The sequence below is a fragment of the Angustibacter sp. Root456 genome, from assembly GCF_001426435.1.
In the GTDB taxonomy this organism is placed as follows: Bacteria; Actinomycetota; Actinomycetes; order Actinomycetales; family Angustibacteraceae; genus Angustibacter.
In genome coordinates this window covers 126950-182399 of record NZ_LMER01000015.1, presented here as the reverse complement: position 1 = coordinate 182399, position 55450 = coordinate 126950, and the positions used below count along the sequence as shown (strand labels likewise).

General features: G+C 70.2%; 64 protein-coding genes and 1 pseudogene (2 of these 65 cut by a window edge). All 65 read left to right on the top strand.

Features of this window, described 5'->3' with window-relative positions; all coding sequences use genetic code 11:
• Positions 1-288, top strand: the 3' portion of a protein-coding gene (gene nusG, locus ASD06_RS08545; RefSeq protein WP_056675745.1) for a transcription termination/antitermination protein NusG. Its footprint begins 495 nt before the window's first position; 288 of the gene's 783 nt are visible here — the last part of the coding sequence; the start codon falls outside the window, past its left edge; the stop codon is at positions 286-288.
• A gap of 90 nt (positions 289-378) precedes the next feature.
• The gene (rplK, locus tag ASD06_RS08540) at positions 379-810 is read left to right on the top strand and encodes a 50S ribosomal protein L11 (protein ID WP_056675743.1); all 432 of its coding nucleotides are present in this window, start codon (positions 379-381) and stop codon (positions 808-810) included.
• 111 nt (positions 811-921) lie between these two features.
• On the top strand, positions 922-1650 hold the full coding sequence (gene rplA, locus ASD06_RS08535; protein ID WP_056675740.1) for a 50S ribosomal protein L1: 729 nt from the start codon (positions 922-924) through the stop codon (positions 1648-1650).
• Positions 1651-2064: 414 nt separating this feature from the next.
• On the top strand, positions 2065-2592 hold the full coding sequence (gene rplJ / locus ASD06_RS08530) for a 50S ribosomal protein L10 (protein WP_056675737.1): 528 nt from the start codon (positions 2065-2067) through the stop codon (positions 2590-2592).
• Between the two features lie 76 nt (positions 2593-2668).
• Positions 2669-3058, top strand: a complete 390-nt coding sequence (gene rplL / locus ASD06_RS08525) for a 50S ribosomal protein L7/L12 (protein ID WP_056675734.1) — start codon at positions 2669-2671, stop codon at positions 3056-3058.
• A 329-nt stretch (positions 3059-3387) separates the two neighbouring features.
• A complete protein-coding gene (locus ASD06_RS08520; RefSeq protein ID WP_082537851.1) occupies positions 3388-4434 on the top strand; it encodes an ABC transporter ATP-binding protein in 1047 nt (348 codons plus the stop codon).
• Positions 4431-5204: an ABC transporter permease gene (locus ASD06_RS08515; RefSeq protein WP_056675731.1), complete on the top strand. Its 774-nt coding sequence runs from the start codon at positions 4431-4433 to the stop codon at positions 5202-5204. Before ASD06_RS08520 ends, ASD06_RS08515 begins: the two co-directional genes overlap by 4 nt.
• A gap of 5 nt (positions 5205-5209) precedes the next feature.
• Entirely contained in the window at positions 5210-6052 is an 843-nt protein-coding gene (locus tag ASD06_RS08510) for an ABC transporter permease (protein WP_056676406.1), read from the top strand.
• A 10-nt stretch (positions 6053-6062) separates the two neighbouring features.
• On the top strand, positions 6063-7397 hold the full coding sequence (locus ASD06_RS08505) for an MCE family protein (RefSeq protein ID WP_157371595.1): 1335 nt from the start codon (positions 6063-6065) through the stop codon (positions 7395-7397).
• Positions 7394-8461, top strand: a complete 1068-nt coding sequence (locus ASD06_RS08500; protein WP_056675724.1) for an MCE family protein — start codon at positions 7394-7396, stop codon at positions 8459-8461. Before ASD06_RS08505 ends, ASD06_RS08500 begins: the two co-directional genes overlap by 4 nt.
• On the top strand, positions 8461-9447 hold the full coding sequence (locus ASD06_RS08495) for an MCE family protein (protein ID WP_056675722.1): 987 nt from the start codon (positions 8461-8463) through the stop codon (positions 9445-9447). Before ASD06_RS08500 ends, ASD06_RS08495 begins: the two co-directional genes overlap by 1 nt.
• Positions 9447-10688: an MCE family protein gene (locus tag ASD06_RS08490; RefSeq protein ID WP_056675720.1), complete on the top strand. Its 1242-nt coding sequence runs from the start codon at positions 9447-9449 to the stop codon at positions 10686-10688. The genes ASD06_RS08495 and ASD06_RS08490 overlap by 1 nt, the downstream gene beginning before the upstream one ends.
• On the top strand, positions 10685-12079 hold the full coding sequence (locus ASD06_RS08485) for an MCE family protein (RefSeq protein ID WP_082537849.1): 1395 nt from the start codon (positions 10685-10687) through the stop codon (positions 12077-12079). Before ASD06_RS08490 ends, ASD06_RS08485 begins: the two co-directional genes overlap by 4 nt.
• Positions 12079-13323, top strand: coding sequence for an MCE family protein (locus ASD06_RS08480; RefSeq protein ID WP_056675715.1), 1245 nt, complete (start codon positions 12079-12081; stop codon positions 13321-13323). Before ASD06_RS08485 ends, ASD06_RS08480 begins: the two co-directional genes overlap by 1 nt.
• The gene (locus ASD06_RS08475; protein ID WP_200941977.1) at positions 13320-13820 is read left to right on the top strand and encodes a hypothetical protein; all 501 of its coding nucleotides are present in this window, start codon (positions 13320-13322) and stop codon (positions 13818-13820) included. The genes ASD06_RS08480 and ASD06_RS08475 overlap by 4 nt, the downstream gene beginning before the upstream one ends.
• Positions 13821-13847: 27 nt before the next feature.
• The gene (locus ASD06_RS08470; RefSeq protein ID WP_056675713.1) at positions 13848-14561 is read left to right on the top strand and encodes a hypothetical protein; all 714 of its coding nucleotides are present in this window, start codon (positions 13848-13850) and stop codon (positions 14559-14561) included.
• Between the two features lie 306 nt (positions 14562-14867).
• Positions 14868-18344 (top strand): DNA-directed RNA polymerase subunit beta, encoded by a 3477-nt coding sequence (gene rpoB, locus ASD06_RS08465; protein WP_056675712.1) that lies wholly within the window; start codon positions 14868-14870, stop codon positions 18342-18344.
• A gap of 81 nt (positions 18345-18425) precedes the next feature.
• On the top strand, positions 18426-22301 hold the full coding sequence (locus ASD06_RS08460; protein ID WP_056675710.1) for a DNA-directed RNA polymerase subunit beta': 3876 nt from the start codon (positions 18426-18428) through the stop codon (positions 22299-22301).
• A 320-nt stretch (positions 22302-22621) separates the two neighbouring features.
• Positions 22622-22996 (top strand): 30S ribosomal protein S12, encoded by a 375-nt coding sequence (gene rpsL, locus ASD06_RS08455; RefSeq protein WP_056675708.1) that lies wholly within the window; start codon positions 22622-22624, stop codon positions 22994-22996.
• The gene (gene rpsG / locus ASD06_RS08450) at positions 22996-23466 is read left to right on the top strand and encodes a 30S ribosomal protein S7 (protein ID WP_056675707.1); all 471 of its coding nucleotides are present in this window, start codon (positions 22996-22998) and stop codon (positions 23464-23466) included. The genes rpsL and rpsG overlap by 1 nt, the downstream gene beginning before the upstream one ends.
• A 94-nt stretch (positions 23467-23560) precedes the next feature.
• Positions 23561-25663, top strand: coding sequence for an elongation factor G (fusA, locus tag ASD06_RS08445; protein ID WP_056675705.1), 2103 nt, complete (start codon positions 23561-23563; stop codon positions 25661-25663).
• 91 nt (positions 25664-25754) lie between these two features.
• Positions 25755-26951, top strand: coding sequence for an elongation factor Tu (gene tuf / locus ASD06_RS08440; protein ID WP_056675700.1), 1197 nt, complete (start codon positions 25755-25757; stop codon positions 26949-26951).
• Positions 26952-27613: 662 nt separating this feature from the next.
• Positions 27614-27922, top strand: coding sequence for a 30S ribosomal protein S10 (gene rpsJ, locus ASD06_RS08435; protein WP_056675697.1), 309 nt, complete (start codon positions 27614-27616; stop codon positions 27920-27922).
• A gap of 13 nt (positions 27923-27935) precedes the next feature.
• Positions 27936-28592 (top strand): 50S ribosomal protein L3, encoded by a 657-nt coding sequence (rplC, locus tag ASD06_RS08430; RefSeq protein WP_056675694.1) that lies wholly within the window; start codon positions 27936-27938, stop codon positions 28590-28592.
• Positions 28593-28596: 4 nt separating this feature from the next.
• Positions 28597-29280, top strand: a complete 684-nt coding sequence (gene rplD / locus ASD06_RS08425; protein WP_056675690.1) for a 50S ribosomal protein L4 — start codon at positions 28597-28599, stop codon at positions 29278-29280.
• Between the two features lie 2 nt (positions 29281-29282).
• Positions 29283-29582: a 50S ribosomal protein L23 gene (rplW, locus tag ASD06_RS08420; RefSeq protein WP_255354491.1), complete on the top strand. Its 300-nt coding sequence runs from the start codon at positions 29283-29285 to the stop codon at positions 29580-29582.
• 41 nt (positions 29583-29623) lie between these two features.
• On the top strand, positions 29624-30460 hold the full coding sequence (gene rplB / locus ASD06_RS08415) for a 50S ribosomal protein L2 (RefSeq protein WP_056675675.1): 837 nt from the start codon (positions 29624-29626) through the stop codon (positions 30458-30460).
• 13 nt (positions 30461-30473) lie between these two features.
• On the top strand, positions 30474-30755 hold the full coding sequence (gene rpsS, locus ASD06_RS08410; protein WP_056675667.1) for a 30S ribosomal protein S19: 282 nt from the start codon (positions 30474-30476) through the stop codon (positions 30753-30755).
• A 62-nt stretch (positions 30756-30817) separates the two neighbouring features.
• Positions 30818-31213, top strand: coding sequence for a 50S ribosomal protein L22 (gene rplV / locus ASD06_RS08405; protein WP_056675661.1), 396 nt, complete (start codon positions 30818-30820; stop codon positions 31211-31213).
• On the top strand, positions 31213-32043 hold the full coding sequence (gene rpsC, locus ASD06_RS08400; RefSeq protein WP_056675657.1) for a 30S ribosomal protein S3: 831 nt from the start codon (positions 31213-31215) through the stop codon (positions 32041-32043). Before rplV ends, rpsC begins: the two co-directional genes overlap by 1 nt.
• 3 nt (positions 32044-32046) lie before the next feature.
• Entirely contained in the window at positions 32047-32466 is a 420-nt protein-coding gene (gene rplP, locus ASD06_RS08395) for a 50S ribosomal protein L16 (RefSeq protein WP_056675653.1), read from the top strand.
• Positions 32466-32681: pseudogene (gene rpmC, locus ASD06_RS08390) on the top strand (50S ribosomal protein L29); the annotation flags it as partial. The gene rplP and the pseudogene rpmC, both read left to right, overlap by 1 nt.
• Before the next feature lie 20 nt (positions 32682-32701).
• Positions 32702-33025 carry a 30S ribosomal protein S17 gene (gene rpsQ, locus ASD06_RS08385; protein WP_082537848.1) on the top strand — a complete coding sequence of 108 codons (324 nt, stop codon included), beginning with the start codon at positions 32702-32704 and terminating at the stop codon, positions 33023-33025.
• A gap of 96 nt (positions 33026-33121) precedes the next feature.
• Positions 33122-33490: a 50S ribosomal protein L14 gene (rplN, locus tag ASD06_RS08380; RefSeq protein ID WP_056675638.1), complete on the top strand. Its 369-nt coding sequence runs from the start codon at positions 33122-33124 to the stop codon at positions 33488-33490.
• Between the two features lie 3 nt (positions 33491-33493).
• Positions 33494-33859, top strand: coding sequence for a 50S ribosomal protein L24 (rplX, locus tag ASD06_RS08375; protein ID WP_082537847.1), 366 nt, complete (start codon positions 33494-33496; stop codon positions 33857-33859).
• Positions 33859-34431 (top strand): 50S ribosomal protein L5, encoded by a 573-nt coding sequence (gene rplE / locus ASD06_RS08370; RefSeq protein ID WP_056675629.1) that lies wholly within the window; start codon positions 33859-33861, stop codon positions 34429-34431. Before rplX ends, rplE begins: the two co-directional genes overlap by 1 nt.
• Before the next feature lies 1 nt (position 34432).
• A complete protein-coding gene (locus ASD06_RS08365; RefSeq protein ID WP_056675622.1) occupies positions 34433-34618 on the top strand; it encodes a type Z 30S ribosomal protein S14 in 186 nt (61 codons plus the stop codon).
• A gap of 67 nt (positions 34619-34685) precedes the next feature.
• Entirely contained in the window at positions 34686-35081 is a 396-nt protein-coding gene (rpsH, locus tag ASD06_RS08360) for a 30S ribosomal protein S8 (RefSeq protein ID WP_200941976.1), read from the top strand.
• A 16-nt stretch (positions 35082-35097) separates the two neighbouring features.
• Positions 35098-35637: a 50S ribosomal protein L6 gene (gene rplF / locus ASD06_RS08355; RefSeq protein WP_056675618.1), complete on the top strand. Its 540-nt coding sequence runs from the start codon at positions 35098-35100 to the stop codon at positions 35635-35637.
• Positions 35638-35640: 3 nt separating this feature from the next.
• Positions 35641-36015 carry a 50S ribosomal protein L18 gene (rplR, locus tag ASD06_RS08350; RefSeq protein WP_056675616.1) on the top strand — a complete coding sequence of 125 codons (375 nt, stop codon included), beginning with the start codon at positions 35641-35643 and terminating at the stop codon, positions 36013-36015.
• Positions 36016-36064: 49 nt separating this feature from the next.
• A complete protein-coding gene (gene rpsE, locus ASD06_RS08345; protein ID WP_056675609.1) occupies positions 36065-36682 on the top strand; it encodes a 30S ribosomal protein S5 in 618 nt (205 codons plus the stop codon).
• On the top strand, positions 36682-36864 hold the full coding sequence (rpmD, locus tag ASD06_RS08340) for a 50S ribosomal protein L30 (protein ID WP_056675608.1): 183 nt from the start codon (positions 36682-36684) through the stop codon (positions 36862-36864). Before rpsE ends, rpmD begins: the two co-directional genes overlap by 1 nt.
• Positions 36864-37316, top strand: coding sequence for a 50S ribosomal protein L15 (gene rplO, locus ASD06_RS08335; protein ID WP_056675607.1), 453 nt, complete (start codon positions 36864-36866; stop codon positions 37314-37316). Before rpmD ends, rplO begins: the two co-directional genes overlap by 1 nt.
• A gap of 136 nt (positions 37317-37452) precedes the next feature.
• Positions 37453-38757: a preprotein translocase subunit SecY gene (gene secY / locus ASD06_RS08330; protein WP_200941975.1), complete on the top strand. Its 1305-nt coding sequence runs from the start codon at positions 37453-37455 to the stop codon at positions 38755-38757.
• Positions 38757-39323: an adenylate kinase gene (locus ASD06_RS08325; RefSeq protein ID WP_056675605.1), complete on the top strand. Its 567-nt coding sequence runs from the start codon at positions 38757-38759 to the stop codon at positions 39321-39323. Before secY ends, ASD06_RS08325 begins: the two co-directional genes overlap by 1 nt.
• A gap of 7 nt (positions 39324-39330) precedes the next feature.
• Entirely contained in the window at positions 39331-40182 is an 852-nt protein-coding gene (map, locus tag ASD06_RS08320) for a type I methionyl aminopeptidase (protein ID WP_056675596.1), read from the top strand.
• A gap of 78 nt (positions 40183-40260) precedes the next feature.
• Positions 40261-40806, top strand: coding sequence for a MauE/DoxX family redox-associated membrane protein (locus ASD06_RS08315; protein ID WP_056675593.1), 546 nt, complete (start codon positions 40261-40263; stop codon positions 40804-40806).
• A 5-nt stretch (positions 40807-40811) separates the two neighbouring features.
• Positions 40812-41621, top strand: a complete 810-nt coding sequence (locus ASD06_RS08310) for a hypothetical protein (RefSeq protein ID WP_056675588.1) — start codon at positions 40812-40814, stop codon at positions 41619-41621.
• Between the two features lie 104 nt (positions 41622-41725).
• On the top strand, positions 41726-42322 hold the full coding sequence (locus ASD06_RS08305) for a hypothetical protein (protein ID WP_056675586.1): 597 nt from the start codon (positions 41726-41728) through the stop codon (positions 42320-42322).
• Between the two features lie 12 nt (positions 42323-42334).
• Complete coding sequence (locus ASD06_RS08300; protein ID WP_056675578.1) at positions 42335-42820, top strand: hypothetical protein; 486 nt, start codon at positions 42335-42337, stop codon at positions 42818-42820.
• Entirely contained in the window at positions 42817-44535 is a 1719-nt protein-coding gene (locus ASD06_RS08295; protein ID WP_056675565.1) for an LGFP repeat-containing protein, read from the top strand. The genes ASD06_RS08300 and ASD06_RS08295 overlap by 4 nt, the downstream gene beginning before the upstream one ends.
• A 197-nt stretch (positions 44536-44732) precedes the next feature.
• On the top strand, positions 44733-44954 hold the full coding sequence (infA, locus tag ASD06_RS08290; RefSeq protein WP_006946284.1) for a translation initiation factor IF-1: 222 nt from the start codon (positions 44733-44735) through the stop codon (positions 44952-44954).
• 78 nt (positions 44955-45032) lie between these two features.
• Positions 45033-45146 (top strand): 50S ribosomal protein L36, encoded by a 114-nt coding sequence (gene rpmJ, locus ASD06_RS08285; RefSeq protein WP_034266058.1) that lies wholly within the window; start codon positions 45033-45035, stop codon positions 45144-45146.
• A gap of 221 nt (positions 45147-45367) precedes the next feature.
• Complete coding sequence (rpsM, locus tag ASD06_RS08280; RefSeq protein ID WP_056675559.1) at positions 45368-45748, top strand: 30S ribosomal protein S13; 381 nt, start codon at positions 45368-45370, stop codon at positions 45746-45748.
• A gap of 61 nt (positions 45749-45809) precedes the next feature.
• The gene (gene rpsK / locus ASD06_RS08275; protein WP_056675556.1) at positions 45810-46214 is read left to right on the top strand and encodes a 30S ribosomal protein S11; all 405 of its coding nucleotides are present in this window, start codon (positions 45810-45812) and stop codon (positions 46212-46214) included.
• A 49-nt stretch (positions 46215-46263) separates the two neighbouring features.
• On the top strand, positions 46264-46893 hold the full coding sequence (gene rpsD / locus ASD06_RS08270) for a 30S ribosomal protein S4 (protein ID WP_056675551.1): 630 nt from the start codon (positions 46264-46266) through the stop codon (positions 46891-46893).
• A gap of 177 nt (positions 46894-47070) precedes the next feature.
• Positions 47071-48087: a DNA-directed RNA polymerase subunit alpha gene (locus ASD06_RS08265; protein WP_056675549.1), complete on the top strand. Its 1017-nt coding sequence runs from the start codon at positions 47071-47073 to the stop codon at positions 48085-48087.
• A 45-nt stretch (positions 48088-48132) separates the two neighbouring features.
• Positions 48133-48870, top strand: coding sequence for a 50S ribosomal protein L17 (gene rplQ, locus ASD06_RS19985; protein WP_056675546.1), 738 nt, complete (start codon positions 48133-48135; stop codon positions 48868-48870).
• Between the two features lie 184 nt (positions 48871-49054).
• On the top strand, positions 49055-49885 hold the full coding sequence (truA, locus tag ASD06_RS08255) for a tRNA pseudouridine(38-40) synthase TruA (protein ID WP_056676385.1): 831 nt from the start codon (positions 49055-49057) through the stop codon (positions 49883-49885).
• A gap of 69 nt (positions 49886-49954) precedes the next feature.
• Positions 49955-51181, top strand: a complete 1227-nt coding sequence (locus ASD06_RS08250) for a CaiB/BaiF CoA-transferase family protein (protein ID WP_056675544.1) — start codon at positions 49955-49957, stop codon at positions 51179-51181.
• Positions 51178-52233: a pyruvate carboxyltransferase gene (locus tag ASD06_RS08245; RefSeq protein WP_056675541.1), complete on the top strand. Its 1056-nt coding sequence runs from the start codon at positions 51178-51180 to the stop codon at positions 52231-52233. The genes ASD06_RS08250 and ASD06_RS08245 overlap by 4 nt, the downstream gene beginning before the upstream one ends.
• Positions 52224-53498 (top strand): ABC transporter substrate-binding protein, encoded by a 1275-nt coding sequence (locus ASD06_RS08240; protein WP_056675538.1) that lies wholly within the window; start codon positions 52224-52226, stop codon positions 53496-53498. The genes ASD06_RS08245 and ASD06_RS08240 overlap by 10 nt, the downstream gene beginning before the upstream one ends.
• Positions 53495-54280, top strand: coding sequence for an ABC transporter ATP-binding protein (locus ASD06_RS08235; protein ID WP_056675535.1), 786 nt, complete (start codon positions 53495-53497; stop codon positions 54278-54280). Before ASD06_RS08240 ends, ASD06_RS08235 begins: the two co-directional genes overlap by 4 nt.
• Positions 54277-55050 (top strand): ABC transporter ATP-binding protein, encoded by a 774-nt coding sequence (locus tag ASD06_RS08230; protein WP_056675532.1) that lies wholly within the window; start codon positions 54277-54279, stop codon positions 55048-55050. Before ASD06_RS08235 ends, ASD06_RS08230 begins: the two co-directional genes overlap by 4 nt.
• Positions 55050-55450: the start of a branched-chain amino acid ABC transporter permease gene (locus ASD06_RS08225; RefSeq protein ID WP_056675529.1), read on the top strand. 436 nt of this gene lie beyond the right edge of the window; only the first 401 of its 837 coding nucleotides appear in the window; it begins with the start codon at positions 55050-55052; its stop codon lies beyond the right edge, outside the window. The genes ASD06_RS08230 and ASD06_RS08225 overlap by 1 nt, the downstream gene beginning before the upstream one ends.

The window sequence follows — 55450 nt, the reverse complement described above, 5'->3', positions numbered from 1 at the left end:
GTCGGCAACACCCACCAGCCGGTGCCGCTGAGCGTCGACGAGGTCTTCACGATGCTGGCGCCGCAGCTCGAGGTGAAGGAGAAGCCGGGCCAGAAGGCAGCGGCGCCGGTGCGCGTCGTCGACTTCGAGGTCGGCGAGTCCGTCACCGTCATGGAGGGCCCCTTCGAGACCCTGCCGGCCACGATCTCCGAGATCAGCCCGGACGCCCAGAAGCTCAAGGTGCTCGTCTCGATCTTCGGCCGCGAGACCCCGGTCGAGCTGTCGTTCAGCCAGGTCGCCAAGATCTGAGCCCCGCTCGACCCTCGGGTCGACCCCGTTCCCCGGCGCCGTCATCCGCGGACGCCGGCCCCCGCACCAACGTAGGTAAGGACCCACGCAATGCCCCCCAAGAAGAAGGTCGCAGGCCTCATCAAGCTGCAGATCCAGGCCGGCGCCGCGACGCCGGCCCCGCCGGTCGGTCCGGCCCTGGGTCAGCACGGCGTCAACATCATGGAGTTCGTCAAGGCGTACAACGCCGCGACGGAGGCCCAGCGCGGCAACGTCATCCCGGTCGAGATCACGGTGTACGAGGACCGCTCGTTCACCTTCGTCACCAAGACCCCGCCGGCTGCCGAGCTGATCAAGAAGGCCGCCGGTGTGCCCAAGGGCTCCGGCGAGCCGCACAAGACCAAGGTCGCCACCTTGACCCAGCAGCAGGTCCGCGAGATCGCTGAGTCCAAGATGGAGGACCTCAACGCCAACGACGTGGACGCCGCCGCGAAGATCATCGCCGGTACCGCGCGCTCGATGGGCATCACCGTCGAGGGCTGAGGCCACGCACCACCCCGCAGTTCTCAGCAGCAGCACGACCCAGCAGTACGTGGCAGGGCCAGGCGCTGGCCCACGTGACCACAACTCCACCTCAGAACCAGGAGCACCACCATGAAGCGCAGCAAGGCCTACCGCGCGGCGGCCGAGAAGATCGACGCCGACAACTTCTACTCGCCCCTCGAGGCCATCCGCCTCGCCAAGGCGACGAGCACCACGAAGTACGACGCGACCGTCGAGGTCGCCTTCCGCCTGGGCATCGACCCGCGCAAGGCCGACCAGATGGTCCGCGGCACCGTCAACCTCCCGCACGGCACCGGCAAGACGGCCCGGGTCCTGGTCTTCGCGACCGGTGACCGCGCGGAGCAGGCGACGGCGGCGGGCGCCGACTACGTCGGCAGCGACGACCTGCTCGAGAAGATCCAGGGCGGCTGGCTCGACTTCGACTCCGTCGTCGCGACCCCCGACCTCATGGGCAAGGTCGGCCGGCTCGGCAAGGTGCTCGGCCCGCGCGGCCTGATGCCGAACCCCAAGACCGGCACGGTGACGATGGACGTCGCCAAGGCGGTCAGCGACATCAAGGGCGGCAAGATCGAGTTCCGCAACGACAAGCACGCCAACCTGCACTTCATCATCGGCAAGGCGTCCTTCTCCGACGAGCAGCTGGTCGAGAACTACGCCGCTGCCCTCGACGAGGTGCTGCGGCTCAAGCCGTCGGCGGCCAAGGGCCGGTTCCTGAAGAAGGTCACCATCACCACCACGATGGGTCCGGGCATCCCGGTCGACCCGAACCGCACCCGCAACGTGACGGTCGACGACGAGGCCGAGGCCGTCTCCGCCTGACCGTCCTGCCGATCGCACCAGCCTGACGCCGAGGGGCCGCTTCCGAACGGGAGCGGCCCTTCGCCGTCCCCTGGCTGGCAACCCCCTGCACCCCACCCCCTCCCGCCCGTGATCATGCACGCCAGCGCACCGTCTGCTGTTCTGGCGTGCATGATCACGGGGGAGGGTGTGGGGCGATTTGGTCGGACGGCGGCCCGCACCGTACTCTGGAGGCTGCCCAAGACCGCTGGTCGACATCGTGCCCCCCGGTGCGACGTCCGAAAGCCCGCTTCGTGCGGCGGCCCGCGCAGGTGAACGAGCTGTAGTCGGAGTGCGCCCGTGTGGCGCAGCCTTCCACGCCCCGTGCGCCTCGCGCCGGGGCGTTCGTCGTGTGCGGGCCTGAGCCGCCGGCGCTACACCCGTGGAAGGAGGCCCATGGCCAGGCCTGACAAGGCAGCTGCTGTCGCAGAGCTCACCGAGAAGTTCCGGGAGTCCCACGCGGCCGTGCTGACCGAGTACCGCGGGCTCACGGTGGCCCAGCTCACCAAGCTGCGCCGCTCGATCAGTGAGCACGCCACGTACGCCGTGGTGAAGAACACCCTCACCGACATCGCGGCCAAGGAGGCAGGTGTCGAGGCCTTCGAGGGCCAGTTCGCCGGCCCCTCCGCGATCGCCTTCATCACCGGTGACCCGGTGGAGACGGCCAAGTCGATGCGGGACTTCGCCAAGGAACACCCCGCGCTCGTCATCCGTGGCGGCCTGCTCGACGGAAAGCCGCTGTCTGCGGACGACGTCCGTCAGCTCGCCGACCTCGAGCCGCGCGAGGTGCTGCTGGCCAAGCTGGCCGGCGCGATGAAGGCGTCGATGTCCGGCGCTGCGGCGCTGTTCGCCGCCCCGCTGGCGCAGACGGCCCGCGTGGTCGACGCCCTGCGTCAGAAGACCGAAGAGCAGTCCCAGGGCTGAACGCCCGACCCACCCCGGGCGAGCCCGCCCACACACGACCGCCCGCACCTGGGCGTGAACAGGAAGGAACGCCACCATGGCGAAGCTCAGCACCGACGAGCTCCTTGAGTCCTTCAAGGAGATGACCCTCATCGAGCTCTCCGAGTTCGTGAAGAAGTTCGAGGAGACCTTCGAGGTCACCGCCGCCGCTCCCGTCGCCGTGGCTGCTGCCCCGGCCGCCGGTGGCGCTGGTGGCGGCGAGGCCGCTGCCGAGCAGGACGAGTTCGACGTCGTCCTCGAGGCTGCTGGCGAGAAGAAGATCCAGGTCATCAAGGAGGTGCGCGCCCTCACCTCCCTCGGCCTGAAGGAGGCCAAGGACCTCGTGGACGGCGCCCCCAAGGTCGTCCTGGAGAAGGTCGACAAGGCTGCCGCCGACAAGGCCAAGGAGGCCCTCGAGGGCGCCGGGGCCACCGTCACCCTCAAGTGATCCTCGCTGTGGACGGTCCTTGACCGTCCACAGCACCCGAAGGGGCCGGTCCGTCATCACGACGGGCCGGCCCCTTCGTCGTCCCCGAGAGCCGCCCGCCGACGTACTTGTCGAGGGTTTCGCGCGGTTGTCGAGGGGTGCACCCCTCGACAAGCGGAGTGTCACCCACTGAACGTGATCAACGGGGGGAGGGGGCGCCAGGCGGGGGGGAGGGCTCGGCGAGCGAGAAGTGCTACCCGGCCGTAACCTTCGCCCGACGTGCTCGTTGGACGTGATGCAGCGCACGTTCACGCGCGTGCTGCCGTGTCCGCACAGGCGAGGGGTGGAACGTGGGAGTGGAGATCCGCGTCGAGGGACTCACCAAGTCCTTCGGCTCGCAGTCGATCTGGCAGGACGTCACGCTGACGCTCCCGGCCGGTGAGATCTCGGTGATGCTCGGCCCCTCGGGCACCGGCAAGTCGGTGTTCCTCAAGACCCTGGTGGGCCTGCTCAAGCCCGACCGCGGCTCGATCGTCATCGACGGCCGCGACGTCGTCACCCTGGGCGAGCGCGACCTGTACGAGATCCGCAAGCTGTTCGGCGTGCTGTTCCAGGACGGCGCGCTGTTCGGCTCGATGACGCTGTACGACAACATCGCGTTCCCGCTGCGTGAGCACACGAAGAAGTCCGAGTCCGACATCCGCAAGATCGTCACCGAGAAGATCGAGCTGGTCGGCCTGCAGGGCGCCGAGGGCAAGCTGCCCGGCGAGATCTCCGGCGGCATGCGCAAGCGGGCCGGCCTGGCCCGCGCGCTGGTGCTCGACCCCGAGATCATCCTGTTCGACGAGCCGGACTCGGGTCTGGACCCCGTGCGCACCGCCTACCTCAACCAGCTGATCGTCGACCTGAACGCCCAGATCGACGCCACCTTCCTCATCGTCACCCACGACATCAACACCGCGCGCACGGTGCCCGACAACATCGGCCTGCTGTACCACCGGCACCTGGCGATGTTCGGCCCGCGCGAGATGCTGCTGAGCAGCGAGGAGCCCGTCGTCCGGCAGTTCCTCAACGCCCAGCGGGTCGGCCCGATCGGCATGAGCGAGGAGAAGGACGCCGAGGAGCTGGCCGCCGAGTCCGGCCAGGAGCTGCCGCCCCTGCCGCCGATCCCGATGCAGCTGTCGACCAGCGACGGCGTCCTGCGTCGCCACCAGCGCGAGGCCGGCCAGTGGTGCCGCGAGAACGGCGTCACGCCCCCGCCCGGGTCGTTCGAGGGCGAGACGGCCATCCCGGCGGCCACGCCGTCGGCGACGCCGGGCGCGTCCGCGGCGCCGGGCCCCGCGCTGGACGACGCGCTCGAGCCCGTGACGACCCGCCCGCAGGGGATGGTGCCGTGAGCAACCCGGCGGTCGGCGCCCTGCGTCAGAGCGGCAACCTGTTCGCGCTGGCGCTGGACGTGCTGCGCGCCCTGCCACGCCGCCCGTTCCAGGGCAAGGAGTTCATCCAGCAGTCCTGGTTCATCGCCAGCGTCACGATCCTGCCGACCGCCCTGGTGTCGATCCCGTTCGGCGCCGTGATCGCCTTGCAGCTCGGCACGCTCACCCGTCAGCTCGGCGCGCAGAGCTACACCGGCGCCGCGAGCGTGCTCGCGATCATCCGCGAGGCCAGCCCGATCGTCACCGCGCTGCTCATCGCGGGCGCGGGCGGCTCGGCCATCTGCGCCGACCTCGGCTCGCGCAAGATCCGCGAGGAGATCGACGCCATGGAGGTGCTGGGCATCAGCCCGATCCAGCGCCTCGTCGTCCCGCGAGTGCTCGCCTCGATGCTCGTCGCCGTGCTGCTCAACGGCCTGGTGTCGGTGGTCGGCGTGATCGGCGGCTACTTCTTCAACGTCATCCTGCAGGGCGGGACGCCGGGCGCCTACCTCGCCTCGTTCACCGCCCTCGCGCAGGTGGCCGACCTCGCCTCGGGCGAGATCAAGGCGCTGGTGTTCGGGGCGCTCGCCGCGATCGTCGCGTCGTACAAGGGGCTCACCGCAGGTGGTGGCCCCAAGGGCGTCGGTGACGCCGTCAACCAGTCGGTGGTGATCACGTTCATGCTGCTGTTCGTCGTCAACTTCGTGCTCACCGCCGTGTACTTCCAGGTCGTCCCGCAGAAGCTCGGGTGATGACGATGGCCACCACGATCTCCCAGCGCGTCACCGCCACCGCCCGCAAGCCGGTCGACGGACTGGACTCCCTCGGCGGTCAGCTGCGGTTCTACGTCCGCTCGCTCGCGTGGACCCCCCGCACCCTGCGCCGCTACAAGAAGGAGATCTTCCGGCTGCTGGCCGAGGTGAGCCTCGGCACGGGCGCGCTGTCGGTGATCGGCGGCACGGTCGGCGTCATCGCCTTCCTCGCCTTCTTCACCGGCACCGAGGTGGGCTTGCAGGGCTACTCGGCGCTCAACCAGCTCGGCACCGGCGCCTTCACCGGCTTCATCTCCGCCTACTTCAACACCCGCGAGATCGCCCCGCTGGTGGCCGGCCTGGCGCTGGCCGCGACGGTGGGCTGCGGCTTCACCGCCCAGCTCGGCGCCATGCGGATCAGCGAGGAGGTCGACGCGCTCGAGGTCATGGGCCTGCCGAGCCTGCCGTTCCTGGTCACCACCCGCATGATCGCCGGCTTCGTCGCGGTGATGCCGCTGTACGTCGTCGGCCTGCTGTCGTCGTACTTCGCGACCCGGTTCATCACCACGGAGTACTTCGGCCAGTCCAAGGGCACCTACGACCACTACTTCCACCTGTTCCTGCCGCCCGGTGACGTGCTGTGGTCGTTCGGCAAGGTCCTGGTGTTCGCCGTCGTGATCATCCTCATCCACTGCTACTACGGCTACACCGCGAGCGGCGGCCCGGCGGGCGTCGGCGTAGCCGTGGGCACGGCGGTGCGCACCTCGATCGTCGCCATCAACGTCATCGACTTCTTCCTCAGCCTCGCCATCTGGGGCGCCACCACGACCGTGCGGATCGCGGGGTAGCGCGATGCACATGGCCGCCCGGCGTCCGAGAGGGTTCCTCTCGCGCTTCTCCACGCACGTGTACGGCGTGGTGTTCCTCGTCGTGCTCGCGCTGTTGCTCGGCCTGTCGATCGCGATGTTCCAGCAGCGCTTCACGCCCGTCGTGCTGGTGACCCTCAAGACCGACCACGTGGGCAACCAGCTGCAGAAGAGCTCCGACGTCAAGGTCCGCGGTCTGATCGTGGGCGAGGTGCGCAGCATCGAGCACGTCGACGACGGCGCGCAGGTGCAGCTGGCCCTGCAGCCCGACCAGATCGGCGCGATCCCCGAGAACGTCAGGGCGCGCCTGCTGCCGAAGACGCTGTTCGGCGAGCGGTACGTCGACCTGGTGATCCCCGACCAGCCGGCGCACCAGCCGCTCAAGGCCGGTGACGTCATCGGGCAGGACCGCACCTCGGTGGCCATCGAGCTGGAGAAGGTCTTCGACGACCTGCTGCCGCTGCTGCGCACCGTGAAGCCGGCCCAGCTCGCGACGACGCTGAACGCGATGGCCACAGCGCTCGAGGGGCGCGGTGAGCGGCTCGGCCAGAACCTCGTGCTCGCCGACCGCTACTTCACCGAGTTCAACAAGAACCTGCCGGTGCTGAAGCAGGACATCAGCGCGCTGGCCGACGTGGCGTCCCTGTACGCCGACGCCGCGCCCGACCTGTTGCGCATGGCGCGCGACCTGTCGGTGACCAACCGGACGATCGTCGAGAAGCAGAGCGCGCTCGCGGGCTTCCTCGCCGGCACCACCGGCTTCGCGACGACGGCGACCGCCGTGCTCAACGAGAACGCCGACCGGATCATCCGCGTCGGCCGGGTCAACCGCCCCACGCTGCAGGTGCTGGAGCGGTACTCGCCGATCTACGCGTGCTTCGCCCAGGGCCTGGTGGGCTGGATCCCTCGCATCGACCAGGCCTTCGGGGCGAACTCGCTGCACATCACCCTCGAGGTGGTGCCGCAGCGTCCCGCGTACAAGCCCGGCGAGGAGCCCGCCTGGGTGGCCAACCGGCCGCCCGACTGCAAGGGACTGCCCGGCAAGGCCGGCTCGCAGGCGCACCCCTACACCGGCGACTACATCCCCGACGGCACCCGCGACGTCTACGGCGGTGGTGCCGGCAGCGGCGTCCCGTCTGCCTTCGTGGACCCGCAGAGCGGGCCGGCGGGCACCGCGGGCGAGCAGGCGGTCACCGACGCGCTGTTCGCGCCCCTGCTCGGCGTCACGCCGAGCCAGATGCCCGACATCAGCAACCTGCTGCTCGGCCCGATGGTGCGGGGCACCGTGGTGAGCCAGACCTCCGACTCCAGTGATGGCGCCCGATGAGCCGGCCGGACGCCCTGACCACGAAGAGCCTGGTCAAGCTCGTCGTCTTCGCAGCGGCCACGATCGCCGCCTTCGCCATGCTGGCCTTCACCATCTCGCCGCTGGTCACCGGCGGCCGCACCGAGTACCGCGCCGTCTTCAGCGACGTCACGGGGCTGGCTGCGGGCGACGACGTGCGCATCGCGGGCGTCAAGGTGGGCCGGGTCAAGGGCATCTCGCTGTCGGGACGCCGCCACGCGCTCGTGACCCTGGACGTCGACACCGCCCGCTCGCTCACCGAGAGCACGCGCGTGGTGGTGCGCTACCGCAACCTGATCGGGCAGCGCTACGTCGCGCTGGTGCAGGGTGCGGGGTCCGACGCCCGGCTGAAGGACGGCGCGACGATCCCGTTGTCGCGCACCGAACCGGCCCTCGACCTCACGGTGCTGTTCAACGGCTTCAAGCCGCTGTTCGCCGCCCTGTCGCCGCACGACGTCAACCAGCTGAGCGGCGAGATCATCCAGGTGCTGCAGGGTGAGGGCGGCACGATCAACAGCCTGCTGGCCCACACGGCGTCCCTGACGTCGTCCATCGCCGACCGCGACCAGGTGATCGGCCGCACCATCGACAACCTCAACGCGGTGCTCGGCACGGTGTCGGCCCGCGACCAGCAGCTCGACCAGCTGCTCGTGCAGCTGCAGCGCTTCGTGAGCGGGCTGTCCGCCGACCGCGAGGCGATCGGGCAGTCGCTCACCAACATCAACGCGCTCGCCGCCGACACCGCCGGCCTGCTGTCGACAGCCCGCCCGCCGCTCAAGGCCGACATCGCCAACCTGCGCACGCTGTCGGCGACGCTCAACAAGCCCGAGAACACCAAGACCTTCGAGCACTTCATGGACACCTGGCCGAACAAGGTCAACACCCTCACGCGCACCGCCACCTACGGGTCGTGGTTCAACTTCTACCTGTGCAAGTTCGACGGCTCCGTGGTGCTGCCGACCGGCGTGCTGGGCCTCACCAAGGACACCCGCCTGCCGGTGAACCTCGCCGACAACAAGGCGGCCCGGTGCGGAGGGGTGGGCTGATGGCGACGCCGTTCCGCGAGCGCAACCCCGTGCCGATCGGGGCGATCGGCCTGCTGCTCATCGGCGCCATGCTGCTGCTCGCCTTCAACGTGCAGAAGCTGCCGATCATCGGCCGCGGCACCACCTACCAGGCGGCGTTCACCGAGGCCGGTGGCCTGAAGACCGGTGACGACGTGCTCGTCGCGGGCGTCAAGGTCGGCAAGGTCAAGAAGATCGAGCTCGACGGCGCCCAGGTGCTCGTGACCTTCAAGATCACCGAGCCGGCCCACTTCGGCACCCGCACCGGCGCCCAGGTCAAGCTCAAGACCCTGCTCGGCCAGAAGTACCTCGCGCTCGACCCGCAGGGCCCGGGCCAGCTCGATCCCGACCAGGTGATCCCCACGAGCCGCACGGTGCCGTCGTACGACGTCATCGACGCGTTCAGCGAGCTCACCCAGACTGAGGAACGCATCGACGTCCCGCAGCTGTCGAGCTCCCTCGAGGTGCTGGCCACCGAGTTCAAGGACAGCCCGCCCGAGGTGAAGGCCTCGCTCGAGGGGCTGACGCGCCTCTCGCGCACGATCTCCTCGCGCGACCAGCAGCTCGCCGAGCTGCTCGCCCACGCCAAGACGGTGTCGGGCACCCTCGCCGCGCGCAACGGCGAGATCGACGCCCTGCTGAAGGACGGCGACCTGCTGCTGGCCGAGCTGCAGAAGCGCCGGGCGGCGATCCACACGCTGCTCACCAACACCGCGGCCCTGGCCGAGCAGATCACCGGGCTCGTGCGCGACAACCGGGCCCAGCTGCGCCCGGCGCTGCAGGAGGTGCAGAAGGTGCTGGCCGTGCTGCAGAAGCACCAGGACGACCTCGATGCCGGCATCAAGGCGATGGCGCCGTTCACCCGGGTGTTCGCCAACACCCTCGGCAACGGCCGGTGGTTCGACACCTACATCCCCAACCTCGTGCCGGTCGGTGGCACCGTGCCGAGCGGGGTGGGAGGCAAGTGATGGCCAAGGCCCTGAAGCTCCGGCTCACGCGCCCGGGGCGGTCCCTGCGCACCGTGGTCGTGGGTGTCGTCGTGGTGGGCCTGCTCGCCGCTGCGGCGCTGGTCTTCTGGCCGTCGACCCCCGATCGCCTGGTCACCGCCCACTTCACCCGCGCCGTCGGCCTCTACCCCGGCTCGCAGGTGCGCGTGCTGGGTGTGCCGGTCGGCACCGTGCGCAGCGTCGAGCCAGAGGGCAAGCAGGTCAAGGTGGTGCTCGCCGTCCAGGGCGACGTGAAGGTGCCGGCCGACGCGCAGGCCGCGATCTTGTCGCCGTCGCTGGTGAGCGACCGGTACGTGCAGCTGCTGCCGGCCTGGACCCACGGCCCGACGATGCGTGACGGCGCGGACATCCCGGTCGAGCGCACCGCCGTGCCGGTCGAGCTCGACCGCGTCACCCAGAGCCTCGACGACCTCAGCAAGGCGCTCGGCCCGCAGGGCGCGAACGCCGACGGCTCGCTGTCGCGCCTGCTGGCCACGAGCGCCGACAACCTCGACGGCCAGGGTGACAAGGCCAACGAGGCCGTGCACGAGCTGTCGCTCGCGCTCGGCACGGTGTCGGGCAGCCGCGAGGACCTGTTCACCACGGTGAAGAACCTGCAGACCTTCACCTCCACGCTCGCCGCCGCCGACCCACAGGTACGGCGGCTCAACACCGACCTCGCCTCGGTGGCCGACCAGCTCTCGGGGGAGAAGGACGACCTGGCGCTGGCCCTGAAGAACCTCGCGGTCGCGCTGCGCGAGGTGTCGACGTTCGTCTCCGACAACCGCTCGGTGCTGAAGCAGGACGTCGCGGCACTGACCTCGGTGACCGGCACGGTCGCGGCCGACCGCAACCAGCTCGCCGAGCTGCTCGACAACGCGCCGGTCGCGCTGTCGAACCTGCAGAACGCCTACAACCCGCCGTCCGGCACGCTCGATACCCGCGACAACTTCAACCAGCTGGATCACCCCGACGAGCTGATCTGCGGGCTGATCAACCAGCAGGTCAGCAAGGTGACCGCCTGCAAGAAGTCGCTCGGCCCGCTGCTCACGCCGCTCAGCCAGCTGCTCGCCGCCTCCGGTGGTGGCACGCCGTCACTGCCCACCGGCCTGCTGTCGGGCACGCCGTCGGCGCTGACGACCGACGGCGCTGGGGGCGGCGTGGTGGTCGACCGGCGCGGCCCCGACCCGACGCTCGGCGGCATCCTCGGGGGTGCGCGATGAGGGCCGTGCTGCGCCGGGCGCGCCTGGTCGCGGCCGCCGTCGTCGGTGCGATGCTGCTCGCCGGCTGCCAGGGTGCCTACGACATCGCGCTGCCCGGCGGCGTGGCCGGGCACGGCGACATCTACCGCGTCACCGTGCAGTTCGCGGACGTCATGGACCTCGTGCCGCAGTCGGCCGTGAAGGTCGGCGACGTCACCGTGGGCTCGGTCGAGGACATCACGCTCAAGGGCTGGACGGCGCAGGTGGTGGTGCGGCTGAAGGACTCCGTGAAGCTGCCCGACAACGCCACCGCCGAGCTGAAGCAGACCAGCCTGCTGGGCGAGAAGTACGTCTCGCTGCAGGCGCCCACCGACGCCGCACCGGTCGGCCGGCTCTCGGACGGCGACGTCATCCCGTTGGCACGCACCGGGCGCAACCCCGAGGTCGAGGAGGTCCTCGGCGCGATGTCGCTGCTGCTGAACGGCGGCGGCGTGGCGCAGCTGAAGATCATCGAGACCGAGCTCAACAAGGCGCTCACCGGCAACGAGACGGCCGTGCGCGACCTGCTCGCCCAGCTCGACACGTTCGTCGGCGAGCTCGACTCGCAGAAGGCCGAGATCAACCGCGCGATCGACAGCATCGACCAGCTCTCGGCCCGCCTCGCCGCCCAGCGCGCCGACATCGCGACGGCACTCGACGCGCTGCCCGGCGGCCTGAAGGTGCTGGCCGACCAGCGCAAGCAGCTCACCGCCATGCTGACCTCGCTGAGCCGGCTGGGTGCGGTGGGCTCGCGCGTGATCACCGCCTCGAAGGACGACACCGTCGCCAACCTCAAAGCCCTGCGGCCGGTGCTCGCGGCGCTCAACGACGCGGGCGACGACCTGCCGAAGTCGCTGCAGCTGCTGCTCACCTACCCCTTCCCCGACAAGGCCCTCGAGGGCGTGAAGGGCGACTACACCAACCTGTGGATCACCGCTGATCTCGACGCCCGCTCGCTCCTCGACCTCCCGACCGGTCCGAGCGGTCCGCTGCCCGGCGTCCCCGGGTTGCCGCCGCTGCCGCAGCTGCCGGACGTCACGAGCATCCCCTGCACGATCCTCGGCCAGGTGGTGCAGTTCCCCGGCACCTCATGCCCCGCTCCCATCGCACCCGGTGACCAGACCGTGCAGTGCCGGTACGACGCCGTGCCCGCCCTCGTGCTGCCGTTCAAGGGCACCCGGTGCCCCCAGGGCTGGACGAAGGTCACCACGCCCGCGCCGAGCCCGACGTCCGGGGGCGGCTCGGGTGGTGGCTCGGGCGGTGGCTCCGGCGGCGGCATCTGCCTGCCCGGCGTCCTGTGCCTCGGTGAGGCGCAGCGCACCGGCATCGAGGGCCTGCTGCTCGGCGGCATCGACCCGCAGGCGGTGAGCTGATGGTCACCCGGGGCGTGAAGCTGCAGCTCGTGGCGTTCGTCGCGATCGCGCTGGTGGCCGTGAGCGTGCTCTCGGCGAACTACGTGGGCCTGTTCGACAAGGTCGCGGGCGGCCGGTACGTCGTCACCGCTGACTTCGGCGACTCCGGCGGCATCTTCACCGGCGCCGAGGTCACCTACCGCGGGGTCACGATCGGCAAGGTCGACCGGCTGCGGCTCACCGACGGCGGCGTGCTCGTCGACCTGCGGCTCGACCGCGGCAGCCAGGTGCCCCGCGACACCCTGGCGGTCGTCGAGAACCGCTCGGCGGTGGGCGAGCAGTACGTCGACCTCCAACCCCGCTCCGGCGGTGGCCCCTACCTCACCGCCGGGTCGCGCATCGCCCGCGCCGACACCCGCACACCCACCCGCATCGACACCGTGCTGCTCGATGTCGACCGGCTCGTGCGGTCGGTCGACAAGAACGACCTCAGCACCACCGTCGAGGAGCTGGGGCGCGCCTTCGCCGGCGGCGGCACCGACCTGCAGCGGCTCATCGACGCCGGTGACGCCCTCACCCAGTCGGCCACCGAAGCCCTCCCCGAGACCACGCGGCTGATCCAGGACGGCCACACCGTGCTGGAGACCCAGAAGGCCTCCGGCAGCGACATCCGCTCGTTCTCCGCCGACCTCGCCGACCTGTCGGGGCAGCTGCGCAGCAGCGACGCCGACCTGCGGGCGGTGCTCGACCGCGGCGTGGTCGCCAGCCAGCAGCTCGACGGGCTGCTGCGCGAGAACCGCACCAACCTCGGCGCTCTGCTCACCAACCTCGTCACGGTGGGCCAGGTGACCGTGACGCGCACGAAGGGGATCCGCCAGATGTTCATCACCTACCCCGACGTCGTGCGGGGCGGCTACACCGTCGTGCCCGGCGACGGCACGGCCCACTTCGGGCTGCAGCTCAACACCGACAACCCGCCGGCGTGCACGCGCGGCTACGGCAGCACCCAGCGCACCGACCCGCAGCAGACCACCCACCTGCCGCCGGTCAACACCAGCGTGCGCTGCGCGCTGCCGCGCGGGTCGGCGTCGTCGGTGCGCGGCGCGCAGAACGCTCCCCGGCCGCAGAGCGCCCCCGCGTCGTCCGTGCCGTTCGGACCCTTCGGGCTGACCGACGCCGGGTCCGACCTCCCCACGGTCGTGACCTCCGCGCCGCCCTCCGGCGTCGACACGCTGGCCTGGATGCTGCTGGGCGGTCAGTCGTGAGCGCGCTGGCCCGCCCGGGCGTCCGGGTGGCGCTCGCAGCCGTGCTCGCGGCGCTGGTGGTGGCCGGGCTGGTGGTCGGTGGCCTGCTCGGGCGCCGGGTGCTCGCCGAGCGGCGCAGCACCGCCGCGGGGCAGGACGCCGTGGCCGCCGCCACCCAGCTGGCGGTGAACTTCACGACCCTGGACTACCGCACGTTCGACCGCGACGCCCAGCGGGTCGTCGACGACGCGACCGGCACCTTCAAGAAGGAGTTCGCGGCCCAGACCGACCAGCTGAAGAAGCTCGTGACCAGCAACAAGGCGGTCAGCAAGGGCAAGGTGCTCAAGGCCGGGCTGGTCTCGCACGACGCCGACAGCGCGCGGGTGATCCTCGTGGTCGACGCCGACGTCACGAACACCGCGGCGGCCACGCCCGTCGCCCGGCACTACCGTATGCAGGTCGACCTCACCCGCTCCGGTGACCAGTGGCTCACCGACCAGCTGCAGTTCGTGGGCTGAGCGGTGGGGGAGAGGCGAGAGGCTGCCATGACCGACGTCCGACGACCCGACCAGGCCCGGGGAGGCACCACCGTGACCCCCAGCCCGCGCCGCCGACGGGTGGCCGGTGAGCGCTCGCGCCCCGTGCTGCCACCCGAGCCCACTGTCGAGCCCTCTGTCGAGCCCACCGCTCAGCCCACTGCCCAGCCCACTGCCCAGCGGCCGCTCGAGCCCACCACCGAGTCGGCTCCGGCCGCCGCGGGCGAGCGAGCGGCCGGACGTCGGGTGCCGGGCTGGGTGCTGGGCGCGCTGGCCGCACTGCTCGTCGTCGTGCTGCTGGCCGTGGGGCTGCTGGTGCGCGCCGACCGTCAGGCCCACGCGGTCGACGCCGCGCGCGGCGAGGCGGTGCGCGCCGCCCGCACGGCCGCGACGGCGATCCTCAGCTACGACTACCGCCACCTCGACGCCGACTTCGCCAAGGGTCGGGCCCTCACGGCGTCGCCGTTCGCCGAGCAGTACGCCAAGACCACCGCCGAGGCGGTCAAGAAGGTGGCCACCGACACCAAGGCCTCCGTGGTGGCGCAGGTGGCGGCCGCGGGCGTCGAGCAGGCATCCGCACACCGCGTCGTCATCGTGCTGTTCGTCAACCAGACGACCACCTCGACCCGCCTCGAGCGCCCGCAGGTCGACCAGAACCGCGTTGAGATGACGATGGTCGAGCGCGACGGCCGGTGGCTGGTCTCGCAGGTCAGCGGCCTGTAGCAGGCTGGCGCGCCGGTCTGGCTGCGCCGTTCGGCTGCACCAGGCGGCACGCCGGTGGCCGTCGAACCTTGACGCGGGGTACCGCGGAGCGCCATCCTCGTGGCGCAGTCGCTGGCTTCGGGCCGGCGAGGCAGCCGCGGGGTCCTCGGACGCGGGCGTTTCCTTGTGCGCAACCCATGGGGTATGCTTGCACTTTGCGCCAGCCGTCTTCACCCGTCGCTCGGATCAGCACTTCTGTGCCCATCCCAGTGCCGGGCCGATCGGCGTGCGTACTCACCGCATCAAAGGCCCGTGGAAGGACCCTCCTTGGCTGCCTCGCGCACAGCACCCGCGACGTCCACCGCTCGAACGGCCTCAGGCCGCATCAGTTTCGGCAAGATCCACGAACCGCTTGAGGTCCCCGACCTCCTCGCGCTGCAGACCGACAGCTTCGACTGGCTGCTCGGCAACGAGCGCTGGCAGGAGCGCGTGCAGGCCAACGCCGGGGCCAGCAACATCCACGAGAAGTCCGGTCTGGAGGAGATCTTCGAGGAGATCTCGCCGATCGAGGACTTCTCCGGGTCGATGTCGCTGTCGTTCCGCGACCACCGGTTCGAGCCCCCCAAGTACTCGATCGACGAGTGCAAGGAGCGGGACATGACCTACGCCGCTCCGCTGTTCGTCACGGCCGAGTTCATGAACACCAACACCGGCGAGATCAAGAGCCAGACCGTGTTCATGGGTGACTTCCCGCTCATGACCGAGCGCGGCACCTTCGTCGTGAACGGCACCGAGCGCGTCGTCGTCTCCCAGCTCGTCCGCTCGCCGGGCGTGTACTTCGAGCGCACCGCCGACAAGACCTCCGACAAGGACGTCTACACCGCCAAGGTCATCCCCTCGCGCGGCGCCTGGCTGGAGTTCGAGATCGACAAGCGCGACATGGTCGGTGTGCGCATCGACCGCAAGCGCAAGCAGTCCGTCACCGTGCTGCTGAAGGCCCTCGGCATGTCCGAGGCCGAGATCCTCGAGCAGTTCGGCGACTTCGAGTCGATGCGCCAGACCCTGGAGAAGGACCACACCTCCGGCCAGGACGACGCGCTGCTCGACATCTACCGCAAGCTGCGCCCGGGTGAGCCGCCGACGCGCGAGGCCGCGCAGACGCTGCTCGAGAACCTGTACTTCAACCCCAAGCGCTACGACCTGGCCAAGGTCGGTCGCTACAAGATCAACAAGAAGCTCGGCGTCGACAAGGAGCCGAACGACAGCGTCCTGTCGCTCGACGACGTCGTCGCGACGATCAAGTTCCTGGTCACCCTGCACGCCGGCGGCTCGACCATGCCCGGCGTCAAGAACGGCCAGCAGGTCGACCTGCGCGTCGAGGTCGACGACATCGACCACTTCGGCAACCGTCGTCTGCGCACGGTCGGTGAGCTGATCCAGAACCAGGTGCGCACCGGCCTGTCGCGCATGGAGCGCGTCGTCCGCGAGCGCATGACCACGCAGGACGTCGAGGCCATCACGCCGCAGACGCTGATCAACATCCGGCCGGTCGTCGCCTCCATCAAGGAGTTCTTCGGCACCAGCCAGCTGTCGCAGTTCATGGACCAGACCAACCCGATCGCCGGTCTGACCCACAAGCGGCGGCTCTCGGCCCTCGGCCCGGGTGGTCTGTCCCGCGACCGCGCCGGCTTCGAGGTGCGCGACGTGCACCCGTCGCACTACGGCCGCATGTGCCCGATCGAGACCCCTGAGGGTCCGAACATCGGCCTGATCGGCTCGCTGTCGACGTACGCGCGGATCAACGCGTTCGGCTTCGTCGAGACCCCGTACCGCAAGGTCAAGTCCGGCCAGGTCACGGACGACGTCGACTACCTGACGGCGGACGAGGAGGACGAGTTCGTCATCGCGCAGGCCAACGCGCCGCTCGACGACAAGGGCCACTTCGCCGAGGAGATGGTGACGGTCCGCCGTAAGGGTGGCGAGGTCGAGCTCGTGCCGGCCGACGAGGTCGACTACATGGACGTCGCCGCGCGCCAGATGGTGTCGGCCGCGACCGCGATGATCCCGTTCCTCGAGCACGACGACGTCAACCGCGCCCTCATGGGCTCGAACATGCAGCGCCAGGCGGTGCCGCTGGTCAAGACCGAGGCTCCGCTGGTGGGCACCGGCATGGAGCACCGCGCCGCGCTCGACTCGGGCGACGTCGTGCGGGCCGAGAAGGCCGGTGTGGTGCAGGAGGTGTCGGCCGACACGATCACGGTCGCCAACGACGACGCCACCTACACCACCTACCGGGTGGCCAAGTTCCGCCGCTCGAACCAGGGCACGGCGTACAACCAGCGCACGACCGTCGACGAGGGCGACCGCGTCGAGGTCGGACAGCTGCTGGCCGACGGCCCGTCGACCGACGGCGGCGAGATGGCGCTCGGGCGCAACCTGCTCGTGGCGTTCATGCCGTGGGAGGGCTACAACTACGAGGACGCGATCATCCTCAGCCAGCGCGTGGTGCAGGACGACCTGCTCTCCTCGATCCACATCGAGGAGCACGAGGTCGACGCCCGCGACACCAAGCTGGGCCCGGAGGAGATCACCCGCGACATCCCGAACGTCTCCGAGGAGGTCCTCGCCGACCTCGACGAGCGCGGGATCATCCGGATCGGCGCCGAGGTGCGCGACGGCGACCTGCTCGTCGGCAAGGTCACGCCCAAGGGCGAGACCGAGCTCACCCCCGAGGAGCGCCTGCTGCGCGCGATCTTCGGCGAGAAGGCGCGCGAGGTGCGCGACACCTCGCTGAAGGTGCCGCACGGCGAGACCGGCACGGTCATCGGCGTGAAGGTGTTCGACCGCGACGAGGGCGACGAGCTGCCCCCGGGCGTCAACCAGCTCGTGCGTGTCTACGTCGCGAACAAGCGCAAGATCACCGACGGCGACAAGCTCGCCGGCCGTCACGGCAACAAGGGCGTCATCTCCAAGATCCTCCCGGTCGAGGACATGCCGTTCCTGTCCGACGGCACGCCGGTCGACGTCGTCCTCAACCCGCTCGGCGTGCCGAGCCGGATGAACGTCGGCCAGGTGCTCGAGACGCACCTGGGCTGGGTCGCCTCGCGCGGCTGGAAGGTCGAGGGCTCGCCGGACTGGGCCAAGGACATGAAGGCCGACGCGCTGGAGGCGCCCCCGGGCACCCGGGTCGCCTCGCCGGTGTTCGACGGCGCGCACGAGGACGAGATCACCGGCCTGCTCGACAGCACGCTGCCGACCCGCGACGGCGTCCGGCTGGTCGACGGCTCCGGCAAGGGCATGCTCTTCGACGGCCGCAGCGGTGAGCCGTTCCCCGAGCCGGTGTCGGTGGGCTACATGTACATCCTGAAGCTGCACCACCTCGTCGACGACAAGATCCACGCTCGCTCGACCGGCCCCTACTCGATGATCACGCAGCAGCCCCTGGGCGGTAAGGCCCAGTTCGGCGGCCAGCGGTTCGGCGAGATGGAGGTCTGGGCGCTCGAGGCGTACGGCGCGGCGTACACGCTGCAGGAGCTGCTCACGATCAAGTCCGATGACATCCAGGGCCGCGTGAAGGTCTACGAGGCCATCGTCAAGGGCGAGAACATCCCCGACTCGGGCATCCCGGAGTCGTTCAAGGTGCTCCTCAAGGAGATGCAGTCGCTGTGCCTCAACGTCGAGGTGCTGAGCAGCGACGGCACGTCCATCGAGATGCGCGACGCGGACGAGGACGTCTTCCGTGCCGCCGAGGAACTGGGTATCGACCTGTCGCGGCGCGAGCCGAGCAGCGTCGAGGAGGTCTGACGGTCAGCTCGATCGACTCCTCGATCACCGTCAGTACACCGTCAGACCCAACAGACCTAGAAGACTGAGAGAAGGACACACGTGCTGGACGTCAACTTCTTTGACGAGCTGCGCATCGGCCTCGCGACCGCGGACGAGATCCGTCAGTGGTCGCACGGCGAGGTGAAGAAGCCCGAGACCATCAACTACCGCACCCTCAAGCCGGAGAAGGACGGGCTCTTCTGCGAGAAGATCTTCGGCCCGACCCGTGACTGGGAGTGCTACTGCGGCAAGTACAAGCGGGTGCGCTTCAAGGGCATCATCTGCGAGCGCTGCGGTGTCGAGGTCACGCGCGCCAAGGTGCGTCGTGAGCGCATGGGACACATCGAGCTGGCCGCTCCGGTCACGCACATCTGGTACTTCAAGGGTGTGCCCAGCCGGCTCGGCTACCTGCTCGACCTGGCCCCGAAGGACCTCGAGAAGGTCATCTACTTCGCGGCCTACATGATCACCTCGGTCGACGAGGAGGCGCGTCACCGCGACCTGCCGTCGCTCGAGGCCCAGATCGAGGTCGAGAAGAAGGAGGTCGAGAACCGCCGCGACGCCGACGTCGAGGCGCGCGCCAAGCGGCTCGAGACCGACCTGGCTCAGCTGGAGTCCGAGGGCGCCAAGGCCGACGCGCGCCGCAAGGTGCGCGAGTCCGCCGAGCGCGAGATGAACCAGATCCGCAAGCGCGCGGACGCCGAGATCGAGCGGCTGTCTGCGGTGTGGGACCGCTTCAAGAACCTCAAGGTCCAGGACCTCGAGGGCGACGAGGTGCTCTACCGCGAGATGCGCGACCGGTTCGGCCTGTACTTCGAGGGCGGCATGGGTGCCGCGGCGATCCAGAAGCGGCTCGAGAGCTTCGACCTGGACGCCGAGGCCGAGTCCCTGCGCGAGACCATCGCGACCGGCCGGGGCCAGAAGAAGACCCGCGCCCTGAAGCGGCTCAAGGTCGTCTCGGCGTTCCTCACGACCCGCAACTCGCCCATGGGCATGGTGCTGGACTGCGTGCCGGTCATCCCGCCGGACCTGCGCCCGATGGTGCAGCTCGACGGTGGCCGCTTCGCGACCTCCGACCTCAACGACCTGTACCGCCGGGTCATCAACCGCAACAACCGCCTCAAGCGGCTGCTCGACCTCGGCGCGCCCGAGATCATCGTCAACAACGAGAAGCGGATGCTGCAGGAGGCCGTCGACGCGCTGTTCGACAACGGCCGCCGTGGGCGTCCGGTCACCGGCCCGGGTAACCGGCCGCTGAAGTCGCTGTCCGACATGCTCAAGGGCAAGCAGGGTCGCTTCCGCCAGAACCTGCTCGGCAAGCGCGTCGACTACTCCGGCCGCTCGGTCATCGTCGTCGGCCCGCAGCTGAAGCTGCACCAGTGCGGTCTGCCCAAGCAGATGGCGCTGGAGCTGTTCAAGCCGTTCGTCATGAAGCGGCTGGTCGACCTCAACCACGCGCAGAACATCAAGTCCGCCAAGCGCATGGTCGAGCGGGGCCGCTCTGTGGTGTGGGACGTGCTCGAGGAGGTCATCACCGAGCACCCGGTGCTGCTCAACCGCGCACCGACCCTGCACCGCCTGGGCATCCAGGCGTTCGAGCCGCAGCTGGTCGAGGGCAAGGCCATCCAGATCCACCCGCTCGTCTGCACGGCGTTCAACGCCGACTTCGACGGTGACCAGATGGCCGTGCACCTGCCGCTGTCGGTCGAGGCGCAGGCCGAGGCCCGCGTGCTGATGCTCTCGAGCAACAACATCCTCAAGCCGGCCGACGGCCGCCCCGTGACCATGCCCACCCAGGACATGATCATCGGCCTGTTCCACCTGACCTCGCTCGACGAGGGTGGCGTGGGCGAGGGCCGGGCGTTCGGCACGCTGTCGGAGGCGATCATGGCCTACGACGCGCGTGACCTGGCGCTCGGCGCGAAGGTGCGGATCCGCCTCGACGACGTCGTGCCGCACGCCGGCATGAGCGTTCCGGAGGGCTGGGAGTCCGGTCAGCCGCTGCTGGTCGAGACCAGCCTCGGGCGCGCGCTGTTCAACGAGACGCTGCCGGCCGACTACCCCTTCGTCGACCAGCCGGTCGACAAGAAGGTGCTGTCGACCATCGTCAACGACCTCGCCGAGCGCTACCCGCGCGTGCAGGTCGCCGCGACGCTGGACGCGCTGAAGGAGGCCGGCTACCACTGGGGCACCCGCTCCGGCACCACGGTCGCCATCTCCGACGTCGTCACGCCGCCGCGCAAGCAGGAGATCCTCGAGGCGCACGAGGCCAAGGCCGCCAAGGTCCAGGGCCAGTACGAGCGGGGTCTGATCACCGACGACGAGCGCCGTCAGGAGCTCATCGAGATCTGGACCCAGGCGACCAACGAGATCGCCCGCGAGATGGAGAACAACCTGCCGGCCACCAACTCGGTGTACCGCATGGTCAACTCCGGGGCGCGTGGTAACTGGATGCAGGTGCGTCAGATCGCCGGCATGCGCGGCCTGGTGGCCAACCCGAAGGGCGAGATCATCCCGCGCCCGGTGAAGTCCAACTTCCGTGAGGGCTTCTCGGTGCTGGAGTACTTCATCTCCAGCCACGGTGCCCGCAAGGGTCTGGCCGACACCGCACTGCGTACCGCGGACTCCGGGTACCTCACCCGGCGCCTGGTCGACGTGTCGCAGGACGTCATCGTGCGCGAGGACGACTGCGGCACCGAGCGCGGTCTGCTCCTGCCGATCGCGGTCGAGGGCGCCGACGGCACCCTGCGCGAGCACGAGGACGTCGAGACCAGCGTCTACGCCCGCACCCTGGCTGCGGACGTCGTCGTCGACGGCAAGACGCTGCTCGAGGCCGGTACCGACCTCGGTGACGTCTCGATCGACCTGCTCGTCGCGGGCGGTGTGCGCGAGGTCAAGGTGCGTTCGGTGCTGACCTGCGAGTCCAAGGTCGGCACCTGCGCCCTGTGCTACGGGCGCTCGCTGGCCAGCGGCAAGCTCGTCGACATCGGCGAGGCGGTCGGCATCATCGCCGCCCAGTCGATCGGTGAGCCCGGTACCCAGCTGACGATGCGGACGTTCCACACCGGTGGCGTCGCGGGTGACGACATCACCCACGGTCTGCCGCGCGTCGTCGAGCTGTTCGAGGCCCGCACCCCCAAGGGTGTGGCCCCGATCGCCGAGGCCACGGGTCGGGTCGCCGTCGAGGAGACCGACAAGACCCGGCGCATCGTCCTCACCCCGGACGACGGCTCGGAGGAGCACGCCTACCCGGTGTCGCGCCGGGCCCGGCTGCTGGTCGCCGACGGCGACCACGTCGAGGTGGGCACCAAGCTGGTGCAGGGTGCGATCGACCCCAAGCAGGTCCTGCGCATCCTGGGCCCGCGTGCGGTGCAGGTGCACCTGGTCGACGAGGTCCAGGAGGTCTACCGCAGCCAGGGCGTGTCGATCCACGACAAGCACATCGAGGTCATCGTCCGGCAGATGCTGCGCCGGGTGACGATCATCGAGTCCGGCGACGCCGAGCTGCTGCCCGGCGAGCTCGCCGAGCGCTCGCGCTTCGAGTCCGAGAACCGTCGCGTCGTCGCCGAAGGTGGCGCGCCGGCCTCGGGCCGCCCGGAGCTCATGGGCATCACCAAGGCCTCGCTGGCGACCGAGTCGTGGCTGTCGGCCGCGTCGTTCCAGGAGACCACCCGGGTGCTCACGGACGCCGCGATCAACGGCCGCAGCGACCCGCTGCTCGGCCTGAAGGAGAACGTCATCATCGGCAAGCTCATCCCGGCCGGTACGGGTCTGCCCCGCTACCGCAACGTGCGGGTCGAGCCCACCGAGGAGGCGCGCTCGATGATGTACGCCATGCCGGGCTACGAGGAGATCGACTACGCGCCCTTCGGGGGCGGGTCGGGCCAGGCCGTGCCGCTCGAGGACCTCGACTTCGGGGACCTGCGCGGCAACTGATCAGGCAGGCAGCCGCGTGCGGTGCTCGGGGAGGTCATTTTGACCTCCCCGAGCACCGGCCGGTAAAGTTGCCCTCCGTGCCTGGGGTGACCCAGGCGCCACGTAGCAAGGACGCACAGGCTGGCGCGCGCGGGGGTAGCCCCCCGGGGCGGCGGCAGCCCGGATGAACGCCGCGGACCGCGTGCGACACACCCGACCTCGGGGGTCGTGCAGCGACCGGCGCGTCCACCCGCAGCCCGCACCACCCAGCACCACCGCATGACCACGAGCACGATCACCCGCTAGACCACCACGAGCACCGCGCAAGAGACGGAGACAGAGTGCCCACGATCCAGCAGCTGGTCCGCAAGGGCCGGCAGGACAAGGTCACCAAGACCAAGACCCCGGCCCTCAAGGGGAGCCCGCAGCGTCGGGGCGTGTGCACCCGCGTCTACACGACCACCCCGAAGAAGCCGAACTCCGCGCTGCGCAAGGTGGCGCGCGTGCGCCTCACCAGCGGCATCGAGGTCACGGCCTACATCCCGGGCGTCGGCCACAACCTGCAGGAGCACTCGATCGTGCTCGTGCGCGGTGGCCGTGTGAAGGACCTGCCCGGCGTCCGCTACAAGATCGTCCGCGGCTCGCTCGACACCCAGGGTGTGCGCGGCCGCAAGCAGGCTCGCAGCCGCTACGGCGCCAAGAAGGAGAAGAGCTAATGCCCCGCAAGGGTCCGGCCCCCAAGCGGCCGCTCGTCGTCGACCCGGTCTACAACTCCCCGCTGGTCACCCAGCTGGTCAACAAGATCCTCCTCGACGGCAAGAAGTCCGTCGCCGAGCGGATCGTGTACGGCGCCCTCGAGGGCGCCCGCGAGAAGACCGGCACCGACCCGGTGGTCACCCTCAAGCGCGCGCTCGACAACGTCAAGCCGGCGATCGAGGTCAAGAGCCGCCGCGTGGGTGGCGCGACCTACCAGGTGCCGATCGAGGTCAAGCCGAACCGCTCGACCACCTTGGCGCTGCGCTGGCTGGTCAACTACTCGCGTGACCGTCGTGAGAAGACCATGACCGAGCGCCTCATGAACGAGATCCTCGACGCGAGCAACGGCCTGGGTGCCGCGGTGAAGCGCCGCGAGGACACGCACAAGATGGCCGAGTCCAACAAGGCCTTCGCGCACTACCGCTGGTGAGTCGGCGGGGGCACCGCCCCCGCCCCATCAGCTCTTCGAACTTCGACGCGGTCACCCAGACCGGAGTCAACCGACGCAGACGGGCAGGAGCACCGTGGCACAGGACGTGCTGACCGACCTCACGAAGGTCCGCAACATCGGCATCATGGCGCACATCGACGCCGGCAAGACCACGACCACCGAGCGGGTGCTGTTCTACACCGGCATCAACTACAAGATCGGCGAGGTCCACGACGGCGCCGCCACGATGGACTGGATGGAGCAGGAGCAGGAGCGCGGCATCACCATCACGTCGGCCGCGACGACCTGCTTCTGGGAGGGCACCCAGTTCAACATCATCGACACCCCCGGCCACGTCGACTTCACCGTCGAGGTCGAGCGCTCGCTGCGCGTCCTCGACGGCGCGGTCGCGGTGTTCGACGGCAAGGAGGGCGTCGAGCCCCAGTCCGAGACGGTGTGGCGTCAGGCCGACAAGTACAACGTCCCGCGCATCTGCTTCGTCAACAAGATGGACAAGCTCGGCGCCGACTTCTACTTCACGGTCAAGACGATCATCGACCGGCTGGGTGCCAAGCCGCTGGTGATCCAGATCCCCATCGGCGCCGAGAGCTCGTTCGAGGGCGTCGTCGACCTGGTCTACATGCGCGCGCTCACCTGGCGCGGCGACACCGGCAAGGGCGAGGCCTACACGATCGAGGAGATCCCGGCCGACCTGGCCGAGAAGGCCGCCGAGTACCACAGCGCGCTGGTCGAGACGGTCGCTGAGACCGACGAGGCGCTGCTCGAGAAGTACCTCGGTGGCGAGGACCTCACGCCCGAGGAGATCAAGGGCGCGATCCGCAAGCTCACCGTGGCCGGCGACATCTACCCGGTGCTGTGCGGCTCGGCGTTCAAGAACAAGGGCGTGCAGCCCATGCTCGACGCCGTCGTCGACTACCTGCCCTCGCCGCTCGACGTCCCGCCGATGATCGGTCACGACGTGCGCGACGAGGAGAAGGAGATCATCCGCAAGCCGGACGCCTCGGAGCCGTTCTCGGCGCTGGCGTTCAAGGTCGCCTCGCACCCGTTCTTCGGCAAGCTCACCTACGTGCGCGTGTACTCCGGTCGCGTCGCGTCGGGATCGGGCGTGGTCAACTCGACCAAGGGCCGCAAGGAGCGCATCGGCAAGCTGTTCCAGATGCACTCCAACAAGGAGAACCCGGTCGACGAGGCCACCGCGGGCCACATCTACGCGATGATCGGGCTCAAGGACACCACCACCGGTGACACGCTCTGCGACCCCAGCGACCAGATCATCCTGGAGTCGATGACCTTCCCGGAGCCGGTCATCTCCGTGGCCATCGAGCCCAAGACCAAGGGCGACCAGGAGAAGCTCGGCACCGCGATCCAGAAGCTCGCCGAGGAGGACCCGACGTTCCAGGTCCAGCTCGACGAGGAGACCGGCCAGACCATCATCAAGGGCATGGGCGAGCTCCACCTCGACATCCTCGTCGACCGCATGCGGCGCGAGTTCAAGGTCGAGGCGAACGTCGGCAAGCCGCAGGTGGCCTACCGCGAGACGATCCGTCGCCCGGTCGAGAAGTTCGACTACACCCACAAGAAGCAGACGGGTGGCTCGGGCCAGTACGCGAAGGTGCAGCTCTCCTTCGCGCCGCTGGAGTCCGACGAGGGCGCGATGTACGAGTTCGAGAACAAGGTCACCGGTGGCCGCGTCCCGCGCGAGTACATCCCCAGCGTCGACCAGGGCATCCAGGACGCCATGCAGCTGGGCGTGCTCGCCGGCTACCCGATGGTGGGTGTCAAGGCGACGCTGCTCGACGGTGCCGCGCACGACGTCGACTCCTCGGAGATGGCGTTCAAGATCGCCGGCTCGATGGCCTTCAAGGAGGCCGCCCGCAAGGCCGACCCGGTCCTGCTCGAGCCCGTCATGGCCGTCGAGGTGCGCACGCCCGAGGACTACATGGGTGACGTCATCGGCGACCTGAACTCCCGCCGGGGCCAGATCCAGTCCATGGAGGACGCCTCCGGCGTCAAGGTGGTCCGGGCGCAGGTGCCGCTGTCGGAGATGTTCGGCTACGTTGGCGACCTGCGGTCCAAGACCCAGGGTCGTGCCAACTACAGCATGCAGTTCGACTCCTACGCCGAGGTTCCGCGGAACGTCGCCGAGGAGATCATCAAGAAGGCCCGGGGCGAGTGACCTGGTTCGCCAGGTAACGCGTTCCACACCCCAGACCTGCCGCATCACCCTGATCCGCGGCAACGAGACCCAGTCCTGAGGAGGACCCACAGTGGGTAAGGCGAAGTTCGAGCGGACTAAGCCGCACGTCAACATCGGCACCATTGGTCACATCGACCACGGCAAGACGACGCTGACGGCCGCGATCACCAAGGTGCTGCACGACAAGTACCCCGAGCTGAACGAGGCCTCGGCCTTCGACCAGATCGACAAGGCGCCCGAGGAGAAGCAGCGCGGTATCACGATCTCCATCGCGCACGTCGAGTACCAGACGGAGAAGCGTCACTACGCGCACGTCGACTGCCCCGGTCACGCCGACTACATCAAGAACATGATCACCGGCGCGGCCCAGATGGACGGCGCGATCCTCGTGGTCGCCGCCACCGACGGCCCGATGCCGCAGACGAAGGAGCACGTCCTCCTGGCCCGCCAGGTCGGCGTCCCCTACATCGTCGTGGCCCTCAACAAGGCCGACATGGTCGACGACGAGGAGATCCTCGAGCTCGTCGAGATGGAGGTCCGCGAGCTGCTGTCGTCGTACGAGTTCCCGGGCGACGACCTGCCGGTCGTGCGCGTTTCGGCGCTCAAGGCGCTCGAGGGCGACCCGGAGTGGGCCGACAAGCTCATGGAGCTCATGGACGCGGTCGACGAGGCCATCCCCGAGCCCGTGCGCGACACCGAGAAGCCGTTCCTCATGCCCGTCGAGGACGTCTTCACGATCACCGGCCGCGGCACCGTCGTGACCGGCCGGATCGAGCGCGGCATCCTCAAGGTCAACGAGGAGGTCGAGATCGTCGGCATCCACACCGGCCCGCCGGCCAAGACCACCGTCACCGGCATCGAGATGTTCCGCAAGCTGCTCGACGAGGGCCAGGCCGGTGAGAACGTCGGCCTGCTGCTGCGTGGCATCAAGCGCGAGGACGTCGAGCGCGGCCAGGTCGTCTGCAAGCCGGGCTCGATCACCCCGCACACCGAGTTCGAGGCGCAGGTCTACATCCTGTCCAAGGACGAGGGTGGCCGTCACACGCCGTTCTACGGCAACTACCGGCCGCAGTTCTACTTCCGCACCACCGACGTGACCGGCGTCGTGACCCTCCCCGAGGGCACCGAGATGGTCATGCCGGGCGACAACACCGACATGAAGGTCGACCTCATCCAGCCGATCGCGATGGACGAGGGCATGGGCTTCACCATCCGCGAGGGTGGCCGCACCGTCGGTGCGGGTCGTGTCACCAAGATCATCAAGTGATCTGAGCGCGACCAGCTGATCGCACCCGAGAGGGCCCGGACCACACGGTCCGGGCCCTCTCGTCGTCCCCGCCGCCGAGGCGTGCGTCCACGACACCCTGCACGTGGCGCAGCAAGCGCCGCCTGCGGCTCAGCAGCGTCCCCGGTGAGGGCGCGGTGCAGACCCACGTTCTCGCGCTGACAGCGGCGCTCCTGCTCTGCCTCGCCGTCACGAGGCGCTGCTGACGCCGACCGTCCCGGCCGGCCAGCGCACCGGTCGCATCGAGTGGCCGAACGGCGCAGCGAGGTGAGCGACGCGGCCCGGGCGGCGAGGACGCCGACCTGCTGAGGGAGCCGTTTGATGCCATGATGAGCACGGAACGGTAGGTGTACGACGCCCGGATTTGATCGGTGCTCCCGGCCTCTGGCACACTAGAGCAGTTGCCCGATGCGCCCAGGCGCGGCTGACCACCCCACGCGGTGGGCGGCGCGCGGCGCAGGACGACGTGGCACGACTTCTGCACGACCAGCATCGACCGACCCGGGCGGCATCTTCGGATGCTAGCTCGGGCGTGTGACCACCACGCGACACACCCGACCTCGGGGGTCGGCGGAGGTCACCACCCGGTACGGCTCCCGCCGCGCCTGGGACAGAGCAGCGACGAGAGAGAGTTCAACGAAGCGATGGCGGGACAGAAGATCCGCATCCGGCTGAAGTCCTACGACCACGAGGTCATCGACAGCTCGGCGCGCAAGATCGTCGACACGGTGACGCGCGCTGGTGCGACGGTCGTTGGTCCGGTGCCGCTGCCGACGGAGAAGAACGTCTACTGCGTCATCCGTTCGCCGCACAAGTACAAGGACAGCCGCGAGCACTTCGAGATGCGCACCCACAAGCGCCTCATCGACATCATCGACCCCACGCCGAAGGCCGTCGACTCGCTCATGCGACTCGACCTGCCGGCGGACGTGAACATCGAGATCAAGCTCTAAGGATCCCTTTCACATGACCAAGCAGATTCAGGGCGTCCTGGGCGAGAAGCTCGGCATGACCCAGGTCTGGGACGAGGCGGGCCGGCTGGTGCCGGTCACCGTCGTCCAGGCCGGGCCGTGCGTCGTCACCCAGGTCCGTACCTCCGACAGCGACGGCTACGACGCCGTCCAGATCGCGTACGGCGCGATCGACCCTCGCAAGGTGAACCAGCCGATGGCCGGTCACTTCGCGAAGGCCGGTGTCACCCCGCGTCGCCACCTGGTTGAGCTGCGCACCGCCGACGCCGGCGAGTACGCCCTCGGGCAGGAAGTCACCGTCGAGGTCTTCGAGGCCGGCCAGAAGGTCGACGTCGTGGGCACGACCAAGGGCAAGGGCACGGCCGGCGTCATGAAGCGTCACGGCTTCAAGGGCGTCAGCGCCTCCCACGGTGCGCACCGCAACCACCGCAAGCCCGGCTCGATCGGTGGCGCCTCGACGCCCGGTCGGGTCTTCAAGGGCCTGAAGATGGCCGGTCGCATGGGCCACGTCCGCAAGACCACCCAGAACCTCACGATCCACGCGGTGGACGCCGACAAGGGCCTGCTGCTCATCAAGGGTGCCGTTCCCGGCCCCAAGGGCGGCGTCGTGCTGGTCAAGACCGCAGCCAAGCTCGCTGTGAAGGGAGCCTGACGCCATGTCGACCATCGACGTCCTCTCGCCGGCCGGTGACAAGACCGGCACGGTCGAGCTGCCCGCCGAGATCTTCGACGTGCAGACCAACGTGCCGCTGATCCACCAGGTCGTCGTGGCCCAGCAGGCCGCGGCCCGCCAGGGCACGCACGCCACCAAGACGCGCGGCGAGGTCCGCGGCGGTGGGCGCAAGCCGTACCGCCAGAAGGGCACCGGTCGCGCCCGCCAGGGCTCGACCCGCGCGCCGCAGTTCGCCGGCGGTGGAGTGGTGCACGGCCCGCAGCCGCGCGACTACAGCCAGCGCACGCCCAAGAAGATGAAGGCCGCCGCGCTGCGCGGCGCCCTGTCCGACCGGGCGCGTCACGGCCGCGTGCACGTGCTGTCCGCGCTCGTCGAGGGTGACGCGCCGTCCACCAAGTCGGCCGTCCAGGCGCTGGCCGCCGTGTCCGACCGCAAGCACCTGCTGGTGGTCGTGGAGCGGGCCGACGTCCTGGGCTGGAAGAGCCTGTCGAACGTCGAGCGCGTGCACGTGATCGTGCCCGACCAGCTCAACACCTACGACGTGCTGTGCTCCGACGACGTGGTCTTCACCTCGGGTGCGCTCGAGGCGTTCGTCGCCGGGCCGGCCAAGGGCAAGAGCGCCAAGGCCGTCGCGACGCAGTCCGAGGCTGAGGAGGCCACCAAGTGAGCATCCAGCTGCAGAAGGACCCCCGCGACATCCTGATCGCGCCGGTGGTGTCCGAGAAGAGCTACGGCCTGCTCGACGAGGGCGCCTACACGTTCGTCGTCGACCCGCGGGCCAACAAGACCGAGATCAAGATCGCGGTCGAGCAGGTCTTCGGCGTCAAGGTGCGCTCGGTCAACACGCTGAACCGCAAGGGCAAGACCCGTCGTACGCGGTTCGGACTGGGCAAGCGCAAGGACACCAAGCGGGCCATCGTGACCCTGAGCGAGGGGTCCATCGACATCTTCGGGGGTCCGGTCTCCTGACCGGGTCGCCGACGAGAGAACTTCGAAGAGGACTTTGAGCTATGGGTATCCGTAAGTACAAGCCGACGACGCCAGGGCGCCGTGGCGCCAGCGTCGCCGACTTCGTCGAGGTGACGCGCTCGCAGCCGGAGAAGTCGCTGGTCCGTCCGCTCAGCAAGAGCGGCGGTCGCAACAACTCCGGCCGGGTGACCACCCGCCACATCGGTGGCGGCCACAAGCGCGCCTTCCGCGTGATCGACTTCCGTCGTCACGACAAGGACGGCGTGCCGGCGAAGGTCGCGCACATCGAGTACGACCCCAACCGCACCTCGCGCATCGCGCTGCTGCACTACGCCGACGGCGAGAAGCGCTACATCCTGGCCCCGGCCAAGCTGCGTCAGGGCGACCGGATCGAGAACGGCCCTGGGGCCGACATCAAGCCGGGCAACAACCTGCCGCTGCGCAACATCCCCACCGGTACGGTCATCCACGCCATCGAGCTGCGGCCCGGCGGCGGCGCCAAGATCGCCCGCTCGGCCGGCTCGAGCGTCCAGCTCGTCGCCAAGGACGGCCCGTACGCGCAGCTGCGCATGCCGTCCGGCGAGATCCGCAACGTCGACCTGCGCTGCCGCGCGACGGTCGGCGAGGTGGGCAACGCCGAGCAGTCGAACATCAACTGGGGTAAGGCCGGCCGCATGCGGTGGAAGGGCAAGCGCCCGACCGTCCGCGGTGTTGCGATGAACCCGATCGACCACCCGCACGGTGGTGGTGAGGGCAAGACGTCCGGTGGCCGTCACCCGGTGAGCCCGTGGGGCCAGCCCGAGGGCCGCACCCGTCGTCCGAACAAGGACAGCGACAAGCTGATCGTCCGTCGCCGTCGTACCGGCAAGAAGCGCTGAGGAGCCCTGACGTATGCCTCGTAGTCTGAAGAAGGGCCCCTTCGTCGACGACCACCTGCAGAAGAAGGTGGACGTGCAGAACGAGAAGGGGACCAAGAACGTCATCAAGACCTGGTCCCGGCGCTCGATGATCGTGCCGGACATGCTCGGTCACACGATCGCCGTGCACGACGGCCGCAAGCACGTCCCGGTCTTCGTGACCGAGGCCATGGTCGGTCACAAGCTCGGTGAGTTCGCTCCGACCCGCACCTTCCGCGGGCACGAGAAGGACGACCGCAAGGGCCGCCGCCGCTGACGCGGCCGGCGCTCTTCGGACACTCACCCGACCAGAACACCCACGAAAGACAAGGGACAGCGATGGAAGCCAAGGCGCAGGCGCGGTACGTCCGTGTCACGCCCCAGAAGGCCCGCCGCGTCGTCGACCTCATCCGGGGTCAGCAGGCGACGCAGGCCAGCGCGGTGCTGCAGTTCGCCCCGCAGGCGGCCAGCGAGCCGATCCGCAAGGTGCTGCTCAGCGCCGTCGCCAACGCGCGGGTCAAGGCCGACCAGGCCTCTGAGGCGTTCGACGAGCGTGACCTGGTCGTCCAGGCCGCGTACGTCGACGAGGGACCGACCATGAAGCGGTTCCGGCCGCGCGCACAGGGGCGGGCCTACCGCATCCGCAAGCGCACGAGCCACATCACCGTGGTCGTGGGCACGCCCGACAACCAGACCGCAGGCCAGCAGGCCGCCACGAAGGGGAGGACCCGCTAGTGGGACAGAAGGTCAACCCGCACGGGTTCCGCCTCGGCATCACCACCGACCACAAGAGCCGGTGGTTCGCCGACAGCACCAAGCCGGGCCAGCGCTACCGCGACTACGTGAAGGAAGACGTCGCGATCCGCAAGCTCATGTCCACGGGCATGGAGCGGGCCGGCATCTCCAAGGTCGAGATCGAGCGCACGCGCGACCGCGTCCGCGTCGACATCCACACCGCGCGTCCGGGCATCGTCATCGGCCGTCGCGGCGCGGAGGCCGACCGCATCCGCGGCGAGCTCGAGAAGCTCACGGGCAAGCAGGTGCAGCTGAACATCCTCGAGGTCAAGAACCCCGAGATCGACGCGCAGCTGGTCGCCCAGGGCATCGCCGAGCAGCTGTCGGCGCGCGTGTCGTTCCGGCGCGCCATGCGCAAGGGCATGCAGAGCTCGCTGCGCGCCGGCGCCAAGGGCATCCGGGTGCAGTGCTCGGGCCGCCTCGGTGGCGCCGAGATGTCGCGCTCGGAGTTCTACCGCGAGGGTCGCGTGCCGCTGCACACCCTGCGCGCCAACATCGACTACGGCCTGTACGAGGCCCGGACGACGTTCGGTCGCATCGGCGTCAAGGTCTGGATCTACAAGGGCGACGTCACCAACCGCGAGCTGGCTCAGCAGCAGGCTGCGGCTCCGCGCGCGCCGCGCGGCCCGCGCAGCGACCGCCCGGCGCGTGGCGCCCGCAGCGACCGTCCGGCCCGCGGCGGCCGCGCGGACGCTCCGGCGGCCACCGAGGCGCCCGCTGCCGAGGCCCCCCAGGCCGAGCAGCTCGCGAACCCCGGAACGGAGGGCTGACCCGTGCTGATCCCGCGTCGCGTCAAGCACCGCAAGCAGCACCACCCGAAGCGCTCGGGTGCGGCCAAGGGCGGCACCACGATCGCTTTCGGTGACTACGGAATCCAGGCGCTGGAGCCGGCGTACGTCACAAACCGGCAGATCGAGTCGGCGCGTATCGCCATGACCCGGCACATCAAGCGTGGCGGCAAGGTGTGGATCAACATCTACCCCGACCGCCCGCTGACCAAGAAGCCTGCCGAGACCCGCATGGGTTCGGGTAAGGGCTCGCCGGAGTGGTGGATCGCCAACGTCAAGCCGGGCCGCGTGATGTTCGAGCTGTCCGGCGTCCCGGAGCCCATCGCCCGCGAGGCGATGCTCCGCGCGATGCACAAGCTCCCCATGAAGTGCCGCTTCGTGCGGCGTGAAGGCGGTGACCTCTGATGGCAGTGGGTTCCAAGGACCTCGCCCCCTCGGCCCTGGCCGAGATGAGCGAGGAGCGCCTCGTCGAGGAGCTGCGCAAGGCCAAGGAAGAGCTGTTCAACCTGCGCTTCCAGTCGGCCACCGGCCAGCTCGAGAGCCACGGTCGGCTGCGCGCCGTCCGTCGCGACATCGCGCGCATCTACACGGTGCTGCGTGAGTACGAGCTCGGCATCAGGACCCGTCCGGAGGGTCAGGCATGAGCGACACCCAGAGCACGAAGGACACCGTGAGCACCAGCACCGACGCCCAGAGCACGGCCCAGAGCACCGAGCGGGCCTACCGCAAGACGCGCCGCGGCTACGTCGTCAGCGACAAGATGGACAAGACCGTCGTCGTCGAGGTCGAGGACCGCGTCAAGCACGCCCTGTACGGCAAGGTCCTGCGCCGCACCAGCAAGGTGAAGGCGCACGACGAGGCGAACGACGCCGGCATCGGCGACCTGGTGCTCATCATGGAGACCCGACCGCTGTCGGCCACCAAGCGCTGGCGCGTCGTCGAGGTGCTCGAGCGCGCCAAGTAAGTCGCTCGGCCGGCTCATCGAGACGGCCGGCACCAGACCAGAGAAGTTCCGCAAGGCTCGCCACGGCGAGAACCAGCGCGACGACAGGAGTGAGCAGTGATCCAGCAGGAGTCGCGACTCAAGGTCGCTGACAACACGGGTGCCAAGCAGATCCTCTGCATCCGTGTTCTCGGCGGCTCGGGTCGGCGCTACGCGGGTATCGGCGACGTCATCGTCGCCACCGTCAAGGACGCCATCCCCGGCGGCAACGTCAAGAAGGGCGACGTCGTCAAGGCGGTCGTCGTGCGCACCACCAAGGAGCGCCGGCGTCCGGACGGCTCGTACATCCGGTTCGACGAGAACGCCGCCGTCATCCTCCGCCCCGACGGGGACCCCCGCGGTACGCGCATCTTCGGGCCGGTGGGCCGCGAGCTGCGTGACAAGCGGTTCATGAAGATCGTCTCGCTCGCCCCGGAGGTGCTCTGAGCCATGGCGAAGATGAAGCTCAAGAAGGGTGACCTCGTGGAGGTCATCACCGGTCGCTCGCAGAAGAACGGCGGCGACCGCGGCAAGCAGGGCAAGGTGATCAGCGTCGACGTCGAGCGCCAGCGCGTCGTCGTCGAGGGCGTGCGCCAGGTCAAGCGTCACACCAAGGCCGGCACGAGCGGCCGGGGCGCCCGCACCGGCGGCATCATCACGCAGGAGGCGGCGCTGCACGTCAGCAACGTCATGCTGGTCGACCCCGACACCAAGAAGCGCACCCGCGTCGGGTACCGCACCGAGACCGTCGAGCGCGACGGCCGCGAGCGCACCGTCCGCGTGCGCGTGGCCAAGCGGTCGGGGAAGGACGTCTGATGACCGCCACCGCCCCTGAGACCCGGGCCGTCCCGCGGCTCAAGCAGCGCTACCGTGCCGAGATCGCGCCGGCGCTCATCGAGCAGTTCGGCTTCGCCAACGTCATGCAGGTGCCGGGCGTGGTCAAGGTCGTCGTCAACATGGGTGTGGGAGACGCCGCGCGCGACTCCAAGCTCATCGACGGCGCCGTCCGCGACCTCACCGCGATCACCGGCCAGAAGCCGGTCGTCACCAAGGCCCGCAAGTCGATCGCGCAGTTCAAGCTGCGCGAGGGCATGCCGATCGGTGCGCACACGACGCTGCGTGGCGACCGCATGTGGGAGTTCCTCGACCGCCTGATCTCGGTCGCGCTGCCCCGGATCCGCGACTTCCGCGGCCTGTCGCCGAAGCAGTTCGACGGCCAGGGCAACTACACCTTCGGTCTGAACGAGCAGTCGATGTTCCACGAGATCGACCAGGACCGCATCGACCGCGTTCGCGGTATGGACATCACGGTCGTCACCACGGCGACCAACGACGACGAGGGCCGGGCGCTGCTGAAGAGCCTCGGCTTCCCGTTCAAGGAGAACTGACGTGGCCAAGACCGCCCTGATCAACAAGGCCGCGCGCACGCCGAAGTTCAAGGTGCGCGGCTACACCCGGTGCCAGCGGTGCGGCCGTCCGCACTCGGTGTACCGCAAGTTCGGCCTGTGCCGTGTGTGCCTGCGCGAGATGGCGCACCGCGGCGAGCTGCCGGGCGTCACGAAGAGCAGCTGGTAACCACTACACCGCAGGTCCGGGCCGCACGGCCTGACGAAACCACGGTGAGGAAGGGCAGGAAAGCCCGATGATGACCGACCCCATCGCAGACATGCTCACGCGTCTGCGCAACGCCAACTCGGCGTACCACGACTCCGTGGCCATGCCGTTCAGCAAGCTGAAGTCCCACATCGCCGAGATCCTCGAGGCCGAGGGTTACATCGCGTCCTGGAAGGTCGAGGACGCCGAGGTGGGCAAGAAGCTCGTGATCGAGCTGAAGTACGGCCCGAGCCGCGAGCGCTCCATCGCCGGCATCCGCCGCGTGTCCAAGCCCGGTCTGCGGGTCTACGCCAAGTCCACGAACCTGCCCAAGGTGCTCGGTGGCCTCGGCGTCGCGATCCTGTCGACGTCGTCCGGCCTGCTGACTGACAAGCAGGCGTCACAGAAGGGCGTGGGTGGGGAAGTCCTCGCCTACGTCTGGTGAGGGAGGAGAACCACAGATGTCCCGCATCGGTCGACTCCCTGTCACCGTGCCCTCCGGGGTCGAGGTGACCATCGACGGTCAGGCTGTGAGCGTCAAGGGGCCCAAGGGCAGCCTGAGCCACACCGTGGCCACGCCGATCGCCGTCGTCCGCGACGACGACGGCACCATCACCGTGTCGCGCCCGGACGACGAGCGTCGCAACCGCTCGCTGCACGGCCTGACCCGCACGCTCATCGCCAACATGGTCGAGGGCGTCACCAACGGCTTCGAGAAGAAGCTCGAGATCGTCGGTACCGGTTACCGCGTCGTGGCGAAGGGCTCCGACCTGGAGTTCGCGCTCGGCTACAGCCACCCCATCACCGTGAAGGCGCCCGAGGGCATCACCTTCACCACGGACGGCCCGCTTCGCCTGTCGGTGCAGGGCATCGACAAGCAGCTGGTCGGCGAGGTGGCCGCCAACATCCGCAAGCTGCGCAAGCCCGACCCGTACAAGGGCAAGGGCGTGCGGTACGCCGGCGAGCACATCCGCCGCAAGGTCGGAAAGGCTGGTAAGTAAGTCATGGCAGTGACCGTCAAGCGCAGCAAGGGCAAGGTGGCCGCTCGCGGCCGTCGTCACCTGCGCGTGCGCAAGAAGGTGTCCGGCACGGCTGCTCGGCCGCGCCTGGTCGTGACGCGGTCGACGCGTCACGTGTTCGTCCAGGTCGTCGACGACGTCCAGGGCCGCACCCTGGCGTCCGCGTCGACGATGGAGGCCGACCTGCGGGCCCTGGACGGCGACAAGACCGCCAAGGCCAAGAAGGTCGGCGAGCTGGTGGCCGCCCGAGCCAAGGAGGCCGGCGTGGACGCCGTCGTGTTCGACCGAGGTGGCAACCGCTACCACGGCCGCATCGCGGCGATCGCCGACGGCGCCCGTGAGGGTGGTCTGACGCTGTGATGACGCTGACCACCCGCGAGTTCGTAGTCGCAGAGAAGAGGAACGTCTGATGCCTGGACCCCAGCGCCGTGGAACCGGTGCCGGTGCCGGCGGCAACGACCGTCGTGACCGTCGTGACGGCGGCGGTCGCGGTCGTGACGCTGCCGACAAGAACGTGTACGTCGAGCGCGTCGTGACCATCAACCGCGTGGCCAAGGTCGTCAAGGGCGGCCGCCGCTTCAGCTTCACCGCCCTCGTGGTGGTGGGTGACGGCGACGGCACCGTCGGTGTCGGCTACGGCAAGGCCAAGGAGGTCCCCGCCGCGATCGCCAAGGGTGTCGAGGAGGCGAAGAAGTCCTTCTTCAAGGTGCCCCGCATCCAGGGCACCATCCCGCACCCGATCACCGGTGAGGCCTCGGCCGGCGTCGTCATGCTGCGCCCGGCCGCTCCTGGTACCGGTGTGATCGCCGGTGGCCCGGTGCGCGCCGTCCTGGAGTGCGCCGGCATCCACGACGTCCTGAGCAAGTCGCTCGGCTCGGACAACGCGATCAACGTCGTCCACGCCACCGTGGCGGCGCTGAAGGGCCTGGAGCGCCCCGAGGCCGTCGCGGCGCGCCGTGGCCTGCCGCTCGAGCACGTGGTCCCGGCCGCGATGCTGCGGGCTCGGGCCGCCGGGGCAGGTGCCTGATGGCGCGGCTCAAGGTGACCCAGACCCGTTCGGAGATCGGCGGGAAGAAGAACCAGAGGGAGACCCTGCGCACGCTCGGCCTCAAGCGGATCGGCGACGTCGTCGTCAAGGAGGACCGCCCTGAGATCCGCGGCATGGTGGCGACGGTGGCTCACCTCGTGACGTACGAGGAGGTCGACTGATGGCCAAGGACTCCATGCTCAAGGTCCACCACCTGCGCCCGGCGCCGGGGGCCAAGACGGCCAAGACCCGCGTCGGTCGTGGTGAGGGCAGCAAGGGCAAGACGGCCGGTCGCGGCACCAAGGGCACCGGCGCGCGCTACCAGGTGCCTGAGCGCTTCGAGGGTGGCCAGACGCCACTGCACATGCGGCTGCCGAAGCTGCGTGGCTTCAAGAACCCCTTCAAGGTCAGCTACCAGGTCGTCAACCTCGACCGGCTCGGCGAGCTGTTCCCCGACGGTGGCGACGTGAGCGTCGACGAGCTGGTGGCGCGCGGCGCCGTCCGCAAGGGCCAGCCCGTCAAGGTGCTCGGCACCGGCGAGCTGTCGGTCGCCGTGAACGTCTCGGCGCACAAGTTCTCGGCCACGGCCAAGGACAAGATCGCCGCCGCCGGCGGAAGCACCACCGAGGTCTGAACCCCACCGCGTCCGTGACCCGGACGCGGGGATGACACCCCGGACCCCCGCAGCACCCGGGGTCCGGGGTGTTATCGTCCCCAGGTCCGTCGTGACGGGCCGTCGACGCCGCCACCGCGGTGGAACTGGAGGAGTTGTGCTCACCGCGTTCGCACGGGCATTTCGCACGCCCGATCTGCGCAAGAAGATCCTGTTCACGCTGGCGATCCTCGCGCTGTTCCGACTGGGCTCCCTGCTGCCTACTCCGGGGATCTCCTACCCGGCCGTGCGCGAGTGCATCGCGGCGACGAAGGACAACTCGCTGCTGGGCCTGGTCAACATGTTCAGCGGTGGCGCGCTGCTCCAGCTGTCGGTGTTCGCGCTCGGGATCATGCCGTACATCACGGCGAGCATCATCGTGCAGCTGCTGACGGTGGTCATCCCGCGCTTCGAGGAGCTGAAGAAGGAGGGTCAGCAGGGCACCACCAAGCTGACCCAGTACACCCGCTACCTCACGATCGGGCTGGCGATCCTGCAGTCCACGACGCTGGTGTCGGTCGCGCGCGCGACGCCGAGCCCGCTGTTCCCGGGCTGCTCGGCCGACCTCGTGCCGAACAACTCGATCATCACCGTGCTCATCATGGTGGCGACGATGACCGCCGGCACCGGCCTGGTGATGTGGCTCGGCGAGCTGGTCACCGACAAGGGCATCGGCAACGGCATGTCGCTGCTGATCTTCACGCAGATCGCTGCCAGCTTCCCGTCGGCGCTGTGGGCCATCAAGGCCGCCAAGGGCTGGAACGTCTTCCTCGTCGTGCTGCTCGTCGGCGTGGTGATCGTCGCGGCCGTCGTGTTCGTCGAGCAGTCGCAGCGCCGCGTGCCGGTGCAGTACGCCAAGCGCATGATCGGCCGGCGCCAGTACGGCGGCACCAGCACGTACATCCCGATCAAGGTCAACCAGGCCGGCGTCATCCCGGTGATCTTCGCCTCCTCGCTGCTCTACCTGCCGGCGCTCATCGCGCAGTTCCAGAGCAACAAGACCGCAGGCTGGGTCGTGTGGATCGAGCGCTACCTGGTGCGCGGCGACCACCCGCTCTACATGCTGATCTACTTCGTCCTGATCGTGTTCTTCACGTACTTCTACGTGGCGATCACCTTCGACCCCACCGAGATCGCCGACAACATGAAGAAGTACGGCGGCTTCATCCCGGGGATCCGCGCCGGGCGACCCACGGCCGAGTACCTCGACTACATCCTCACCCGCATCACCCTGCCGGGTGCCCTGTACCTGGGCCTGATCTCGATGATCCCGCTGGTGGCGTTCGCCCTCGTCGGCGCCAGCCAGTCCAACTTCCCCTTCGGCGGCACCTCGATCCTCATCATCGTGGGTGTGGGCCTGGAGACGGTGAAGCAGATCGAGTCCCAGCTCCAGCAGCGACACTACGAAGGGTTCCTTCGCTGATGCGTCTCGTCATCCTGGGCCCGCCGGGCGCGGGCAAGGGCACCCAGGCCGCGCGCCTGGCCGCCCACTTCACCATCCCCGCCGTCTCGACGGGCGACATCTTCCGGTCGAACATCGCCGAGGGCACGCCGCTCGGCGTGCAGGTCAAGGAGATCCTCGACTCCGGCGGCTACGTCTCGGACGACATCACCAACGCGATGGTCCGCGACCGGCTCGCGCAGGACGACGCCCAGCGCGGCTTCCTGCTCGACGGCTACCCCCGCACGCGGGCCCAGGTGGCCGAGCTCGACGCCATGCTCGCCGACAGCGGTCACGCGCTCGACCGCGTCGTCGAGCTCACCGTCGAGCGCGAGGAGATCGTGCAGCGGCTGCTCAAGCGCGCCGAGACCGAGGGGCGCAGCGACGACACCGAGGACGTCATCCGGCGCCGTCAGCAGATCTACACCGACGAGACCGCACCGCTGGTGGAGGTCTACCGCGAGCGCGGCCTGCTGGTCGCCGTCGACGGCCTCGGCGAGGTCGACGAGGTGACGCAGCGGCTGGTGTCCGCGATCGAGCAGGCCTGAGCCGCTGATGCTCGGTCGTGACCGGATCCAGTACAAGTCGCCCGACCAGGTGCGGGCGATGCGGCGCGCCGGCGTGGTCGTGGGGGAGACCCTCGAGATGCTGCGGGCCGCCGCGGTGGCCGGCCGCACCACGCGCGACCTCAACGACCTCGCCGAGCAGCGCATCCGCGGGGCGGGGGCGGTGCCGAGCTTCCTCGGTTACGGCCATCCGCCCTTCAGCGGCACCGTCTGCATCTCGGTGAACGACGAGGTCGTGCACGGCCTGCCCGGCGACCGGGTGCTCGCCGACGGCGACGTCGTGTCGATCGACTGCGGTGCGATCGTCGACGGCTGGCACGGCGACGCCGCGGTCACGGTGATCGTCGGGGCCGGGCAGGGACACGCTCGGCCGGACGACGTCGAGCTCGTCGCCGTGACCGAGGAGGCGATGTGGCGCGGGATCGCCGCGCTCGCCGTCGGTGAGCGGCTGCACGCCGTGGGAGCGGCCGTCGAGGACCACGTTGCCGCCAGCAGCCGGCGCACCGGGCAGCCGTACGGCATCGTCGAGGAGTACGTCGGCCACGGCATCGGCACCGAGATGCACCAGGACCCGCAGGTGCCCAACTACCGCGTGCGCGACAAGGGCGTGCGGGTCAAGTCCGGGCTCGTCGTGGCGATCGAGCCGATGCTCACGCGCGGCAGCGCCCAGACGCGCGTGCTCGCCGACGACTGGACCGTCGTCAGCGTCGACGGCTCTCGGGCCGCCCACTTCGAGCACACCGTCGCGGTGGGCGAGGAGGGACTGTGGGTGCTCACGGCCCTCGACGGTGGGGCGGCCAAGCTCGCTGAGCTCGGTGCGCCGTTCGCGCCGCTGGGCTGAGTCCGCAGCGCACCGCGTCACCATCTCGTCCCGGCGAACCCACCCTTCGGGACAGTTCGGCGTGTAGCGTCCAGCCGCATGGGGAACCTCGCGCTCGGGCCGTTCCTGGCGGCGGCGGCCCTGCTCGTGCTGGCGGGCCTACCGAAGCTCGGTGACCCGTCGTCCCTCGTGCTCGCGCTGCGCTCGGTGGGCCTGCCGTCCCCCCCAGGGCTGGGGCGCCTGCTGGCGGCGGCGGAGGTCGTCGTCGGTGGCGGGGCCCTCCTCGCGCCGGGTCGGGTCAGCGGGGCGCTCGTGGCCGCCGCCTACCTGGTGTTCACCGCGTTCGTCGCCCTCGCCCTGAGCCGCGGGGGAGTCCTGGCCTCCTGCGGGTGCTTCGGGCGTCCGGACACCCCACCCACCCGGAGCCACCTGGCCGTCACCGCGATGCTCGCGGCGTCCGGCGTGGCGATGGCCTGGGCGCCGCCGGACTCGGTGTGGTCGACGGCGGTGCGGCAGCCGGTCACCTTCGCCACGCTCATCGGGTTCGCGGCCCTCGTCGCGGCCCTGGCCTACCTCGCCCTCGCCGTCCTGCCGACCGTCACGCCGGTGGCCGTCCGGTCGGCGTCCGCACCCCGAAGGGGCTGAAGCCCGTGCTCGCCGTCGTCATCGCCGAAGGTGTCGCCATCGCCGTGCTCGCGCTGCTCGTGCTGGGCCTGCTGCGCAGCCACGCGCTGATCCTGCGTGCCCTGCACGAGCTCGGTGCCGGTCTGGAGCTGGAGAAGGACGCGGGTGACCCGCCGTCGGCGGCCAACCCGGTGCGGGTCGACATCGAGTCCGGCGTCGTCCCGGCCACGCGGCCGGCCACGGTGCAGGGTCACGCGGTGGTCGGCACCACGCTGGCCGGCGAGGAGGTGACGATCCCGGTGCAGGGGTCCGGCCGGCGCACCCTGCTGGCCTTCCTGTCGAGCGGCTGCAGCGTGTGCCAGACCTTCTGGGACGAGCTGTCGACGGGCGTCCGTGACGTGCCGGGGGACGGTCGGCTCGTCGTCGTCGCCAAGGACCCGCACGACGAGAGCGTCACCCGCCTGCGCGAGCTCGCCGGCCCCGGCCTGGAGGTCGTGCAGTCCTCGGCGGCCTGGAGCGACTACGCCGTGCCCGGCTCGCCCTACTTCGTGTACGTCGAGGACGGCACCATCACCGGCGAGGGCTCGTCGACGACCTGGGCCCAGGTGCGCGACCTCATGCGCCAGGCCGTCGGCGACGCCGCGCAGGCGCGACGGCGCGCCGGGCGCACCGGGCCGGGAGCCCTCACCGGCGCACCCGGGCACCAGAGCCCTCTCGGGCCGATGGACGACTACGCGGACGTCGCGCGCGTCGACCGCGAGCTGCTCAGCGCCGGTATCACGCCTGGTCACACCAGCCTGTACGAGAACCCGGACGACGAGACCGCGAGCCGGTGACGACCGTGGCCGCCTGGACTCCCGTGACGGTCGCGCTCGTCGTCGGCCTGCCGCTCGCGGTGGTCGCGGCGGTGCGCTCGACCTGGTCACCTTGAGGCGAGTCGATGCTCTCGAGCATCAGCCCGCTCGGTGAGCGGGCCCGTCGCGCCCGCTGGGGACTCACTGTGTCGGCGTACCTCGTCGGCTCCGCCGTCGGGGGCCTCGCCGTGGGGGCGGTGAGCGCGGCGCTGGGGGGCCTGCTGCCGGCGGCGTGGCGCGCGTCGGGGCCGGCGGCGGCTGTCGTGGTGCTGCTCTTGCTGGTGGGCCTCGGCCTCGACGTCCGGGCGCGCGGTGGTGCCTTGCCGTCGTGGCGTCGACAGGTCGACGAGGCCTGGCTCGCCCGCTACCGCGGCTGGGTCTACGGGCTGGGGTTCGGACTGCAGCTGGGGGCGGGGGTGCTGACCATCGTCACGAGCTCGACCGTCTACGCGATGCTCGCGCTCGCCGCGTGGTCCGGCACCCCGGCGGTCGGAGCCGCGCTCGGAGCGACGTTCGGCCTGGCGCGCGCGCTGCCCGTGCTGGCCGTGCGGCGGGTGCACGCACCCGGCGAGCTGCGGGCGGTGTTCGCGCGCGTCGAGCGGCTGGGCCGGCCGGTCGACGTCGTGTCTCGAGGGGCGCTGGTGCTGGTCGCGGCGGCAGCCGCGGGGACGGTCTGGAGCTGAGGTGGAGCTGACATGAGCAACTCTCGTTACGGCTTGGCCGTGGCCGCGCAGGACGGTGGCTGGGAGACGCGGATCTCGCGGCGCGAGCCGCACGATCCGGCGGAGGTCACGCACCCGGTGCTGCACGCGTGCACCCGCGCCCTGCCGGCCGAGCGCGGCGACTTCGGCTCGGGCGTGATCGACCTGCTCGGCAGCGACGACGTGTTCGTCTCGCTCATGGACTTCGGCACCGAGGTCGCCGACCAGGGGCTGTTCGAGCCGCAGGGTCGCCCGGTGCTGCGACCCTCGCAGTTCAGCGCCAACCGCATGCCGCGCCTGTACCCCGGTGTGAGCGCGGCGCAGCACTTCTTCAGCGAGGGCGGACGCGCCTTCTGCCTGTACGTCGTGCTCGGGGCGCACTCGCGCCGGATGGCGCTCGTGCCCCGGGCGGCACGGTTGGTGGCGGGCATCCGCATCACGAGCAAGCAGACGCTGCTGCGCCAAGGAGGACTGAGGTGACCACGCTGACCGAGGCCGCCACGGCCACGACCTTCGCCACCCGGGTGGTCGACCGGGTCGCCCGCGGCCTGGGCCGGTTCAGCCGGCGGGGGTTCCTCGTGCAGACGGCGGTGGTGGGCTCGGCGCTCGCCGTCGACCCCAAGGGCTACGTGCTGACACCGCAGACGGCGGCCTCGACCGTGTGTGGTCCGGCGGCCTCGTGCAGCGCGGGCTACACGGTCATGTGCTGCACGATCAACAAGGGCGTCAACGGCTGCCCGCCCGGCACGTTCGCCGCAGGGTGGTGGAAGGCTGCCGACTCCTCGTGGTGCGGCGGCGGCTACCGCTACATCGTCGACTGCAACGCCAGCTGCTCCAAGTGCACGTCCGGCTGCTCCGGCGACAACATCTGCTCCAAGGGCTGCTGGAGCTGCGGCTGCAAGTGCGGTTCGTCCGCGACCTGCGACCAGCGGCGCGTGTGCTGCAACGCCTTCCGCTACGGCCAGTGCAACACGCACGTGCGCTGCAGCGGTGGCGTGGCGTGCCGCGTGGTCAGCTGCATCGCGCCGTACAAGTGGGCCAACTGCACCACGACGTCCCTCACCGACAACGCGACAGCCGAGCACAGTGCGCCCTGTCTGCCGCGCTGGAGCGCCATCACGCGCAAGTACGTCGCGCTCGGCGGTGAGGGGTCGCCCCTCGGCGTCTCGACGGGTCCCGAGCGCGCGGTCGGCGACGGCCGGGGTCGCTACGTCACCTACCAGCACGGTGCCATCTACTGGTCGTCAGCCACTGGTGCCCGGGCTGTGCGCAGCACGGCCATCACCTGGTACCGCCAGCTGGGCGGCCCGCAGGGCGTGCTGCGCTACCCGAGCAGCGACATGGTCACCGCGCGGGACGGCAAGGGGTGGATCCAGCTGTTCGAGGGGGGCGCCATCACCGACAGCCCCCAGACGGCGACCCACACGGTGTCCCTCGCCTCGTACCGCACCTGGGTGGCGACGGGACGCGAGACGGGCCAGCTCGGCTACCCCGTGGCCGAGCGTGTCATGGGCCCGGGTGGGTACTGGATCCAGCACTTCCAGCGCGGCGCCGTCGCGGACACGCCGCACTCGGTCACCTGCCGGGTCACCGGCTGGCAGTACACGCAGTGGCGCAAGCACGGCGGCGAGCACGGCGGGCTCGGCTACCCGGTGTCGAACCTGGTGGTCGACGGCTCGAAGTGGCTCCAGCTGTTCGAGCACGGTGCCCTGGCGGACACGCCGAGCTCGACGACCTGCGTGGTGTGGGCGTGGCAGTTCGGGCGCTGGAGCGCGCTCGGGCGCGAGAAGGGGGTGCTCGGCTACCCGGTGTCCGACCTGCAGGTGTCGGGCTCGTCCTGGCTGCAGCTGTTCGAGGACGGCGCGCTGGCCGACACCGCGAGCTCGGCGACGACCCACGTGTTCGGGCCGGCGTACCGGCGCTGGCTGGCGCTCGACCGTGAGCGCGGCGTCCTGGGCTACCCGGTGCGGGCGCAGAGCGACGAGGTGCGGTCCGGCCACGGCCAGCGCTTCGAGCGCGGCCAGCTGTGGTGGGCAGCGGGCGACACCCCCTGGGTCGTGCGCGGGCGGGTGCTGACGGCGTGGGCGGCCGACGGTGGCGCGTCCGGTCGCTGGGGTTACCCGCTCGAGGACACCGTGGTGGCGTCCGACGGCAGCCAGCACCAGCGCTTCGAGGGCGGACTCCTCACCGCCTGAGCGAGCCCGCTGAGCACGACCCGCTCGACCCGCATTTGGGGTCCGAGCACGATCTGACGTATTCTGCTGTGTCGGCTCACGAGCACTTCCGTCCTCGCCCCGTCCCGCGGCTGGTTCTGGCGGCATGAGGACGCTGTCACACGTGCGCCACGACGACCGGCCCACCGGGGGTCGGTCACCGACGGAATGCGGAGGACATGGCGAAGAAGGACGGCGTCATCGAGATCGAGGGCACGATCGTTGAGGCTCTGCCCAACGCGATGTTCCGCGTGGAGCTCACCAACGGTCACAAGGTGCTGGCGCACATCTCTGGGAAGATGCGGCAGCACTACATCCGGATCCTCCCCGAGGACCGCGTCGTCGTCGAGCTCAGTCCCTATGACCTCACCCGCGGCCGGATCGTCTTCCGGTACCGCTGAGGTCGCTTCACCACGTCAGGCACCACCGCATTCCAGCACGACCATGACCACCGACCACCACGAGCAGACAGCAGGGCGATGAAGGTCAAGCCGAGCGTCAAGAAGATCTGCGACAAGTGCAAGGTGATCCGCCGCAACGGACGGGTCATGGTGATCTGCGAGAACCTGCGCCACAAGCAGCGCCAGGGCTGATCAGAGCACCGCACCGCACGACCAGCAGGACTTCACGACCGAACGACACGACAGCCGCAGCATCCGACCCCGAGGCCAGCACGAGCCAGCTCGCGCGCGCCTCGGACGCCACCCCCGGCCGCGGAGGCCGGGGACCGCACCACGAGCTCACCAGCGGATCAGTGAGTGCGGACCGATGCTGCACCAGACCTCCGCAGACCAAGATCTGGAGACACGGCCACATGGCACGTCTGATCGGCGTCGACCTCCCGCGCGAAAAGCGCGTCGAGATCGCGCTCACGTACATCTTCGGCGTCGGGCGCACCCGCGCCCAGCAGACGCTCGCGGCCACCGGGGTCAGCCCCGACGTCCGCGTGCGCGATCTGTCCGACGAGGACCTCGTCAAGCTGCGTGACTACCTCGAGGCGAGCTACCAGCTCGAGGGCGACCTGCGTCGCGAGGTCGCTGCCGACATCCGCCGCAAGGTCGAGATCGGCAGCTACGAGGGGCTGCGGCACCGCCGCGGCCTTCCGGTGCGCGGCCAGCGCACCAAGACCAACGCGCGCACCCGCAAGGGGCCCAAGCGCACGGTGGCCGGCAAGAAGAAGGCCGGCCGCAAGTAGCAGCCCCTTCCGCGCGTGAGCACGCGCGGGACCACCCCTCGAACGTAGGAGTAACCAGCAGATGCCTCCTAAGGGCCGTCAGGCGGGCGCCAAGAAGGTGCGCCGCAAGGAAAAGAAGAACGTCGCCCACGGGCACGCTCACATCAAGAGCACGTTCAACAACACCATCGTCTCGATCACCGACCCCACCGGGGCCGTGATCTCGTGGGCCTCGGCCGGCCAGGTCGGCTTCAAGGGCTCGCGCAAGTCGACGCCGTTCGCGGCGCAGATGGCCGCTGAGGCCGCTGCGCGCCGCGCGATGGAGCACGGCATGCGCAAGGTCGACGTGTTCGTCAAGGGCCCGGGCTCCGGGCGCGAGACGGCCATCCGCTCCCTCACGGCCACCGGCCTCGAGGTGGGCTCGATCTCGGACGTCACCCCGGTGCCGCACAACGGCGTCCGCCCCCCCAAGCGCCGCCGCGTCTGAGCTGCGCCCCCGAACCTGCTAGCGCCTTACTTCAAGGAGAACCAGCCACATGGCGCGTTACACCGGCGCAGACTGCAAGCGCTGCCGTCGAGAGAAGATGAAGCTCTTCCTCAAGGGCTCCAAGTGCGACGGGCCGAAGTGCCCGATCGAGATCCGTCCGTACCCCCCGGGTATGCACGGTCGCGCTCGCACCAAGGAGTCCGAGTACCTGCTGCAGATGCGTGAGAAGCAGAAGGCTGCGCGCATCTACGGCGTCCTCGAGAAGCAGTTCCGCGGCTACTACGAGGAGGCGCACCGCACCACCGGCAAGACCGGTGAGAACCTGCTGCGCATCCTCGAGACCCGTCTCGACAACGTCGTGTACCGGGCCGGCTTCGCCAAGTCCCGCGACATGGCTCGCCAGCTCGTGCGTCACGGTCACCTGACCGTCAACGGCGTGAAGGTCGACATCCCGTCCTACCGCGTGCGCGAGAAGGACATCATCGAGGTCCGTGAGCGCTCCCACGAGCTGACGCCGTTCGTCGTCGCCCGTGCGGAGGCTGGCGAGCGCACCGTTCCCGCCTGGCTGGAGTCGATCCCGACCCAGCTGCGCATCCTCGTGCACTCCCTGCCCGCGCGTCAGGTCATCGACACGCCGGTGCAGGAGCAGCTCATCGTCGAGCTGTACTCGAAGAACTGATCCACCGCACCACTGATCCACCGCACCACTGATCCACCGCACCACTGATCCACCGCCGGGCCGGCTCGCACCCACGGGTGCGGGCCGGCGTCCGGCACCACCCGCCCGGCGGACCGAGCCCGGGTGGGCGTTCACGAGGTGTCATATAGCGGGCACCCGTCGAAAGGAAGAACCACAGTGCTCATCGCACAGCGCCCCCAGCTCACCGAGGAGAAGGTCGACGACGCGCGCTCGCGGTTCGTCATCGAGCCTCTGGAGCCCGGCTTCGGCTACACCCTCGGCAACTCCCTTCGCCGCACGCTGCTGTCGTCCATCCCGGGCGCGGCGGTCACCAGCATCCGCATCGACGGCGTGCTGCACGAGTTCTCGACGATCCCCGGTGTCAAGGAGGACGTCACCGAGATCATCCTGAACATCAAGTCGCTCGTCGTCTCCAGCGAGCACGACGAGCCGGTCGTGATGTACCTGCGCAAGCAGGGGCCGGGCGCCGTCACGGCGGCCGACATCGCCCCGCCGGCGGGCGTCGAGATCCACAACGCGGACCTGCACATCGCCACGCTGAACGCCAAGGGCAAGCTCGAGATGGAGCTCACCGTCGAGCGCGGCCGTGGCTACGTCTCGGCGCAGCAGAACAAGTCCGGGGACGCCGAGATCGGCCGCATCCCGGTCGACTCCATCTACTCTCCGGTGCTCAAGGTGACCTACAAGGTCGAGGCCACCCGCGTCGAGCAGCGCACCGACTTCGACCGCCTCGTGGTCGACGTCGAGACCAAGAACAGCATCGCGCCGCGCGACGCCATGGCGTCCGCGGGCAAGACGCTGGTCGAGCTGTTCGGCCTGGCCCGCGAGCTGAACGTCGAGGCCGAGGGCATCGACATGGGCCCGTCGCCCACCGACGCCGCCCTGGCCGCCGACCTCGCGCTGCCGATCGAGGAGCTCGACCTCACGGTGCGGTCCTACAACTGCCTCAAGCGCGAGGGCATCCACACCGTGGGTGAGCTCGTGGGGCGCAGCGAGGCCGACCTGCTCGACATCCGCAACTTCGGCGCCAAGTCGATCGACGAGGTCAAGGCCAAGCTCGTCGGCATGGGGCTGCAGCTCAAGGACAGCCCGCCCGGCTTCGACCCGGCCGCTGCCGTCGAGGCGTACGGCGCCGACGACGACGCCGCGTTCGCCGAGGACGAGCAGTACTGAGACCCCTGACCTGACCCCTGACCGACCGGTAGGAGATCGACCACCATGCCCACGCCCACGAAGGGCCCGCGCCTCGGCGGCGGCCCGGCGCACGAGCGGCTCATCCTGGCCAACCTGGCCCAGGCGCTCTTCGAGCACGACCGCATCACGACGACCCAGGCCAAGGCCAAGCGGCTGCGTCCGCTCGCCGAGCGCCTGGTGACGTTCGCCAAGCGCGGTGACCTGCACGCCCGACGTCGTGTGCTCGCGGTGATCAGCGACAAGAGCGTCGTGCACCGCCTGTTCACCGAGATCGCCCCCGACGTGGCCGAGCGCCAGGGTGGCTACACGCGGATCACCAAGATCGCTCCGCGCAAGGGCGACAACGCCCCCATGGCCGTGATCGAGCTGGTGCGTGAGTCGCTGTCGCCGAAGCAGGCCACGGTTGCCGAGGCGGAGGGCGCCACCAAGCGCGCCGCCAAGAAGTCGACCGCCAAGAAGGCCGCCGCCACGAAGGCCGAGCCTGCGGCTGAGGCGCCGGCCGCCGAGGCGGACGCTCCGTACGGCGAGGGTTCGGCGGCCCCGCTGGCCGACGGCTCGGCGCCCGAGGGCTTCACCATCAAGGGCAACGAGGACTCGAAGAAGTACCACACCCCCGAGTCGCCCTGGTACGACCAGACTGAGGCTGAGGTCTGGTTCGCCACGCAGGAGGCCGCCGAGGCGGCCGGCTTCGAGGCTCCGGGCACCATGCCTGACGCCGAGGAGGCTGCTGCTGAGGAGTCCGCTGAGGGCGACAAGGCCTGAGCGCACCGCTGTACCGAGAACCCGCTGTACCGAGAGCCCGCCGTCCCCTGAGGGACGGCGGGCTCTCACGCGTTCACCCCCGGTCCGCCCACCCGTGCACTCTGGAACCGAAGCGCACGCGCGGGGTGGGGTGGGGTGAGGGCGTCGGTAGCCTGGGCGGGTGAGCGACCAGGACGCCGGCCTGCTGCGGCTGCGGCTCGACCTGGCCTACGACGGGACGGCGTTCTCCGGCTGGGCCGCCCAGCCCGGCCGCCGCACGGTCGAGAGCGAGCTGTCGCGAGCGCTGACCACGGTGCTGCGCGCGCCGGAGCCGGTGCGGCTCACCGTCGCCGGACGCACGGACGCCGGGGTGCACGCGCGGGGCCAGGTGGCCCATGCCGACGTCCACCCGGCGGCGTGGTGGGCGCTCCCCGGGCGTTCCGACCGCGCGCCCGAGCTGGCCGCCCTCACCCGTCTGGCCGGCGTGCTGCCGTCCGACGTCGTCGTGCACGCGGTGCGCCTCGCCCCGTCCGGCTTCGACGCCCGCTTCGCGGCCACCTCGCGCCGCTACCTGTACCGCCTGTGCGACCGGCGGACCGAGCTCGACCCCCTGCGTCGCTTCGACACGGTGCTCACCAAGACGCCGCTGGACGTCGCCGCCATGGATGCGGCCGCCCAGGAGCTGCTGGGCCTGCGCGACTTCGCAGCGTTCTGCAAGCGCCGCGAGGGCGCCACGACGGTCCGCACGTTGCTCGAGTACTCCTGGCGTCGGCTGGACGACGGCGTGCTCGCGGCGACGGTGGTGGCGGACGCCTTCTGCCACTCGATGGTGCGTGCGCTCGTGGGTGCCGTGGTGCCGGTGGGCGAGGGACGCCGTCCGGTGGGCTGGGCCGCCGAGGTGCTGGCCGCGGGCGTCCGCGACCCCGCCGTCGCGGTCATGCCGCCGCACGGCCTGTCGCTGGAGGAGGTCACCTACCCGCCGGACGCCGACCTTGCGACCAGGGTGCTCGAGGCGAGATCTCGGCGAAGCCTCTAGACGGTTCCCCAAATCGTATGCAATTGTGGCCGCGTGAGCGAGGATACCCGTCAAAAGTCCATTGATGGCATGCAAGATCACCACAGTCATGCGGGTGAGCCGTCCGGCGGCCCTCTCAGCGGCATCCGGGTCATCGAGCTCGGGCAGCTGCTCGCGGGCCCGTTCTGCGGCCAGCTGCTCGGGGACTTCGGCGCTGACGTCATCAAGATCGAGGACCCGCGCACGGGCGACCCGATGCGGCAGTGGGGTCGGGAGAAGCCCCACGGCAAGTCGCTGTGGTGGTCGGTCGTCGGGCGCAACAAGCGCTCGGTAGGGCTCGACCTGCGCCGCCCCGAGGGGCAGGAGGTGCTCCGCACCCTCGCGGCGGAGGCCGACGTGGTGATCGAGAACTTCCGGCCCGGGACGCTCGAGCGCTGGGGACTGGACTACGAGACGCTCTCAGCGCAGAACCCCGGCCTGGTGCTCGTGCGCGTCACCGGCTACGGCCAGAGCGGCCCCTACGCCACGCGGGCCGGCTACGGCAGCATCGGTGAGGCGATGGGCGGCCTGCGGTACGTCGTCGGCGACCCGTCCGCACCGCCGAGCCGGGTCGGCATCTCGATCGGGGACACCCTCGCCGCCACCTTCGCGGCCCTGGGCGCGATCTCGGCGCTGTACGAGCGCTCGCGGACCGGCCGAGGCCAGGTCGTCGACTCGGCGATCTTCGAGGCAGTGCTCGCGGTGATGGAGTCGCTGGTGCCCGAGTACCAGATCGGCGGCTACGTCCGCGAGCGCACCGGCCCGACCCTGCCGGACGTCGCACCGTCCAACGTCTACCCGACGGCCGACGGCCTCATGGCGCTCGTCGCCGCCAACCAGGACACCGTCTTCGCCCGGTTGGCCAAGGCCATGGGCCGTCCGGAGCTGGCGGTCGACCCCGACTTCGCCACCCACACCGGACGCGGCATGCGCCAGGTCGAGCTCGACGAGCTCATCGCGCAGTGGACGAGCGGCCTGACGTGGGAGCAGCTCGAGGAGATCTGCACCGAGCACGCCGTACCGGCCGGCCTGATGTACCGGGCGCCGGAGATGCTCCAGGACCCGCACTTCCAAGCCCGCGAGACCATCGTCCGCCTGGCGCACCCCGACTTCGGCGAGGTCGCGATGCAGAACGTGTTCCCGCGGTTCTCCCGCACGCCGGGGGCGGTGCGCTGGCCCGGGCCCGCCCTGGGCGCGCACACCGACGAGGTGCTGGCGGCTGCGGGCCTGGACGGCGAGCAGATCGCAGCCCTGCGCCGCTCGGGGGTCGCGGGATGAGCCGCGTCCTGGACCTGCCGGACTCCGTGCGGCTGGTCGAGGTCGGGCTCCGGGACGGCCTGCAGGTCATCACGCGGCCGGTGCCGACGTCCGCCAAGGTGCGGCTGGTCGAGCGGCTGCTCGACGCGGGGGTTCGGCACGTCGAGGCGGTGTCGTTCGCGCACCCGCGCCTGCTGCCGCAGCTGGCGGACGCCGAGCAGGTGATGGCGGGCGTGCCCCGCGACCGCGGTGCGGTCTATCGCGGACTGGTGCCCAACCGTCGCGGCGCCGAGCGCGCCGCACCGTGCGGGCTCGACGAGATCGTGGCCCTCGCGTGCACCGACGAGGCGGTCACCTGGATCAACCAGCGCAGCACGGTGGCCGACGTGCTGGCCGGCCTGCGGCCCATCGGTGAGGTCGCCCGGGCCGGCGGCGCCCGGTTCGTCGTCGGGATCGCCATGGCCTTCTTCGCACCCGGCACCGGGCGCGTTCCTGCCGAGGTCCGACGCCGGTGCGTCGACGCGGCCGTGGACGCCGGGGCCAGCGGTGTCTACCTGGCCTCCAGCGCCGGCATGGACGACCCCCGCGACGTTGCGGACGGCGTCGCCGAGGTGCGGCAGCGGCACCCCGACGTGGAGGTGGGCGTCCACCTGCACGCGCGCAACGGGATGGCGCTCGCCAACGCGCTCGCGGCGGCGCAGGCCGGCGTCACCTGGATCGAGGGTGCGTTCGGTGGGCTGGGGGGCGACCTGTGGGCGCCGGGCGACCCCGCGGTCCTGGGTAACGCGCCGCTCGAGGACCTGGTGCACCTCATGGACGGCCTCGGTGTCACGACCGGCATCGATCTCACGCGCTACCTCGAGGTCGTGGCCGAGGCCATGGAGCTCACCGGCGCAACCGCTCGCTCGGCCGTCGTCGCCGGCGGCACGCGCGACGAGCTCGCCGCCCACCGCTGGCCCGAGCACCTGCTCGCCGACGGCCCGGCACCGTCCGCAGTGACCCACCACCACCCCATGGCCACCGTGCAGGTCCCTGCCGCCGGCCCCACCAAGGAGGACACCCCATGCGCATGACCTCGTCGATGAAGGTCGCCACGCTCGTCGCGGCCCTGCTGCCCGTCGCGGCGTGCGGCGGTGGTGGATCCGCGGCCGACGGCGGCGACGCGAGCAAGGACACGGTGACCGTCGGGTCGCTGCTGCCGTATTCCGGTGAGGCGTCGTTCCTCGGCCAGAACGTCGGAGGCAAGGGCGCGACGCTCGCGGTCGCGGTGGCCAACGACAACGGCGGCGTCCTCGGGCACAAGGTCGAGCTCGTCACCCAGGACACCCAGCGGCGCGCCGGCCCGGCGGTCTCGGGTCTGCGCGCGCTGCAGGCCCAGCACGTCACGGTAGGGATCGGCCCGACGTCGGCCACCATCCCGGCCGTGCTGCCCCTGCTGAAGAAGAGCGACGTGCCGTGGGTGCCGATCGGGTCGACGTCCGTGCTGGACACCGGCCTGGAGTCGACCCACGTGTGGCGCACCTTCGCCTCTGACACCCAGCAGCTGCCCGCCATGCTGCTGGCCGGCGCCAAGAGCGGCGGCAAGATCGGGCTGGTCTTCGAGAACAACGCCTCGGGCCAGCAGCAGATGGCCACCGCGAAGAAGTACGCCGCAGCGGTGCCGGGCGTGCAGATCGTCAAGGAGCTGCTGCTCGCGCCGGGTCAGGCCAGCTATCGCTCGGAGGCCTCGGACTTCCTCGGCGCCGACGTCGACGCCGTGCTGTGGCAGCTCACCGACGCCACCGCCGCCGGCTTCTTCAAGTCCGGCGACCAGACGGGCAAGCTCGCTGGCAAGAGCTTCATCGGCACCGACGCCGCGCTCGCCGACAGCCAGGTGAAGATCTTGAAGCCGTACCTCGGCAAGGCGAGCTTCACGGCCGTGACGCCGGCGGAGTCCGGCCCCGGCCGCGCCAAGTTCGCCGAGCTCTACCAGAAGCAGTTCAGCTCCGAGCCGGTCGTGCTGGCCGACGCCGGATACGACGCCACGACGTTGCTGCTGCTCGCCGTGACGAAGGCTGGTAGCACGGACCCGGACGCCATCGCCAAGGCGCTGCCGGCCGTGGCCAAGGCCCCGGGCACCGCGTGCACGTGGTTCGGCGAGTGCGCGCAGCTGCTGAAGGACGGCAAGGACATCGACTTCCAGGGTGCGATGAACACGTTGTCCTTCAACGACTCCCACAACGTCGTCTCCGACTTCGCGCTGGTGAAGATCGCCCCCGACGGGACGACGAGCGGCGAGGCGGACACCGCCTTCAGCGTCGAGGACCTCAACGCGGTCCTGGAGAAGGTCGGCAAGTGAGGCAGCTGGTCCGGCGGCGTCCGGCCGCTACCTCGAGCTCCGAGGTAGCGGCCGGGCCACCGGCGGCCGGGCTGGTCGTGCAGGAGCTGCATGCGGGGTACTCGCGGCGCGCGGCGATCGTCCACGGCGTCAGCTTCGAGGTGCAGCAGGGTGAGACGCTCGCCCTGCTGGGCCCCAACGGCTCCGGCAAGTCCACATTGCTCAAGACGGTCTTCGGGCTGACCGTGCTGCACTCGGGACGGGTGTCCTACGACGGGCGGCGCGTCTCCGGTCGAGCCCCCTACCGCCTGGCGCGGCTGGGCCTGGGCATGGTGCCGCAGCAGGACGCCGTCTTCGCCGGCCTGTCGGTGCGCGAGAACCTCCAGGTCGGCGCACCCAGCGGATCACGGGCCGACGTGGCCGCGCGGGTCGATGAGGTGCTGGACGTCCTGCCCCAGCTGCGTCCGCGCTTGCGCACCGCCGCCGGCGCGCTCTCCGGCGGTGAGCAACGGCTCGTCGCGGTCGGACGCGCCCTCATGGCCCGCCCCCGCATGCTGCTGCTCGACGAGCCGACGGCGGGGCTGGCCCCCCGCACCAGCAGGGAGATCCTCGACACCGTCGACGTGGTCCGGCGCACCCTCGGGCTCGGCATCCTGCTCGTCGAGCAGAACGCCCGCGCCGCGATGAAGGTGGCCGACCGCGTCCTGGTGCTGGCGGCCGGCCAGGTCGCGTTCACCGGAAGCCGCGAGGAGGCGCTCGCCGACGACGAGCTCACCTCGCTCTACCTCGGAGTCGCCACATGACCGACGGTCTGGCCGCCCAGGACGTGCACGTCGCCTTCGGCGGCATCCGCGCCCTCGCCGGTGTCGACGTCGCGTTCCCGCCCGGGCGCATCAGCGCCCTCATCGGGCCCAACGGCGCGGGCAAGTCGACCCTCGTCAACGTCCTCACCGGATTCCAGGCGCCGACCAGCGGCACGGTGCGGCTGGGTGGGCGCGACATCACCCGCACCAGCGCCCACCGCCGCGTCCGGCTGGGTCTGCTGCGCAGCTTCCAGTCACCCCGCGTGGTCCCCGCGCTGAGCGTGCTGGAGAACGTCCTGCTGGCCGAGCCCGAGCGCCCCAGCACTAGCGCGGCCGCCGCCGTGCTGCGGCGCCGGCGCACCCGGCGTGACGAGGACGACGCCGTGGCCCGCGCGCACGCGGCACTGGCGTCATTCGGTCTGCTGCGGGTCGCGCACCACCGGGGCGGCGAGATCTCCGGCGGTCAGCAGCGCCTGGTCGAGCTCGCCCGGCTCTCGCTCGTCCCGTCCGCGTTCATGATCCTCGACGAGCCCACGGCCGGCGTAGCCCCCGCGATGCGTCAGGTGATGGTCGACCACCTGCGCTCGCTGCACGCCTCGAGCGGCGCGGCGCTCGTCATCGTCGAGCACGACATGGCCGTGGTCGAGGCGGTGGCCGAGGAGGTCTTCGTCATGGCGGACGGCGCCCTGCTCACCCACGGCTCCATGGCCGACGTCCGGGCCGACGCGCGTGTGGTCGAGGCGTACCTCGGTGCGACGGAGGTGGCGTGATGCTCGACGTCCTGCTGTTCGGGCTCATCACCGGGGCGGTGGTCGCGCTGGGCAGCCTCGGGCTGTCGATGATCTTCAGCCAGTTCCGCTTCCTCAACTTCGCGTACGGCGAGCTGCTGACGCTCGGCGCCTACCTGTACCTCGCCGTCGGGGGCCGACGCCTCGGGTGGCTGGCGATCCTGCTGTCGGCGCTCGCGGTCGGCCTGGCAGGTCTCGCCCTGCACGTGCTCGTCTTCAAGCCGCTCGTCACGCGTGGGCCGATCACCATGACGGTCGCCTCCATGGGCGTCGGGTTCGCGTTGCAGAACGTGTTCGCGTCGGTGTGGGGCACCCAGGTCATGGAGGTGTCGATCCCCACCATCCCGGCGTCCTTCGGCCCGTTCGGGCGCCTGCAGGTCAC

Bases quoted from the DNA above. Each gene is read 5' to 3' on its own strand.
- rplK (WP_056675743.1), top strand. From the start codon at position 379: ATGCCCCCCAAGAAGAAGGTCGCAGGCCTCATCAAGCTGCAGATCCAG.
- rplA (WP_056675740.1), top strand. From the start codon at position 922: ATGAAGCGCAGCAAGGCCTACCGCGCGGCGGCCGAGAAGATCGACGCC.
- rplJ (WP_056675737.1), top strand. From the start codon at position 2,065: ATGGCCAGGCCTGACAAGGCAGCTGCTGTCGCAGAGCTCACCGAGAAG.
- rplL (WP_056675734.1), top strand. From the start codon at position 2,669: ATGGCGAAGCTCAGCACCGACGAGCTCCTTGAGTCCTTCAAGGAGATG.
- ASD06_RS08510 (WP_056676406.1), top strand. From the start codon at position 5,210: ATGGCCACCACGATCTCCCAGCGCGTCACCGCCACCGCCCGCAAGCCG.
- ASD06_RS08505 (WP_157371595.1), top strand. From the start codon at position 6,063: ATGGCCGCCCGGCGTCCGAGAGGGTTCCTCTCGCGCTTCTCCACGCAC.
- ASD06_RS08500 (WP_056675724.1), top strand. From the start codon at position 7,394: ATGAGCCGGCCGGACGCCCTGACCACGAAGAGCCTGGTCAAGCTCGTC.
- ASD06_RS08495 (WP_056675722.1), top strand. From the start codon at position 8,461: ATGGCGACGCCGTTCCGCGAGCGCAACCCCGTGCCGATCGGGGCGATC.
- ASD06_RS08490 (WP_056675720.1), top strand. From the start codon at position 9,447: ATGGCCAAGGCCCTGAAGCTCCGGCTCACGCGCCCGGGGCGGTCCCTG.
- ASD06_RS08485 (WP_082537849.1), top strand. From the start codon at position 10,685: ATGAGGGCCGTGCTGCGCCGGGCGCGCCTGGTCGCGGCCGCCGTCGTC.
- ASD06_RS08480 (WP_056675715.1), top strand. From the start codon at position 12,079: ATGGTCACCCGGGGCGTGAAGCTGCAGCTCGTGGCGTTCGTCGCGATC.
- ASD06_RS08470 (WP_056675713.1), top strand. From the start codon at position 13,848: ATGACCGACGTCCGACGACCCGACCAGGCCCGGGGAGGCACCACCGTG.
- rpsG (WP_056675707.1), top strand. From the start codon at position 22,996: ATGCCCCGCAAGGGTCCGGCCCCCAAGCGGCCGCTCGTCGTCGACCCG.
- rpsJ (WP_056675697.1), top strand. From the start codon at position 27,614: ATGGCGGGACAGAAGATCCGCATCCGGCTGAAGTCCTACGACCACGAG.
- rplC (WP_056675694.1), top strand. From the start codon at position 27,936: ATGACCAAGCAGATTCAGGGCGTCCTGGGCGAGAAGCTCGGCATGACC.
- rplD (WP_056675690.1), top strand. From the start codon at position 28,597: ATGTCGACCATCGACGTCCTCTCGCCGGCCGGTGACAAGACCGGCACG.
- rplB (WP_056675675.1), top strand. From the start codon at position 29,624: ATGGGTATCCGTAAGTACAAGCCGACGACGCCAGGGCGCCGTGGCGCC.
- rpsS (WP_056675667.1), top strand. From the start codon at position 30,474: ATGCCTCGTAGTCTGAAGAAGGGCCCCTTCGTCGACGACCACCTGCAG.
- rplV (WP_056675661.1), top strand. From the start codon at position 30,818: ATGGAAGCCAAGGCGCAGGCGCGGTACGTCCGTGTCACGCCCCAGAAG.
- rpsQ (WP_082537848.1), top strand. From the start codon at position 32,702: ATGAGCGACACCCAGAGCACGAAGGACACCGTGAGCACCAGCACCGAC.
- rplX (WP_082537847.1), top strand. From the start codon at position 33,494: ATGGCGAAGATGAAGCTCAAGAAGGGTGACCTCGTGGAGGTCATCACC.
- rplE (WP_056675629.1), top strand. From the start codon at position 33,859: ATGACCGCCACCGCCCCTGAGACCCGGGCCGTCCCGCGGCTCAAGCAG.
- rpsH (WP_200941976.1), top strand. From the start codon at position 34,686: ATGATGACCGACCCCATCGCAGACATGCTCACGCGTCTGCGCAACGCC.
- rplF (WP_056675618.1), top strand. From the start codon at position 35,098: ATGTCCCGCATCGGTCGACTCCCTGTCACCGTGCCCTCCGGGGTCGAG.
- rplR (WP_056675616.1), top strand. From the start codon at position 35,641: ATGGCAGTGACCGTCAAGCGCAGCAAGGGCAAGGTGGCCGCTCGCGGC.
- rpsE (WP_056675609.1), top strand. From the start codon at position 36,065: ATGCCTGGACCCCAGCGCCGTGGAACCGGTGCCGGTGCCGGCGGCAAC.
- rpmD (WP_056675608.1), top strand. From the start codon at position 36,682: ATGGCGCGGCTCAAGGTGACCCAGACCCGTTCGGAGATCGGCGGGAAG.
- rplO (WP_056675607.1), top strand. From the start codon at position 36,864: ATGGCCAAGGACTCCATGCTCAAGGTCCACCACCTGCGCCCGGCGCCG.
- ASD06_RS08325 (WP_056675605.1), top strand. From the start codon at position 38,757: ATGCGTCTCGTCATCCTGGGCCCGCCGGGCGCGGGCAAGGGCACCCAG.
- map (WP_056675596.1), top strand. From the start codon at position 39,331: ATGCTCGGTCGTGACCGGATCCAGTACAAGTCGCCCGACCAGGTGCGG.
- ASD06_RS08315 (WP_056675593.1), top strand. From the start codon at position 40,261: ATGGGGAACCTCGCGCTCGGGCCGTTCCTGGCGGCGGCGGCCCTGCTC.
- ASD06_RS08305 (WP_056675586.1), top strand. From the start codon at position 41,726: ATGCTCTCGAGCATCAGCCCGCTCGGTGAGCGGGCCCGTCGCGCCCGC.
- ASD06_RS08300 (WP_056675578.1), top strand. From the start codon at position 42,335: ATGAGCAACTCTCGTTACGGCTTGGCCGTGGCCGCGCAGGACGGTGGC.
- infA (WP_006946284.1), top strand. From the start codon at position 44,733: ATGGCGAAGAAGGACGGCGTCATCGAGATCGAGGGCACGATCGTTGAG.
- rpmJ (WP_034266058.1), top strand. From the start codon at position 45,033: ATGAAGGTCAAGCCGAGCGTCAAGAAGATCTGCGACAAGTGCAAGGTG.
- rpsM (WP_056675559.1), top strand. From the start codon at position 45,368: ATGGCACGTCTGATCGGCGTCGACCTCCCGCGCGAAAAGCGCGTCGAG.
- rpsK (WP_056675556.1), top strand. From the start codon at position 45,810: ATGCCTCCTAAGGGCCGTCAGGCGGGCGCCAAGAAGGTGCGCCGCAAG.
- rpsD (WP_056675551.1), top strand. From the start codon at position 46,264: ATGGCGCGTTACACCGGCGCAGACTGCAAGCGCTGCCGTCGAGAGAAG.
- rplQ (WP_056675546.1), top strand. From the start codon at position 48,133: ATGCCCACGCCCACGAAGGGCCCGCGCCTCGGCGGCGGCCCGGCGCAC.
- ASD06_RS08250 (WP_056675544.1), top strand. From the start codon at position 49,955: ATGCAAGATCACCACAGTCATGCGGGTGAGCCGTCCGGCGGCCCTCTC.
- ASD06_RS08245 (WP_056675541.1), top strand. From the start codon at position 51,178: ATGAGCCGCGTCCTGGACCTGCCGGACTCCGTGCGGCTGGTCGAGGTC.
- ASD06_RS08240 (WP_056675538.1), top strand. From the start codon at position 52,224: ATGCGCATGACCTCGTCGATGAAGGTCGCCACGCTCGTCGCGGCCCTG.
- ASD06_RS08230 (WP_056675532.1), top strand. From the start codon at position 54,277: ATGACCGACGGTCTGGCCGCCCAGGACGTGCACGTCGCCTTCGGCGGC.